The sequence below is a fragment of the Sporosarcina sp. YIM B06819 genome (assembly GCF_033485175.1).
In the GTDB taxonomy this organism is placed as follows: domain Bacteria; phylum Bacillota; class Bacilli; order Bacillales_A; family Planococcaceae; genus Sporosarcina.
In genome coordinates this window covers 1-55,105 of record NZ_JAWLIQ010000026.1, presented here as the reverse complement: position 1 = coordinate 55,105, position 55,105 = coordinate 1, and the positions used below count along the sequence as shown (strand labels likewise).

At 39.3% G+C, this 55,105-nt stretch carries 48 protein-coding genes, 7 tRNA genes and 1 riboswitch; of the genes, 42 read left to right on the top strand and 13 right to left on the bottom strand.

The window, feature by feature from the left end; genetic code table 11:
• The first annotated feature begins 7 nt into the window (after window positions 1–7).
• The 7 genes from R2B72_RS15780 (at window position 8) to R2B72_RS15750 (ending at window position 601) form a co-directional block, all read left to right on the top strand.
• Window positions 8–83, top strand: a tRNA-Asp gene (locus R2B72_RS15780).
• Between the two features lie 27 nt (window positions 84–110).
• A tRNA-Phe gene (locus R2B72_RS15775) sits at window positions 111–186 on the top strand.
• A 6-nt stretch (window positions 187–192) separates the two neighbouring features.
• Window positions 193–266 (top strand) — tRNA-Gly (locus tag R2B72_RS15770).
• Window positions 267–271: 5 nt separating this feature from the next.
• Window positions 272–348, top strand: a tRNA-Ile gene (locus R2B72_RS15765).
• Window position 349: 1 nt separating this feature from the next.
• A tRNA-Asn gene (locus R2B72_RS15760) sits at window positions 350–424 on the top strand.
• A 7-nt stretch (window positions 425–431) separates the two neighbouring features.
• Window positions 432–522 (top strand) — tRNA-Ser (locus R2B72_RS15755).
• A 7-nt stretch (window positions 523–529) separates the two neighbouring features.
• Window positions 530–601, top strand: a tRNA-Glu gene (locus tag R2B72_RS15750).
• A 328-nt stretch (window positions 602–929) separates the two neighbouring features.
• Here R2B72_RS15750 and R2B72_RS15745 read toward each other — a convergent pair.
• Both R2B72_RS15745 and R2B72_RS15740 read right to left on the bottom strand, forming a co-directional pair.
• Window positions 930–1,610, bottom strand: coding sequence for a TraR/DksA C4-type zinc finger protein (locus R2B72_RS15745; protein ID WP_318617680.1), 681 nt, complete (start codon window positions 1,608–1,610; stop codon window positions 930–932).
• Window positions 1,611–1,716: 106 nt separating this feature from the next.
• Window positions 1,717–2,628 (bottom strand): 1,4-dihydroxy-2-naphthoate polyprenyltransferase, encoded by a 912-nt coding sequence (locus R2B72_RS15740; protein ID WP_318617679.1) that lies wholly within the window; start codon window positions 2,626–2,628, stop codon window positions 1,717–1,719.
• Between the two features lie 170 nt (window positions 2,629–2,798).
• Here R2B72_RS15740 and R2B72_RS15735 point away from each other — a divergent pair, with 170 nt between their 5' ends.
• The 5 genes from R2B72_RS15735 (at window position 2,799) to R2B72_RS15715 (ending at window position 9,177) form a co-directional block, all read left to right on the top strand.
• Window positions 2,799–4,184, top strand: a complete 1,386-nt coding sequence (locus tag R2B72_RS15735; protein WP_318617678.1) for an isochorismate synthase — start codon at window positions 2,799–2,801, stop codon at window positions 4,182–4,184.
• Window positions 4,177–5,889, top strand: a complete 1,713-nt coding sequence (gene menD / locus R2B72_RS15730; RefSeq protein ID WP_318617677.1) for a 2-succinyl-5-enolpyruvyl-6-hydroxy-3-cyclohexene-1-carboxylic-acid synthase — start codon at window positions 4,177–4,179, stop codon at window positions 5,887–5,889. The genes R2B72_RS15735 and menD overlap by 8 nt, the downstream gene beginning before the upstream one ends.
• Before the next feature lie 4 nt (window positions 5,890–5,893).
• A complete protein-coding gene (menH, locus tag R2B72_RS15725) occupies window positions 5,894–6,712 on the top strand; it encodes a 2-succinyl-6-hydroxy-2,4-cyclohexadiene-1-carboxylate synthase (RefSeq protein WP_318617675.1) in 819 nt (272 codons plus the stop codon).
• 132 nt (window positions 6,713–6,844) lie between these two features.
• Window positions 6,845–7,663 (top strand): 1,4-dihydroxy-2-naphthoyl-CoA synthase, encoded by an 819-nt coding sequence (gene menB, locus R2B72_RS15720; protein WP_318617673.1) that lies wholly within the window; start codon window positions 6,845–6,847, stop codon window positions 7,661–7,663.
• A gap of 68 nt (window positions 7,664–7,731) precedes the next feature.
• A complete protein-coding gene (locus R2B72_RS15715) occupies window positions 7,732–9,177 on the top strand; it encodes an o-succinylbenzoate--CoA ligase (RefSeq protein WP_318617672.1) in 1,446 nt (481 codons plus the stop codon).
• 119 nt (window positions 9,178–9,296) lie between these two features.
• Here R2B72_RS15715 and R2B72_RS15710 read toward each other — a convergent pair whose 3' ends face one another.
• Complete coding sequence (locus R2B72_RS15710) at window positions 9,297–10,259, bottom strand: metal ABC transporter solute-binding protein, Zn/Mn family (RefSeq protein ID WP_318617670.1); 963 nt, start codon at window positions 10,257–10,259, stop codon at window positions 9,297–9,299.
• A gap of 126 nt (window positions 10,260–10,385) precedes the next feature.
• On the bottom strand, window positions 10,386–10,616 hold the full coding sequence (gene yidD, locus R2B72_RS15705; RefSeq protein WP_318617667.1) for a membrane protein insertion efficiency factor YidD: 231 nt from the start codon (window positions 10,614–10,616) through the stop codon (window positions 10,386–10,388).
• 193 nt (window positions 10,617–10,809) lie between these two features.
• On the opposite strand from yidD, the gene R2B72_RS15700 reads away from it, so the two are divergent.
• Both R2B72_RS15700 and R2B72_RS15695 read left to right on the top strand, forming a co-directional pair.
• Window positions 10,810–10,989 carry a putative motility protein gene (locus R2B72_RS15700; protein WP_318617665.1) on the top strand — a complete coding sequence of 60 codons (180 nt, stop codon included), beginning with the start codon at window positions 10,810–10,812 and terminating at the stop codon, window positions 10,987–10,989.
• Between the two features lie 87 nt (window positions 10,990–11,076).
• Window positions 11,077–11,385, top strand: coding sequence for a transposase (locus R2B72_RS15695; RefSeq protein ID WP_318617662.1), 309 nt, complete (start codon window positions 11,077–11,079; stop codon window positions 11,383–11,385).
• Window positions 11,386–11,580: 195 nt separating this feature from the next.
• Here the strand turns inward: R2B72_RS15695 and R2B72_RS15690 are convergent, their stop codons facing one another.
• Window positions 11,581–12,768 carry a transposase gene (locus tag R2B72_RS15690; protein ID WP_318617660.1) on the bottom strand — a complete coding sequence of 396 codons (1,188 nt, stop codon included), beginning with the start codon at window positions 12,766–12,768 and terminating at the stop codon, window positions 11,581–11,583.
• Window positions 12,769–12,947: 179 nt separating this feature from the next.
• Between R2B72_RS15690 and R2B72_RS15685 the strand changes: the two genes are divergently transcribed.
• Both R2B72_RS15685 and R2B72_RS15680 read left to right on the top strand, forming a co-directional pair.
• Window positions 12,948–13,409: an NUDIX hydrolase gene (locus R2B72_RS15685; RefSeq protein ID WP_318617658.1), complete on the top strand. Its 462-nt coding sequence runs from the start codon at window positions 12,948–12,950 to the stop codon at window positions 13,407–13,409.
• Entirely contained in the window at window positions 13,399–14,193 is a 795-nt protein-coding gene (locus tag R2B72_RS15680) for an alpha/beta hydrolase family protein (protein ID WP_318617656.1), read from the top strand. Before R2B72_RS15685 ends, R2B72_RS15680 begins: the two co-directional genes overlap by 11 nt.
• Window positions 14,194–14,336: 143 nt before the next feature.
• Here the strand turns inward: R2B72_RS15680 and pckA are convergent, their stop codons facing one another.
• A complete protein-coding gene (gene pckA, locus R2B72_RS15675; protein WP_318617682.1) occupies window positions 14,337–15,923 on the bottom strand; it encodes a phosphoenolpyruvate carboxykinase (ATP) in 1,587 nt (528 codons plus the stop codon).
• Window positions 15,924–16,102: 179 nt separating this feature from the next.
• A riboswitch (SAM riboswitch) is annotated at window positions 16,103–16,239 on the top strand.
• A gap of 325 nt (window positions 16,240–16,564) precedes the next feature.
• Here pckA and metK point away from each other — a divergent pair.
• Window positions 16,565–17,761 carry a methionine adenosyltransferase gene (gene metK / locus R2B72_RS15670; protein WP_318617655.1) on the top strand — a complete coding sequence of 399 codons (1,197 nt, stop codon included), beginning with the start codon at window positions 16,565–16,567 and terminating at the stop codon, window positions 17,759–17,761.
• Window positions 17,762–18,291: 530 nt separating this feature from the next.
• Here metK and R2B72_RS15665 read toward each other — a convergent pair.
• Window positions 18,292–18,804: a gamma carbonic anhydrase family protein gene (locus R2B72_RS15665; protein WP_318617654.1), complete on the bottom strand. Its 513-nt coding sequence runs from the start codon at window positions 18,802–18,804 to the stop codon at window positions 18,292–18,294.
• 242 nt (window positions 18,805–19,046) lie between these two features.
• On the opposite strand from R2B72_RS15665, the gene R2B72_RS15660 reads away from it, so the two are divergent.
• The 16 genes from R2B72_RS15660 to R2B72_RS15585 all read left to right on the top strand — a co-directional run bounded on the left by R2B72_RS15660 (window position 19,047) and on the right by R2B72_RS15585 (window position 39,192).
• Entirely contained in the window at window positions 19,047–19,832 is a 786-nt protein-coding gene (locus R2B72_RS15660; protein ID WP_318617653.1) for an alpha/beta hydrolase, read from the top strand.
• 41 nt (window positions 19,833–19,873) lie between these two features.
• Window positions 19,874–20,473 (top strand): histidine phosphatase family protein, encoded by a 600-nt coding sequence (locus tag R2B72_RS15655; RefSeq protein WP_412177866.1) that lies wholly within the window; start codon window positions 19,874–19,876, stop codon window positions 20,471–20,473.
• Between the two features lie 177 nt (window positions 20,474–20,650).
• Window positions 20,651–22,651: a methyl-accepting chemotaxis protein gene (locus R2B72_RS15650; protein ID WP_318617648.1), complete on the top strand. Its 2,001-nt coding sequence runs from the start codon at window positions 20,651–20,653 to the stop codon at window positions 22,649–22,651.
• A 140-nt stretch (window positions 22,652–22,791) separates the two neighbouring features.
• Window positions 22,792–23,319, top strand: coding sequence for a signal peptidase I (lepB, locus tag R2B72_RS15645; RefSeq protein ID WP_318617647.1), 528 nt, complete (start codon window positions 22,792–22,794; stop codon window positions 23,317–23,319).
• Window positions 23,319–23,888, top strand: a complete 570-nt coding sequence (locus tag R2B72_RS15640; RefSeq protein WP_318617646.1) for an AAA family ATPase — start codon at window positions 23,319–23,321, stop codon at window positions 23,886–23,888. Before lepB ends, R2B72_RS15640 begins: the two co-directional genes overlap by 1 nt.
• A gap of 5 nt (window positions 23,889–23,893) precedes the next feature.
• Window positions 23,894–24,436 (top strand): GNAT family protein, encoded by a 543-nt coding sequence (locus tag R2B72_RS15635; RefSeq protein ID WP_318617645.1) that lies wholly within the window; start codon window positions 23,894–23,896, stop codon window positions 24,434–24,436.
• Window positions 24,437–24,573: 137 nt separating this feature from the next.
• On the top strand, window positions 24,574–26,730 hold the full coding sequence (locus R2B72_RS15630) for an ATP-dependent helicase (RefSeq protein WP_318617644.1): 2,157 nt from the start codon (window positions 24,574–24,576) through the stop codon (window positions 26,728–26,730).
• The gene (locus tag R2B72_RS15625; protein WP_318617642.1) at window positions 26,727–27,104 is read left to right on the top strand and encodes a CrcB family protein; all 378 of its coding nucleotides are present in this window, start codon (window positions 26,727–26,729) and stop codon (window positions 27,102–27,104) included. The genes R2B72_RS15630 and R2B72_RS15625 overlap by 4 nt, the downstream gene beginning before the upstream one ends.
• A complete protein-coding gene (locus R2B72_RS15620; protein ID WP_318617641.1) occupies window positions 27,101–27,451 on the top strand; it encodes a CrcB family protein in 351 nt (116 codons plus the stop codon). Before R2B72_RS15625 ends, R2B72_RS15620 begins: the two co-directional genes overlap by 4 nt.
• A gap of 28 nt (window positions 27,452–27,479) precedes the next feature.
• Window positions 27,480–27,731 carry a hypothetical protein gene (locus R2B72_RS15615; RefSeq protein ID WP_318617640.1) on the top strand — a complete coding sequence of 84 codons (252 nt, stop codon included), beginning with the start codon at window positions 27,480–27,482 and terminating at the stop codon, window positions 27,729–27,731.
• Between the two features lie 301 nt (window positions 27,732–28,032).
• On the top strand, window positions 28,033–29,196 hold the full coding sequence (locus R2B72_RS15610) for a hypothetical protein (protein ID WP_318617639.1): 1,164 nt from the start codon (window positions 28,033–28,035) through the stop codon (window positions 29,194–29,196).
• Between the two features lie 8 nt (window positions 29,197–29,204).
• On the top strand, window positions 29,205–32,348 hold the full coding sequence (locus R2B72_RS15605) for a helix-turn-helix domain-containing protein (protein ID WP_318617638.1): 3,144 nt from the start codon (window positions 29,205–29,207) through the stop codon (window positions 32,346–32,348).
• An 18-nt stretch (window positions 32,349–32,366) separates the two neighbouring features.
• Entirely contained in the window at window positions 32,367–33,989 is a 1,623-nt protein-coding gene (locus R2B72_RS15600) for a hypothetical protein (RefSeq protein WP_318617637.1), read from the top strand.
• Window positions 33,982–34,677 (top strand): hypothetical protein, encoded by a 696-nt coding sequence (locus R2B72_RS15595; RefSeq protein WP_318617636.1) that lies wholly within the window; start codon window positions 33,982–33,984, stop codon window positions 34,675–34,677. The genes R2B72_RS15600 and R2B72_RS15595 overlap by 8 nt, the downstream gene beginning before the upstream one ends.
• A 375-nt stretch (window positions 34,678–35,052) precedes the next feature.
• On the top strand, window positions 35,053–37,833 hold the full coding sequence (locus tag R2B72_RS15590) for a TrlF family AAA-like ATPase (protein ID WP_318617635.1): 2,781 nt from the start codon (window positions 35,053–35,055) through the stop codon (window positions 37,831–37,833).
• A gap of 492 nt (window positions 37,834–38,325) precedes the next feature.
• Window positions 38,326–39,192 (top strand): hypothetical protein, encoded by an 867-nt coding sequence (locus R2B72_RS15585; RefSeq protein ID WP_318617634.1) that lies wholly within the window; start codon window positions 38,326–38,328, stop codon window positions 39,190–39,192.
• A gap of 363 nt (window positions 39,193–39,555) precedes the next feature.
• Here the strand turns inward: R2B72_RS15585 and R2B72_RS15580 are convergent, their stop codons facing one another.
• The gene (locus R2B72_RS15580; protein ID WP_318617633.1) at window positions 39,556–39,909 is read right to left on the bottom strand and encodes a helix-turn-helix transcriptional regulator; all 354 of its coding nucleotides are present in this window, start codon (window positions 39,907–39,909) and stop codon (window positions 39,556–39,558) included.
• Window positions 39,910–40,044: 135 nt separating this feature from the next.
• Here R2B72_RS15580 and R2B72_RS15575 point away from each other — a divergent pair, with 135 nt between their 5' ends.
• Window positions 40,045–41,043, top strand: coding sequence for a DGQHR domain-containing protein (locus tag R2B72_RS15575; RefSeq protein WP_318617631.1), 999 nt, complete (start codon window positions 40,045–40,047; stop codon window positions 41,041–41,043).
• 277 nt (window positions 41,044–41,320) lie between these two features.
• On the opposite strand, the gene R2B72_RS15570 is transcribed toward R2B72_RS15575, so the two are convergent.
• Window positions 41,321–42,172: an APC family permease gene (locus R2B72_RS15570; RefSeq protein ID WP_318617630.1), complete on the bottom strand. Its 852-nt coding sequence runs from the start codon at window positions 42,170–42,172 to the stop codon at window positions 41,321–41,323.
• Between the two features lie 638 nt (window positions 42,173–42,810).
• On the opposite strand from R2B72_RS15570, the gene R2B72_RS15565 reads away from it, so the two are divergent.
• From R2B72_RS15565 to R2B72_RS15545, 5 genes are all read left to right on the top strand, one after another.
• The gene (locus tag R2B72_RS15565; protein ID WP_318617629.1) at window positions 42,811–43,407 is read left to right on the top strand and encodes an RNA polymerase sigma factor; all 597 of its coding nucleotides are present in this window, start codon (window positions 42,811–42,813) and stop codon (window positions 43,405–43,407) included.
• A complete protein-coding gene (locus R2B72_RS15560; protein WP_318617628.1) occupies window positions 43,397–44,974 on the top strand; it encodes a DUF4179 domain-containing protein in 1,578 nt (525 codons plus the stop codon). The genes R2B72_RS15565 and R2B72_RS15560 overlap by 11 nt, the downstream gene beginning before the upstream one ends.
• 252 nt (window positions 44,975–45,226) lie before the next feature.
• Entirely contained in the window at window positions 45,227–45,514 is a 288-nt protein-coding gene (locus R2B72_RS15555) for a hypothetical protein (protein ID WP_318617627.1), read from the top strand.
• Between the two features lie 129 nt (window positions 45,515–45,643).
• Complete coding sequence (locus R2B72_RS15550) at window positions 45,644–45,805, top strand: hypothetical protein (RefSeq protein ID WP_318617626.1); 162 nt, start codon at window positions 45,644–45,646, stop codon at window positions 45,803–45,805.
• A 417-nt stretch (window positions 45,806–46,222) separates the two neighbouring features.
• Entirely contained in the window at window positions 46,223–46,597 is a 375-nt protein-coding gene (locus R2B72_RS15545) for a thermonuclease family protein (protein WP_318617624.1), read from the top strand.
• A 134-nt stretch (window positions 46,598–46,731) separates the two neighbouring features.
• Here the strand turns inward: R2B72_RS15545 and R2B72_RS15540 are convergent, their stop codons facing one another.
• Genes R2B72_RS15540 through R2B72_RS15525 form a run of 4 tightly spaced genes read right to left on the bottom strand, consistent with a single transcriptional unit; the run spans window position 46,732 to window position 49,846 of the window.
• The gene (locus R2B72_RS15540) at window positions 46,732–47,928 is read right to left on the bottom strand and encodes a hypothetical protein (RefSeq protein ID WP_318617623.1); all 1,197 of its coding nucleotides are present in this window, start codon (window positions 47,926–47,928) and stop codon (window positions 46,732–46,734) included.
• Window positions 47,929–47,943: 15 nt separating this feature from the next.
• Window positions 47,944–48,774 (bottom strand): hypothetical protein, encoded by an 831-nt coding sequence (locus R2B72_RS15535; RefSeq protein ID WP_318617621.1) that lies wholly within the window; start codon window positions 48,772–48,774, stop codon window positions 47,944–47,946.
• Complete coding sequence (locus R2B72_RS15530; protein WP_318617619.1) at window positions 48,771–49,460, bottom strand: ABC transporter ATP-binding protein; 690 nt, start codon at window positions 49,458–49,460, stop codon at window positions 48,771–48,773. Before R2B72_RS15530 ends, R2B72_RS15535 begins: the two co-directional genes overlap by 4 nt.
• Window positions 49,461–49,474: 14 nt before the next feature.
• Complete coding sequence (locus R2B72_RS15525; protein WP_318617618.1) at window positions 49,475–49,846, bottom strand: GntR family transcriptional regulator; 372 nt, start codon at window positions 49,844–49,846, stop codon at window positions 49,475–49,477.
• A gap of 763 nt (window positions 49,847–50,609) precedes the next feature.
• Between R2B72_RS15525 and nhaC (R2B72_RS15520) the strand changes: the two genes are divergently transcribed.
• The 3 genes from nhaC (R2B72_RS15520) to nhaC (R2B72_RS15510) all read left to right on the top strand — a co-directional run bounded on the left by nhaC (R2B72_RS15520) (window position 50,610) and on the right by nhaC (R2B72_RS15510) (window position 54,854).
• A complete protein-coding gene (gene nhaC, locus R2B72_RS15520; RefSeq protein ID WP_318617616.1) occupies window positions 50,610–52,028 on the top strand; it encodes a Na+/H+ antiporter NhaC in 1,419 nt (472 codons plus the stop codon).
• Complete coding sequence (locus tag R2B72_RS15515; protein ID WP_318617615.1) at window positions 52,025–52,891, top strand: MBL fold metallo-hydrolase; 867 nt, start codon at window positions 52,025–52,027, stop codon at window positions 52,889–52,891. The genes nhaC (R2B72_RS15520) and R2B72_RS15515 overlap by 4 nt, the downstream gene beginning before the upstream one ends.
• A 565-nt stretch (window positions 52,892–53,456) precedes the next feature.
• Window positions 53,457–54,854 carry a Na+/H+ antiporter NhaC gene (gene nhaC / locus R2B72_RS15510; RefSeq protein WP_318617614.1) on the top strand — a complete coding sequence of 466 codons (1,398 nt, stop codon included), beginning with the start codon at window positions 53,457–53,459 and terminating at the stop codon, window positions 54,852–54,854.
• Window positions 54,855–55,105 lie beyond the last annotated feature (251 nt).

Here is a 55,105-nt window from a genome sequence, read left to right as displayed (position 1 = left end):
ACCAAATGGTCCCGTGGTGTAGCGGTTAACATGCCTGCCTGTCACGCAGGAGATCGCCGGTTCGATCCCGGTCGGGACCGCCATTTTTTTTAAAAAAGTAGTACATATGTGGCTCAGTAGCTCAGTCGGTAGAGCAAAGGACTGAAAATCCTTGTGTCGGCGGTTCGATTCCGTCCTGAGCCACCATCTTATGCGGATGTAGTTTAGTGGTAAAACCTCAGCCTTCCAAGCTGATGATGAGGGTTCGATTCCCTTCATCCGCTCCAAATTAGGGCCTATAGCTCAGCTGGTTAGAGCGCACGCCTGATAAGCGTGAGGTCGGTGGTTCGAGTCCACTTAGGCCCACCATTCCGCAGTAGCTCAGTGGTAGAGCAATCGGCTGTTAACCGATCGGTCGTAGGTTCGAGTCCTACCTGCGGAGCCATTTATATGGGGAAGTACTCAAGTGGCTCAAGAGGTGCCCCTGCTAAGGGTATAGATCGCGAAAGCGGTGCGAGGGTTCGAATCCCTCCTTCTCCGCCATATATTTGGCCCCTTGGTCAAGCGGTTAAGACACCGCCCTTTCACGGCGGTAACACGGGTTCGAATCCCGTAGGGGTCATACAAAAAAGCTATGTTGCAAGTTCTTAATGAACTAACAACATAGCTTTTTTATTGTTCAGAGAATTATAGAGTTTTGTATTGAGAATGTATTCCCGCCTTGTGATTTCATATTGGACGTAGATCAGTTTTTGATATTCGAAGTCCAGTTTCGTCTAGGGGGAGTCGAGTTGGCAGAATTGGTAGTTCAGTTTTGTCTAGAGGCAGTCCAGTTTTACTCCAAGGTAGCATAGTTTTTAAATAAAGAAGTACATAATTGCTACTATATGAAAGCGACATCCCCGATTGCCTAACAAACTCGAGGATGTCGCTTTTTATATTAAGCTATTCTATTCATACTCCTGGCTATCCAGTTCCGCCTCATATTGTTCGGATGCATCGGATCTGATGAAGCCGCGTGTTTTGCCGCTGATGTCTGTGCCTGTAAACTCCTCAATTGCTTCTGTTGCTCCGTCTTCGATTGTGCTGTTGTATAGTGTGTCATAGCTTTCATGGTCGCCTATAAAGTCTGAAGGGGTCTCAGAGGTGCCAGACTTTGCAATTTCTTGAAAGCTGTCTTCGCCGTCACGTGCTTCTCCAGATCTTCTATCAGCATATGAATTTGGGTTAGCCATAATCAGGATGTCATCCTCAACAGGACGATCATGCGGTACTTCCTGTTCTGTCGCATGGTCAATGCATAGCGTCGTGTAGGGGACGGCTTCGAGTCGTTCAAATGGAATTTCTTTTTGACAGACTTCACAGTTCCCGTAAATGCCGTCTTGCATTGCTTGTAAGGCGTTCTCGACCTTTTCTAACTCAGAGTTAGCATGGACGTGGAGAGCTGCGTCTTTTTCGCGTTCAAACAGTTCTGTGCCCATATCGCCTGGATGGTTGTCATACATCGATAGTTCTCCGGCGGACTCTTGTACACTTTCCTTACTATCTGTTTCTTCTGCTGTTGTTGCCAAATGTTCCTTCATTTCCAGTAACTCTTTTTTTAGTATTGCTTGTTGTTGTTTATTCAGCACGTTTTGTCACGTCCTTTTTGGGAATACCAACAGTATGTGCAAAGTTTGCTGATTTGATTAATAAAAGCCTACAACCGAATTTTATTCGAGGCTGCAGGCTGTTGTTTTAGAATAAATGATTGAAGAGTATACCGAGACCGAGTAACAATCCAAATAATGTGTTTGTCACAGCGGTATTTTTCATAGCAGGCATGACTTCAAGTGGTTGCAAATTTTTTCGGAATACAGTGATGGCAGTTGCTGGCTTTTTGACACTGAGCAAAACGAGAAGGGCCCAAGGTGTAAGGTATCCCAAAATAACCAGTGCTATAATCCAGCCATACGAAATGATGAAAAAGGACATTAAAATAGTAATAGCATTTGAGCGGCCAACAAGTATGGCAAGTGTTCTCCGACCGCCTTCGGTATCTCCTTCAATATCACGGATGTTGTTGGCCAACATGATTCCACCGACGAGCAGCATACTCGGTATAGATAATAGCACGGCTTCTGTCGTGATGGTTCCTGTTTGAAGATAAAAGGCAATGAGAATGAGCAACATGCCCATGACTACGCCAGATACTAGCTCTCCAAAAGGTGTATAAGCGATTGGATATGGACCACCCGTGTAAAAATAGCCCACCATCATCGATAGGACACCAACAACTGCGAGTAGCCATGATGACTCCATACAAATGTAGATGCCGATCAGGACGGAAATTCCGTACAGTAAAAAGGCAAGATTTAATACGGTTTTTGGTTTGACACCATTGCGGACAATTGTACCGCCAATGCCAATGGAATGCTCAGTATCAAGACCGCGCTTGAAATCATAGTATTCGTTAAACATATTTGTCGCCATTTGGATGAAGATACTGGCGGTGAGCATGGCGAAAAATATTGTGAAATTGATGTTTTCTTCTGGTAATGCAATCATTGTACCGAGGAACACAGGTGCAAATGCTGCTGTAAGGGTATGTGGACGCGTCAGTTGCCACCAAATGCGCCACCCTGTATCTGCTTTTATTGTCTGTTGCAAAATTGTTCGCTCCCTATCATTTTGTACTGACTCTATTGTACTCTAAATTCGACAAAGTGGACATGCTGCCTTCTTAATTATGTGCCGAAATGTCGAAAAATCTGTATGCGGTATGATAGTATAAAGGTATAAGCACATAATGAGTTCACTGAATGTACGGAGGGAAAATGATGAACCGGAAGTTGACCGCTACCCGCAAAACTCAATTGAAAATCGAGAATCATACAGTACGATTTTTTACGGAAACCATCGATGCGGGGCGAATTTCACCGCTTGCTTTTTTTGAAGCGGGGGATTCCTGTTACAAAGATAAACGATTTTATTGGCAAAATGCTGATAAGACCATGACACTTGTCGGCATAGGGCATGCCACAGTATTGACGAGTGAAGGCGTGAATGAACGTTTTGCACATATTTCTAGTGCATGGAATACGTTACGTGCTGCGCTTATTAAAGAAGAAAAAGACATGGAGCCTGTGTTATTTGGTGGGTTTTCATTTGATCCGAAAAGTGTGAAGGAAGCTGAATGGAAGATATTCCCATCCGCTTATTTTGTTGTGCCTTCTTTCCAGTTGATCATAAAAAATGGGAAAACTTCTATTTCCATCAACTTAGTGACGGAAAGCTGTGAAGCGGCTGAAGAATTCGAGCAGTTGCGTGAAGAAAGAGATCGTCTTATTCATATTGCACAGGTAGAAGATTTCAACCTTCTGGCAAAGCCAACAGTCGTGTCAATTGAAGAAATTGCGAAGGATGACTATATGCAGGCTGTTGCGGATGTGACGGAAAAAATCAATAACGGCGAAGCTGAGAAAGTGGTCATTGCACGCTCCGTACAGCTAAACTTTGACAATGAAGTGCCGGCTGTCACTGCGCTCCATCATATTTCAAATGAACAGCAGGAAAGTTATCATTTCGGCCTTCAAAAAGATGGCCAATTATTTTTTGGCGCAACCCCAGAACGATTGATCGAAATATCAGCAGGACGAGCGTATTCAGCTTGTGTAGCGGGATCTATTAAACGCGGCAAGTCGGCGGCGGAAGACCGTGCATTCGGTGAGGAACTGCTGGAGGATCATAAAAATCGAGAAGAGCATCAATATGTTGTCAATATGATTTCACAGGTATTTCAAACGTTTTGCACAAACATCACTATGCCAAAAGTACCGAAACTCATGAAAATTCGTGATATCCAGCATTTATTCACACCGATTGAAGGGCAAGTAGAGCAAGGGACTGATATTTTTAGTTTAGTTCAGGCACTTCATCCGACACCTGCACTTGGTGGGGTTCCAACAAATGTGTCGATGGACATGATCCGGTCTGAGGAAAATATGGATCGGGGCTATTATGCTGCACCGATTGGTTGGACGGATACGGCGGGTAATGGGGAATTCGCGGTAGCGATACGTTCTGCATTATTAGACGGTGATCGTGCGTATTTGTACGCAGGCGGTGGAATTGTCGCAGATTCTGATCCGGATCAAGAATATGATGAAACATGGGTTAAATTTAGACCGGTTATGCGGGCTCTTGGGGGAAAATTAAATGGATAACCGGAGTGTATTGACGGATTATGTCCGGCGAATGACCGGGGCGCTGATGAATGCAGGTGTGTCAGCAGTCGTCATTAGTCCAGGCTCACGTTCGACGCCACTGGCCTATGCATTTGCTTCGACTGAGAATCTTGATGTGTATATGCAAGTTGACGAACGTTCCGCGGCTTATTTTGCATTGGGCATTGCGAAGGCATCTGGCAAACCGGTTGTTCTGCTTTGTACATCGGGTACGGCGGCTTCGAATTATCATCCGGCGATTACAGAGGCCTATTATGCGCGCATTCCACTCATTGTTATGACGGCAGACCGTCCGCATGAATTAAGAGAAGTGGGAGCACCGCAAGCGATTGATCAGATTCGTATGTATGGTGAGCATGTGAAATATAGTGTGGACATGCCTTTGCCAGAAGATAATGCGGACATTCATGATTTTATTGATCGCCATGTTAGCCGTGCATTGTCAGTTGCGACAACAGCTCCCAATGGACCGATTCATTTGAATATACCGTTCCGGGAACCCTTGCTAATTGATTTTGATCGAGCAACGCCTACATCGACATTTACTAAACGTTTAACAGGTGTCGCTAGTTTGGATACGGACACAGCACAACTGATCAAGGACATTCTAGCTGTGTCTGAGACAGGAATTATTATAGCTGGAGAACTGCCGGTTGGGGTCGATAAACAAGCTTTTTGGCGATTTGCCGGTGCACTTCAATGGCCGGTGCTATGCGATCCATTATCGAATCTGCGTTCAGAGGTACCCAAGCAGTGTACAGCGTTGTGTATCGATCACTATGACGCTCTGTTGAAAAGTGGTGCCTTCTGTGACAAGGTGATGCCGAACACCGTTATTCGTTTTGGCACGCAACCTGTGTCCAAGTCATTAGCACTTTATTTGAAAAAGGTAAGACCTTCAATTGTTATTGCAGTGGATGAATCGCCGGAGTTTCGAGATTCGCTCGGCGTTGTCACGCATCATATTCAAACTGCACCGGAAGCAATTTTCCCAATGATTGTGGATAAGCCGAAGACAGCTTATACGGAGTTATGGGCTCGCGCGAATCAGTTAGCAACTGATGTGACGAACAGTTATAAGGGAGTCGCGGGTGACGAAGGGATTTTTGCAAAAATGTTAATGGAGTTTTTACCAGCTGGTAGTGATGTCGTCAGTGGCAGCAGTATGCCGATTCGTGATTTCGATACATTTTTCAGGGCAACGACGAAAGATGTAACGATTTTTGCTAATCGAGGAACAAATGGTATTGATGGAGTTGTATCAACGGCATTTGGTATTCAGGCGGCACGCAAGCGATCGACCTGGTTGTATATTGGAGATTTATCGTTTTTACATGATGTTAATGGTTTGATCGTCAGTCGTTTTCATGAAGTGGACTTGACGATTGTCATTATGAATAACGATGGCGGCGGGATTTTCTCTTATCTGCCGCAAGCTGGGGTAACGAATCATTTTGAAGAGTTGTTTGGCACGCCGACTGGTTTGACGTTCAATCATATTGCGGCGATGTATGATGCACAGTATGCGGCAGTGAATACAGTTGAGGAATTTCAGGTTGAGCTTGTACGTGAGAAGAATAAGCCTTTGCGTATCATTGAAGTGTTTTCGGATCGCCAGGTCAATGTGCAGGCACATCGTGAGTTGTGGGCACAGATTACAGATAGGCTTGATAGTGATGTGTGAACGATTGGTTCAGATTCGTGGAATAGACATCCATGTGGCAATGAATGGCGATGATAGCTTGCCGACGGTTGTCTTGTTACATGGTTTCACTGGGAGTACGGTTACTTGGCAGGAGGTCACTGAACTGTTCGAAGGGAAATTCCGCACAGTTGCGATTGATTTAACGGGTCATGGGAAAACGGCAGCACCAGAGGATATTGCGCGTTATTCGATGACACAGCAGGTGGAAGATCTAGAAGCGCTTTTTGACAAGCTGTCGTTGGAGCGATTTGCATTGCTTGGCTATTCCATGGGAGGCCGCGTTGCACTTGCATATGCAGTTCAGTATCCGAGAAGATTGTCGTCACTGATCCTTGAAAGTGCTTCTCCAGGGCTGACAACAGCTAAGGAGCGAGCGAATCGGAAAGCAGCGGATAATCGCTTGGCTGATAAAATTTTAGCAGATGGCTTACCGGCATTTGTTGATTTTTGGGAGAGTATTCCGTTGTTTGATTCACAGAGAGTATTGTCGGAGGAAAAAAAGCAAGCGGTCAGAAATGAACGGCTTAGTCAGCGTGAACTGGGACTTGCGAACAGTTTAAGGGGCATGGGGACAGGTAGTCAACCGTCGTATTGGCAACAGCTCCATACGCTCAATCTTGCTATTTTGCTCATAACGGGGGAACTCGACACGAAATTCGTAAATATTGCCCGGGAAATGATGAGTTATTTCTCACATGCTCGTCATGAAACGATTGTACATGTCGGACATGCAATTCATGTGGAAAATCCCGCTGTGTTTGCTACAATGGTAGAGGAACATATTTTGAAGGGTGCTCAATGAAGGCAGTCGGTGCGACGTCCTGTCGCAACAAAGAGGGATGCAGTTCAATCCCTCTCCACTGCATGCTCGCTTGCTGCGGGTACAATTACGCCGAGGTACAATTGATGGAGTGAAAAACGAGGAGGATTTATTATGACACGTCAATGGGAAACAATTCGTACATACGAAGATATCAAATATGAAAAGTATAGTGGTATCGCAAAAATTACAATTAATCGTCCGGAAGTGCGTAACGCATTCCGTCCAAAAACGGTAATGGAACTTATCGATGCATTTTCACGTGCACGTGATGACGCGAGTATTGGTGTTATTGTTTTGACAGGTGAAGGCGAGAAAGCATTCTGTTCAGGTGGCGATCAATCTGTACGTGGTCATGGTGGCTATGTTGGAGATGACGAAATTCCACGTTTGAATGTACTTGACCTACAACGTCTTATCCGTGTGATTCCGAAGCCAGTTGTGGCGATGGTTGCAGGATATGCAATCGGTGGCGGACACGTGTTACACGTCGTTTGCGACTTGACGATTGCGGCAGACAACGCACGTTTCGGACAAACAGGACCAAAAGTCGGTTCATTCGACGCTGGTTACGGTTCAGGTTACTTGGCACGTATCGTAGGCCATAAGAAAGCACGCGAAATTTGGTTCCTATGCCGTCAATACGACGCACAGGAAGCGCTTGACATGGGGTTAGTCAACACAGTCGTTCCTTATGAGCAACTGGAAGACGAAACCGTTCAATGGTGTGAAGAAATGCTCGGCATGAGCCCGACTGCACTTCGTTTTGTCAAAGCGGCAATGAACGCGGATACAGATGGCCTTGCAGGACTTCAACAATTTGCAGGAGATGCAACGCTTCTGTATTACACAACAGACGAGGCGAAAGAAGGACGCGATTCGTTTAAAGAAAAACGTCAACCGGACTTCGGTCAATTCCCACGTTTCCCTTAATAAACTGGATGATATACAAAGAAAGCTGCCTATTACAGGGCAGCTTTTTGTGAATGGAAGGTGACAAAATGATTCCGAATTGGCTTATGCAACGAGCGTATTTAACGCCAGAGAAAACGGCGCTATCTTTTGGTGATGAAACATGGACATTTGCCGAGCTGAAAAATAAGTCGATGATGCTTGCAAGGAAATTGACAGCGAATGATTTGCAGGAAGGGCAGCGTATTGCATTGCTAGGTCCATCTAATGCAGAGATGGTATTCATCATCCATGCCTGCATGTTAGCAGGACTTGAAATCGTCATGTTGAATAGCCGGCTGACAATAAAAGAATTGGAGTGGCAGCTGGAGGATTCGGGTGCTAGTGCGGTCATTGTTGCAGATGAAATGAGTGAAGTTGTCGCTGATTCAGCTATCCGTCAGCTTCTTTATTCGGCAATTGACCAAAGTGCAGTGCAGCAATTTGACGTTCAAGAACTATGGGCAGCAGATCGGACGATTACGATTATGTATACGTCGGGTACGACAGGATTTCCGAAAGGGGTTCGTCAAACAGCGGGCAATCATGTTTCTAGTGCGCTGTCATCTGTGTTGAATCTTGGATTAAATGAGAAAGATGTCTGGCTTTGTGCGATGCCGTTATTTCACATTAGCGGTTTCTCTATACTCGTTCGCTCCGTTTTATACGGAATGGAAGTTAGGTTATACGAAAAGTTCGATGCGGTTAAGACGGCGGCTGAAATTCGAGAAGGATCGGTGACAAGGATGTCTGTCGTGTCCTTGACGTTGGATAAAATCTTGCGAGAGCTTGAAAAGGATAATGGGTTTGCACATCCTTCCTTCCAAACGATGCTGGCAGGTGGTGGATCAGTGCCTGTTGATTATTTGCAACGGGCGGTGGCACGCAATATTCCTGTGCTGCAAACATATGGTATGACGGAAACGAGTTCGCAGACGGCAACGTTATCGGCAGGCGATGCGATGCGCAAGATGGGCTCCGCGGGTAAGCCATTATTTTTTAATCAAATCAAGATAAAAGATACGGAGAATCCCGGTGACAAAGGTGAAGTATTTATACGGGGTCCGCATGTGACGCCAGGGTATATCGGACGATTTGCAGATGTCAATCCGTTAGAGGATGGATGGTTGCCAACAGGGGATATCGGTTATTTCGACGAAGAAGGTTATTTGTATATTGTCGATCGGCGCTCAGATTTAATTATTTCAGGCGGAGAAAATATTTATCCTGCGGAAATTGAACATGTGCTTGTGGCGCATCCGGGTGTTAGAGAAGCAGGTGTATGTGGGCGAGAGCATACTGAATGGGGAAGTGTTCCGATAGCATTTGTCGTCGCGGAGGATAAAGTGACTGCAGAGGAGTTGCTAATGTTTTGCGAAGAGCGGTTAGCACGTTATAAAGTGCCAAAAGCGTTCCGTTTCGTCGATAAGTTGCCGCGCAATGCGGCGAATAAGTTGTTAAGGCGGGAATTAAGGGAATGGGTGGACTTGGAGTAGAGGGGATTTGGACTGTCAGTGTAACTGCTGGAACTGTCATGGCGATAGCTAAATTAATCTAAATTAAAAAGCTGTTGTGCTCATCGAATTTCTCCAATGTGTACAACAGCTTTTCTGTATCATTCTCCACTCAACGCTTTGCTCAACGTTTCGATATTCCGCTCCATCAAAGAAAAATAGTCTTCCTCATTTTTGACATCGTCCAGCGTCAATACACCCAGATTATGCAGTGTAAGTGCTTCGGCGCCGATTTCCTTGCGGATGACCTCTGTTGGTTTGGATGAAACATTTTGCTCGAATAGGATATAGTGCACGTCCTGTTCCTTAGCCTGTTCAACAAGTTTCGCCAATTGTTTTTGTGAAGGCTCACTTTGCGAGTTCAAGCCGGCGATGGCGACTTGCTCAAGGCCATATGGCTCTGCGATATAACCGAATGCCGCATGAGAGACAAAAAATGTTTTAGATGGGGCATTGGATGCCATCTCTTTGAATTGACCATCAAGTTCGACTAAATCGGCATTCAACTGCTCAAAGTTTTTCTCGAATTCAGCTGCCATTTCAGGTGCTTTGTTAATTAAAGAATTTTTGATGGAATTGGCAAGCTCTACACTTAGTTTTGGTGACATCCAGACATGGGGATCAAGTGGACCATGGTCGTGACCTTCTTCATCATGGCCTTCCTCTTCATGGGCATGCCCTTCATCAAGCATTTCTTCAGAAATACCTTCTGCAGTCGCAACCATTGTGACATGTTCGTTTTTCAATGTCTTTTCTGCGTTTTCTACAAACCCTTCAAGACCAAGACCAATATAGAAGAATAAATCCGAATCTGCAAGTGCCATCATATCTTTTTGAGTCGGATCAAATGTATGCTCATCCGCACCGGGTGGGTAGATTGATTTGACATCGACGTGCTCGCCGCCGATTCGCTCTGTAAAATATTGTAGTGGATAGACAGTAGTGTAAACAGCAAGTTTCTCACTATCGTTTGCTTGTTGTTGTTTATTTGTATCTTTATTGCCGCAAGCAGCAAGTAACAATATCATCAGTAATGACATGACGATAATAATTTTTTTGTTCATAAGTAAATATCCTCCGTTTAGTTAATAGTAATCATTACGATTTAGAAAGCTAGCTTTATTATCATACAAGAGAGTTAAACATTTGGCAACTAAAAAAACGACTCAGCGAAAAATGCTGAACCGTTTCTATTTTTTCCCTGTCTCTTTCTCAGGAACTGGATCAAACCCACCCTCGTGAAATGGATGGCATTTTGAAATGCGGCGTACCGCTAGCCATGAACCTTTTAGCGCCCCATGCTTGTCGATAGCCTCAATCCCATAATGTGAACAGGTTGGATAGAAGCGGCATGATGGCGGCGTTAATGGTGATATGACTTTTTGATAAATTTTGATGATGCCCATTAAGATTGTTTTCAAGTTGATAACTCCCTATTCGTGCTGTCATGTTTAGTCTACTAGCTTTAGAGGTATATGAACAGGGAGATGAATTATATAACAAAAGATGTATAGGATGCTCCATGCATTTCTTAGTGATTGCAATAAATAATCGAATTCCCTTAAAAATGAGCCTGAAACACCGATAATAAGATTGTGAAAGGTGTGATAGCAAATGGATATGAATTCGATAATGGCGAGCCAACTAAAAAGTTTGCAATCGCTTGTACAAATGAGTGTAATGAACCAATCGCTTGCAATGGAGACGAGTGCAATGACAGAGATGCTGGAAGTATTACCTGACCAGCCAGTAGCTCATCCTACTAAAGGCGCTTCGATCGACGTTACAGCGTAAATCGACCACAAACATGCATTCCTAGTAAATGGGGATGCATGTTTTTCTTTGAGGAAGCCATGCTAATAAAAAAAAGGATGGGTTTGCATGGAAACATATAAAATGTACGTGTCAGTCGTAAATCAGCAAGTGTATCATTATCCCGATGATTCACCGTGGGAATATGAAGTTAATGTCACAGAGGAATATGTACCGGTATTCCACCGATTGTTTCACCAGGTGGATCGACTGGAATTCCGTAATTTTCTTAGGTCGCATCTACCATATGTACCTTATCATTATGACAAGGATAACCATGATATAGATTTGCGGACGATGAAGGTCTATGCACTGATTCATGAGTTTACCGATGACAAATCGAAGCGGTTTATTGAGAAGCTACCGTACTTTCGATGAACCTCCCGCCACTTAAAATAAACCATTTTTGAAGTGGGGGTTTCCTACTACATCAACCAAAGCGTTCCAACAAGACTAATGGGTGACACTAGTCTTTTGTTATAAAATACAGGAATCACTTTCTCCGAATACAGTAGGCAACAGCTTATCTAGAGATAAGCAGGGTCGGAACTGACCATCTACTACTTCGTGCACTTAGGCAATCCGTAGATACTTTGTTTGTTTTAAGTTGAAATCCAGCTCTCTGATTTCCCCATAAAATGTTTTGGCAAAGAAATTCGAAGCACCATGAATATCACGATGGTTCGAGTAGCCACATGGGCATTTATACAATCTCGAAGACACTTTACGTTTCTTCGCACAACAAGGACATTGTTGGGTTGTATAGTTTTCATCGTGTTTCTCGATTTTAATTTTTTCAACTTCTAATTTGTACTTCAAATAGGCGTATAATTTACCAAAAGACCAATTCGATAGTTTTTGGTTCGTCGTTCGACGCCGAACCTTTTTCTTTTTACAACGAGAAGTATTGCGTTGCACTCCGTCTATATCGCCAAACGCTACTTCTTTCACCTCATTTTCAACGCACCAATTGACAAATTGGTGCGTCGTTTTATGAAGCCCATCTTGGAGCTGTTTTTCACTTTTGGAAAGCACATATTTTTTCGCTCGGTTATATTTTATCCACTGCTTAGAGCCTTTTGTGCACTTGCTCATTTTCCTTTGTAGTTCAGCAAGCCTTTTATTACGCAACCGATGAATCGAGCGAAGTTTACGACCTGTCAGGATAATATTTTCACCATTCTCTGCCACTGCCGCAATGGTGTGCACTTCACCGACATCAATAGCTGCTCGATTTTCAAAGGTATGTTCTTTAATTATTTGATTATTTTCATAAGCAATTGATAACAGGAGTTGTCTATCAAAAATCAATTCAATTTCTTTGATTTGACCTACCGGGACTTCTTTTATCCAGACGGTGAGAGGGGCTTGTCTTTTACCCTCAAAAATGCCCATCGATAATTCGATTTTACCGTTTTCAAACACTTTGAATCCATTGTTGGCCCATTTTGTGTTAAAGTACTTTTTTTGCTTATATGGATATTTGTTTTTATATCCTACTTTTCTAGCTTTATTTGTCGCATCTCGGGCAAATAAATACTTATGGCAGACAGCTTGGACAGATTGGGAATGAATAGGAAACATCCCTTTTGTCTGCTTTTGCAACTCGCTTTTTGTGATCCATTTACCCGTTTTCAGATGAGTTTCTTTTGAAAGCTCCAGACATTGATTCCATACTTCACCTGAAACTCGATTACACAGGAATAATCGGTCAATGGTTTCCTTATGTGCTCGAAAAGATATTTTCATACTGCGGATCATTTTTATCCCTCCACTCCTTATTAGCTGAGTATTCCCGCAATTTATTATACCATAAAATGAAACAAATGTTCTTAGTAATGTTGCATCAAAAGCAAGTATTCATTTCTTTCCTATGCCTCTCTTTGATGAAGTAGGATTTTGCACTGATATGTTAAACTAAAGGAAAGGACGTGATTGTGATGCTGACATTTAACGATGTTAACGGTGGGCGTGTGGAGCTGACATTCGAGGACAATCACCTTGGCATGGAGGCTCGACATGTGCTTGTCGTACTAAAATATAATGGGAAATGGTTGTTGACGCAGCATTCGATTCGAGGCATTGAATTTCCTGGAGGCAAGGCGGAGGAGGGCGAATCCATTGAGCAAGCGGCCATTCGTGAAACGATGGAAGAAACGGGCGTGACGATTACGGATCTTGTCAAAATAGCCGAATATGTCGTGCACAGTGACAGTACATTTTGTAAGGCGGTATTTACCGGAAAAGTGATGCAGATTGACGAACAGCCCATGCTGCATGAAACGGAAGGCGCGATATGGCTGACGAGCGACGAATTGAATCGATGCGCGGAATTGAGTTTTCATATGAAGGGAACGGGAATGGAAATCATTAGAGAGCGAGCAGAAGAGCATGAGTCATGATGGCACGATTGTTCATCGTAGGCCGTATCCTTCGCCAAATCCTCATGTTGCGCTGGAGGAAATTACTTATTGGTCGGATGGCTTGAAGGTCAAGGGGCTGATGGCGGAACCGATAGCCGAAGGGAGCTATGAAGGCATCCTCTATTTGCGAGGTGGTATGCAGCACGTGGGCATGGTTCGTCCCGCACGTATTGCGCAGTTCGCGTCACAAGGCTTTGTGGTATTTGCGCCGTATTACCGTGGTAATCGTGGCGGCGAGGGACGTGATGAGTTTGCGGGTGCCGATCGTCAGGATGCGGTGAATGCGGTAGATGTGTTGAAGCAACATCCGAAAATGAATGCAGAACAAATCCACTTGTTTGCCTTTTCACGCGGGGGCATCATGGCATTGTGGACCGCTATTTTACGTGATGATATTGCATCCGTGGTTACCTGGGCAGGTGTGTCTGACGTCGTCTTTACATATAAGGAACGAAAAGATATGCGGCGTATGATGAAGCGGGTCATTGGCGGAACGCCGAACAATATGCCAGACGAATACCGAGAGCGAACAGTTTTGTTTCGTGTCCAAGACATTGAAGCACCTGTCCTTATTATCCATGGTATGGAGGATAACAATGTATCCTTTCAACAGGCGTTGTTATTAGAAGATGCCCTTCGCCAACATGACAAAGTCTACGCCACATGGTACTTTCAGGAGTATACGCATTTCATCCCCCCGGTGATGAATGCCCAGTTGGTGCGTGATTTATGTATGTGGATGCGGAAACAGTCTGTCCAATAGTAGAACACAAAAGTAAGGAAATCATTTTTCATCCCCAAAAAGATGAAATAAAATCCTTTTTCGAAGGAAATACAATAGTTAATCTATTCAAATAAACGAAAAAAGTGTAGCACATGTGGAATGTGCTACACTTTTTTATATTTTTAAGCAGTAGGTCCGCCTTTAAGAGAAATCGCTTCAGAAACTGTACCGAATTTCTTGAAGTTTTCGCGGAATAGGTCTGCTAATTCGTTTGCTTTTGCATCGTAAGCAGTGCCGTCAGCCCATGCATTGCGTGGGTTTAATACTTCTGATGGAACGCCTTCGATGGCAGTAGGCATTTCTAGACCAAATACATCGTTTGTTGTTGTTTCAACATCATTTAATTGTCCTGCGAGTGCTGCACGTACCATTGCGCGTGTGTGTTTCAGATCCATCCGTTTTCCAATACCATAGCCGCCGCCAGTCCAGCCTGTGTTGACTAGGAATACTTGTGCGCCATGCTCGTCGATTTTCTTGCCAAGCATTTCAGCGTAGACTGTCGCATGCAATGGTAGGAACGGTGAACCGAAGCATGTTGAGAACGTTGCTTCTGGTGACGTAATACCACGCTCAGTTCCTGCAAGCTTGGATGTGAAGCCGCTTAGGAAGTGGTACATTGCCTGTTCTTTCGTTAATTTTGAGATTGGAGGCAACACGCCGAATGCGTCCGCCGTTAAGAAAATAATCGTTTTCGGATGACCCGCAACAGAAGGATCGACGATATTATCGATGGCTTGAATTGGGTAAGCTGCACGTGTATTTTCAGTTAATGAACCATCATTGTAATCAGGAATACGAGTATCTGGATCGACAACAACATTTTCCAAAACCGCACCGAAACGAATAGCACCAAAGATTTCAGGTTCTTTTTCTTGTGATAAATTAATGCATTTCGCGTAGCAACCGCCTTCAATATTGAAGACACCATCATCAGACCAACCATGCTCATCGTCACCGATTAGCTTACGATCTGCATCGGCAGAAAGCGTTGTTTTCCCTGTGCCAGAAAGACCAAAGAACAAAGCAACATCGCCTTCTTCCCCAACGTTTGCGGAGCAATGCATCGGCATAATGTCGTTTTCAGGAAGTAGGTAGTTCATGATAGAGAAGATTGATTTTTTCATTTCACCGGCGTATTCAGTTCCGCCTATTAAAACAATGCGTTTTTCCATTGACACAATGATGAATGTCTCAGAATTAGTGCCGTCAATAGCTGGATCTGCTTTGAAGGTAGGAGCTGAAACGATTGTGAATTGTGCTTCATGTGTCTGCAATTCTTCTTGAGTTGGACGGATGAATAAGTTATGAACGAACAGGTTATGCCATGCAAATTCATTGACGACTTGAATAGCAAGGCGTGAAGCGGGATCAGCACCGGCAAACCCTTTGAAGACAAACAGCTCATCACGTTCTTTCAAATGGTTAATGACTTTGCTATATAATGAATCGAAAATAGCTGATGAGATTGGGCGATTGACGCTGCCCCAATCGATTTTATCTTTAGAGGAGGCTTCTTCGACGATGTATTTATCCTTCGGAGAGCGACCTGTATACTTGCCTGTTTGTGCCGTAACTGCACCATCTGCAGTTAATTGTGCTTCTCCGCGCGCTGTTGCTTTTTCAACTAGTTGTGGAACAGAAAGCTGTAAGTTGACATTTTTACCTAAAAGGAGATCCTTAAGTTTGTCGTTCATTTTAGCTGATATCATAGTCATGTACCATCCTTTTCGTGTGGTCCCATTCAGTGGGTGACATCACATTTTTAATTAGTATAACACATTAAGAATAATAGTCTATACTAATACGAACTGCAACTAATTATATGCCACTAATCAAATTTAATTGACAAAAATCGATATTTTACGTAGTATGGATAGTTGAACGGATACTCTTATCCCGAGCTGGTGGAGGGGTCAGGCCCTATGAAACCCGGCAACCTGCAAAGACATGTTTGTCTGCGCGAAGGTGCCAAACCTGTAGCAAGGTATTTATCTGGAGACGGATTAATATTTTGTATGATAAGAGTGAAAGGTGCTTTCGAAATCATGCCCTTCACTCATGTAGTTTATACGTGAGTGAAGGGCTTTTATCTTTGTTCAGCAGGTATACAATACCTGCTGAACAAAGATAAAGCCTCCGGCGGATGTCACAAATTTTGAAGGGAGTTAATTGCGTGAGCGCAATTCAAAATTTGGACGCAATTACGCCGAGGCGTAATTGATTTTATATGATATCGCCCTTTATCCTCGTGTATAGAGCTCGCAATGGCTTGTAGTCTATTTTTTTAAGGACTCTACATGGGACATATGAGTACCGTATCAATCTCGTAGGATATAAGGAGGAAGTAAAAATGACAAATCGTCGATTATTTACATCAGAATCAGTAACTGAGGGACATCCAGATAAAATGTGTGACCAGATTTCGGATGCTATTTTAGATGCAATTTTAATGGAAGATCCAAATGCACGCGTGGCGTGTGAAACAACAATTACAACTGGACTTGTCTTAGTGGCAGGGGAAATCACAACAACTACTTATGTGGATATTCCAAAAGTAGTGCGTGAAACGGTGAAAGAAATTGGCTACACACGTGCAAAATTTGGTTTTGACTGGGAAACATCAGCAGTCCTTACTGCGATTGACGAACAATCAGCTGACATTGCTGCGGGCGTTGACCAAGCACTTGAAGCACGCGAAGGTTCTATGACAGACGATGAACTTGAAGCAATTGGTGCAGGTGACCAAGGGTTGATGTTCGGTTATGCTTGTAATGAAACACCAGAATTGATGCCGTTACCAATCAGTTTGGCACATAAATTGTCACGTCGTCTTGCACAAGTGCGTAAAGAGGAAACGCTAGATTACTTGCGCCCTGATGGGAAAACGCAAGTAACAGTTGAGTATGATGAACAGAATAATCCAGTTCGAATCGATACAATCGTCATTTCAACGCAACATCACCCAGAAGTGACGCTTGAGAAAATTCAACATGACATAAAGGAAGTTGTCATTGACGTGGTTGTACCAGCGGAATTGATTGATAACAACACGAAATACTTTATTAACCCAACAGGCCGTTTTGTGATTGGTGGACCACAAGGTGATGCGGGTCTAACAGGCCGCAAGATTATCGTGGACACATACGGTGGCTATGCACGTCACGGTGGCGGTGCATTCTCTGGGAAAGATGCAACAAAAGTGGACCGTTCCGCTTCATATGCAGCTCGTTATGTGGCGAAAAATATCGTTGCTGCCGGACTTGCAGACCGTTGTGAAGTCCAACTTGCTTACGCAATCGGCGTAGCACAACCTGTATCGATTTCGATTGATACATTCGGAACAGGCACAGTAGCAGAAAGTAAATTGGTGGAGCTTGTACGTGGATTATTCGATCTTCGTCCAGCTGGCATCATCAAAATGCTTGACCTACGTCGTCCAATTTATAAACAAACAGCTGCTTATGGTCACTTTGGTCGTACAGACATCGAATTGCCATGGGAGCAAACAGATAGAGCTGCAGCTTTGAAAGAGCAAGCGGCGCAGTAATTGACATGGAAAAAGCACAGTGAGTGGGTAGAACCCGCTTGCTGTGCTTTTTTTAATATAAAACTGGCCCATATGGTAAGGTAAAACTATTCTGATTATATTTCGTATATATTAATAGGAAATACGAATAAAAGTGTGAAAGAAGCGGCTGAAGGCGGATAAAATCATACGTCTTGTTTAGACTTTACTGGTAACCGTGGTTTTTGCTTCAATGTTCATTACTGCTACAGACAGTAAAATCGTCATATCTATTATCCAGAACACTTCTTAAAGTGTATCAAGTAGGTTGGGTGGATTGATTTGGATCATTGTTGTGATGTTATTAATCCTGCATAAACCTAAGCCTAAGCTTGAATAATGAGCTAGCCTAGAGTAAGAAACTTCAACTAAAAAGGAGAAATCATGATGTCACTCAGTTTTATCGGCTTGGTTTTATTACTAGGCGTTGTTGTATTTATTGTTTTAATCGCTTTAGTCATTTTATTATTCATCAAAAAGTAAGAGCCATCCAATCACGGACGGCTTTTTCGTCATTTCTGCAATCCTTTATAATACTGCCCTTTTTCAGCATACTCACGCACAATGCGTTCCATATCCTTGCGATCCTCATCATTCAGCTCACGCACAACTTTAACAGGGGAACCGAACGCTAATGAGTTGGCTGGAATTTTCTTGCCTGGTGGAACTAAGCTACCAGCCCCGATGAATGCGCCTTCTCCAATTTCAGCCCCATCTAAAACGATAGAACCCATGCCAACGAGTGCACCTTTTTTTACTGTACAGCTATGTAGCGTGACCTGATGACCAATTGTCACTTCGTCCTCTAAAATGAGTGGGAACTGTGGGCTTTGGTGAAGACAACATAGATCTTGAATGTTTACTTTACGTCCGATAATGGTGGGTGAAACGTCGCCGCGAATGACGGTATTGAACCAGATTGTCGACTCAGGTCCAATCGTGACATCACCTGTAATGGTTGTATAGTCTGCGATGAAAACGGATGGATCAATCACCGGTGCTTTATCTTTAAATGGGTAGATCAATGTATTCTCCTCTTTTCTCTGTATCGTGTATAATTATCTTAACAAACTTCAAGTTTATCTTCATTCATCAGGCGTTCAACCGCACGATGAATGAAGATATAGTCGCTGGCGGATGCCCCAAATTTTGAATTGTGCCTTGCACAATTCAAAATTTGGACGCAATTATGCCTTGCACAATTCAAAATTTGGACGCAATTATGCCAAGGCGAAATTGATTGAACAGATAAGGAGTGATGATGTCCATGTGGAAATGGGAAGCGGAGGGGCAGCCGAAAGCTGTCGTGGCCATCGTCCATAATGCGTATGAACATCATAGTCGGTACGCATGGCTTATACAAAAAATGAGAAGTGCTGGTTTTCATGTCGTTACGGGTGATTTACCGGGGCATGGGGCCGAGGGAAAAAGAATCCATGATGAACCATTTGATGGGTATGTAGCCTATGTGAAGAAACTTGTGGCGGTCGGTTTGAACGACAATTTGCCGTTATTCGTTATGGGACATGGACTAGGTGCAACAATTGTGATACGTATGATTCTATCAAAAAAAATTGAATGTGCTGGATTTATTTTCAGTTCACCGTGGTTAACGCTCAAGCACCAGCCACCGAAGTTTTCGACGGTACTGTCAAAATTGACTTCGTCTATGAAAATTAATCATGATATCAGTATTGAGTTGTTGACACGTAACTATGATTTATATGTAGAAGCCCAGCAGGATCGCCAGTATAATCCGGTCGCGACAGCTGGCTGGTTTAAGGAATTGCAAACGTTTATGAAGGCTGTTGCGCAGTATGAAGGAACGATTCATGATACCCCACTATTGGTTCACGTTGGCGGGAACGATAAAATAGCAGATGCTTCACAGACGAGAAAATGGCTGATTCATCAAAACCTTTCAGAATTTCAATATAAAGAATGGAAACACCTCTATCATGATGTATTTCAAGAACCTGAGCGCGAAGAAGTCTACCTTTATACAGAATCATTTATGAATAATGTGTTAAGATCACTTGGATATGTTGTATAAGAAACGCCCGAGTAAGTCTTTTTTATTTCAAACTAAAGGAAGTGTTTTGTTTGACGACAATTGGATTTGTAAGACATGGGGTCACTGCTTGGAATAAAGAAGGACGAGCGCAAGGGAGTTCAGATATCCCACTTGACGACGAAGGCATTGCGATGGCGGAGTCAGTTGCGAAAAGGCTTGCTGAGGAACAATGGGATGTCATTTATACGAGTCCTCTCATCCGTGCGAAAAAGACGGCAGAAATTATTGCAGAAAGTCATTCTGGTGTTTCGCTATTAGAAGATAATCGTTTGCGTGAATTTGGTGGCGGCCAAATTGAAGGGACGACGGAAGTGGAACGACTTGCAAAATGGGGGCAGTCGTGGAGAGAGCTGGAGCTAGGTGTCGAGCCAAATGAAGAAATTATCTCACGTGGAATAGCATTTATTGAAGACATGAAAGTAGCTCATGTAGGCCAACGAGTGCTAGTTGTTAGTCACGGAGGGTTCATCAAGCGATTGATAGGCGCGCTGGTGCCTGAAGAGGATCTTGGAGAAAAAGTGGACAATACGTCGCTAACCATTGTTGAGCTACGTGACGAGGTAAATCTCTGTAGTTTATATAATTGTACAAAGCATTTAGAACTTTATAACAAAATCTAGTTCTGGAATTCATCACTTCATAAAAAATTTTAAAAGCGCCGGCTAATGGCGCTTTTATTTTTTGAATATAAAAGTCAGAATAACTACTCTTGGTGGAAAATTAACTACCTTCAGATAGAATTTTAGATTATAATGAAGGAAATCATGTCGAATGGTGTAGAAGGAGGGGGTTGTGAGATGAAATCTATTAAAGCAAAAATTATTTTGAGTGTATTTTTGTTATTTTTTGTTATTCTTACAATAATAAATCTGGTTGTAAACAATCAAATGCAAAAGCAAACAGAACAAGTATTGTTGAAACAAAGTGAAGTAGCTGTAAAAGAGATGGGGCATGGCATCGAAAACTTTATGTTGCAATATGAAAAGGCCCTTTATCTTTTAACGAATAACCCGGCAGTCACTGAATTTATGGAAAGCCAGTATAGTAATGAGGACGAAGCCAGATTGAACCGTGGTATAGAAATGGCGTTCGCAGATTATATGGAACAGTTGCCAGCAACAGATTTACTATATTTTGGTTTTGATAATAAATATACGAAATTTGTGCCACATCTTGAAATTCCTGGTTTTGATCCTACGACGAGAGTTTGGTATACAGAGGCAAGTGCACAACCCGATCAGGTTGTCTGGTCAAATCCTTATATTGATGCAGCATCTGGTGGATATGTCATTACCGCATCAAAAGCGATGTATCACAACAATTCACTAGTGGGAGTCATTGGTGTTGACATCAGTTTGGAAAATATTACGGAAAGTGTTTCCGAGAGTGATTTTGGATTTGAGGGATACCCGTTTCTATTTGACAGCAGTGGTGGAGCAATTGTGCATCCACTTTTAGTGCCTGAGTCTGAAGAAATGGTGGACTTGACCTATATCACATCCACATTTAGTAATGGTAAATCGGCAGGAATTGAACAGTATACAGAGAATGCAGACAAGATGATAGGTGTTTTCAACAAAGTACCGCATTTAGGATGGACGGTGGGTGCTGCGTTTAAAGAGGAAGCAATTATTGATTCTGTAAGTCAAACCCGCAATTTAATCAGCATCATTTTTATCCTGGCGGCAGTGTTGATTGCCACAATACTGTGGTTCTTCATTTCAAAAATTATTAGCCCGCTCGGCGTCATCCGTTCGGCGATGGACCATGTAGCGGAAGGTGATTTGAATACCTATGTCGATGTAAAATCGAAAGATGAATTTGGGCAGTTGGCTGACAACTTTAATGCGATGACATCCAAAGTAAGGGATACGATTACAGTTGTCAATCGGTCTATTGATGAAGTTCGTCTATCTGCCGAAGGATTGAGTGCATCTGCGGAAGAGACGAATGCGGTGAGTGAACAAATGGCGGGTGCTATCGACGATATCGCGTCGGGAGCTACGAAATCCGCGCAAGATGCGGAAGATGTCACGCAAACGGTTGATCTGTTAGGAAATCAAATTATGGGAATCCATGAAAAAGCAGGTATTATGACGGGTATTGCGACGGAAGCGGAAGAAATTAATAAAGCAGGACATACCCAAGTCAACCAGTTGCGGACGTCGTTCGATGGCTGGAAGACAAACTTACAAACAATGGCAGAGGCTGTCGGCAAGTTGGAAATAAAAGTAAGTGCTATTGGTATTGTAATGGAAACAATTACTCGAATTTCTGCACAGACGAATTTGTTGGCGTTGAATGCGAGTATTGAAGCCGCTCGTGCGGGTGAACACGGTAAAGGCTTTGCAGTCGTTGCGGATGAAGTGCGGAAACTTGCCGAACAATCCACGCGTGCAACGGAAGAAGTGAAAGTAACTGTTCAGGAGCTGCAAAATGGTTCCCGCCAAGTATCCGCACAAATGAGAGAAACAGGTGAAACTTTCCATGAGCAGGAGAAAGTCGTCCAAGATACACAACAGACATTTGGTGAGATTTCTGGGCTGATGAACAAACTAGAACAATCGATTAGTAGTGTCTATGATGAAGTCAATCGGGTTGTTGCACATAAAGAAACTGTCATGCAAACGATTGAAACAATGGCGGCAACAGCTGAAGAAACGGCGGCAGCCAGTGAAGAAATTAGCGCATCGACAGACGAACAACTGCGTGCGATTCGTGAAGTGGCATTAGCGGCAGATACATTGTCTGGGCTAAGCGATGATTTGCATAATGCAATTAGTCAGTTCAAAATCTAACTTGAAAAGCTGCTCTCGAGTAAGTGGAGGGCAGTTTGTATTTTAGGGAACTTTTATGGATTAGCAGGAGTCATATGTGTGAGAATAGAATACAATGTATATGGAAAAACAGCTCAAATATAGGGGACGGAGGAAATTATTTGAAAGATAAAAGCAAAAGTGAACTGGTTTCATGGATACAATCCCTTGCCATTGCATTTATCATCGTCATTGGGGTTCGCCAATTTTTATTTACTCCGGTTATTGTATCGGGACAATCAATGGAGCCGACGTTTGAAAATGACAATAAAATTGTCATCTCCAAAATTCATAAAATCAATCGTTTTGACATGATTGTATTCCATGCCCCTAATTCGGAGGAGGATTTCATTAAAAGAGTCATCGGGCTTCCGGGGGATGTCGTTGTAATGAAAGATGACAAGTTGTACATTAATGGCGAGGAATATGAGGAAGACTATATCCAAGCAAATAAAGATAAGGTATTTGAAGGGCAGAAATTAACGCAAGATTTTGAAGTGGAAGTGCCAGAAGGTTATTTATATGTCCTGGGAGATAATAGAAGGCATAGTATGGATAGCCGGGAACTTGGCGTTATCGATGAGAAGTCAGTCGTTGGTGCTGTGGCATTTAAGTTCTACCCATTTCGTGACATTGGGATTCCGAAGTGATGAATAATCGTTCTGTACTTATCGGTATTGATGGTCTTGGCGGCTCTGGGAAAACGACATACGCTTTGAATTTAAAGCGCGAGTTACAAAATGCAATTGTGATTCATCTGGATGATTTTATTCATACACGTGAGGTTCGGTATAATGACCAATTTAAAGAGTGGTATTGTTATTATTACTTGCAATGGCGATATGATTATTTAATTGAAAAGTTATTAGAGCCTGTGAGAAATGGTTTGGCTGTACATGACACTATTGAATTATACGATAAACCGACGGATAGTTATCGCATGCAGACATTTGATATACCGGTTGGTACAACGGTAATTGTTGAGGGGGTTTTTCTGCAACGTCCTGAATTAAGGGCGTACTTCGATAAGGTCATTTATCTTGAAACAGATCGGGAGACGAGAATGATACGTGCTCTGGACAGAGATGGTTATATTGGAAGTAGCGAGGATATAATACGTCATTATGAGCAACGCTATTTTCCAGCAGAAGACATATATGTGGAGCAATGCAATCCACTAGTGTTGGCGGATGTGGTGGAGAATGAAGTGAAGGGGTGAACGCTATGACATTTCCAACGTTACTAACATCGCGCTTGCGTTTAACTGAAGTACAAGTAGAGCATGCGCCTGCAATTTTCGAGATATTTTCGAACCGTGAAGTACTGAAGTATTATGGTATGGATCCATTTCAGGAGCTAGTGCAGGCCGAAAATATTGTGCGACATTTTAAGAACAGTTTTGATACCAAAAGAGGTATGCGTTGGGCGATTATCAATAACGATGACAATCGATTTATTGGCACAATCGGACTGAATAATTTGTCCCTAGGCATGAAAAAAGCCGAAGTTGGTTTTGAAATTCATCCTGATTTTTGGAGAAGTGGCATCACGTCTGAAGCGTTGCATGCGGTTTTGGATTATTCATTTGAAGAATTGGGGCTTCATCGAATGGGAGCTGTGACGTTTCTAGCAAATGATGCGTCTATTGGCCTTTTAAAGAAACAAGGATTTTTGGAAGAAGGCAAGTTGCGAAGTTATTTGTTCCAGAATGGACAATCACATGATGCTTTTGTGTTTTCATTGTTACGTGAGGAATGGAATGCCTAAGCGAATAGGAAACAGTCAGGAACCTCTACAAGCGTCCATGTGGAGGTTTTTTTGCATGGACGATGTTTGACAACTCTACAAATAAGCGTTCGTATGGTAAATTAAGAGCAGTGCGATGTAGAAGGAGTAACAGAGTGATGACTGATTTTTTTGAGCGAAAAAAGCAACAATTGAATATAGCGTTGAATAATGTACAAAAGCAGGCGGTACTGCAAACGGAAGGACCGCTGCTGTTATTGGCATGCCCGGGGTCGGGTAAAACGACGACGATGATTATGCGCATTGGTTATTTAATTGAGGAGAAGCATGTGGATCCGCGGCGCATTAAAGCTATTACTTTTAGCCGTGCATCCGCACGCGATATGACGGAGCGTTTCAGTCGATTTTTCCCTGAACGAGAGCCAATTGATTTCTCCACGATTCACAGTTTGGCGTTTACGATTGCGCGTAGCTATTTGGCTACTAGTGGCACAACTTTTGACTTGATTGAAGGTGGTGGCAAAGGGCGGCAGTCGGTGAATAAGGCTTTTCTGTTGAAAGGGATTTATAAAGAAGTGCTGAAAGAGGACTGTACAGACGATGAGTTGGCATCTCTTTCAACATTCATTAGTTCCATTAAAAACAGTATGATCCCTCTTGAACAATGGGAGGAATTAAAGGGTCCAGTCGACAAGGCAGGGCGTATGGCACGTAAGTATGAGCAATACAAATCACGAACACCTGGGCATCTGTTGCTCGATTTTGACGATATGCTGACGATTGCGGAACAAGGGCTACGACAAGATGAGCAGTTGGCTGAACGCTTTCGTAAGCTCTATGACTATTTATTGACAGATGAGAGCCAGGATACGTCACTTGTGCAGCATAAGATTGTCGAGCATTTAGTGGCGCATCATGGCAATCTTTGTGTTGTCGCGGATGATGATCAGTCCATCTACACATGGCGTGGGGCGGAACCGGATTATTTGCTGGAGTTTAAGAAGGTGTATCCGGATGCGCAAGTACTGATGATGGAGCGCAATTATCGTTCATCGAAAGAAATTGTCGAGCTGACTTCGAAGTTCATCAAACGGAATCAGAAGCGTTATCCGAAGGACATGCATACGGAAAATAAGGCGAAGGAGCCTATTTATATTAGACAGCTGGATGATTCGAAGCGACAACTTGAATATGTGACGTATGAATTACTCGGTGAAAGCAACTTGAATGAGGTGGCGATTCTATTTCGTAATAATTCCTCCTCGACGATGTATGTCAATGAATTGCATCGGCGGGGGATTCCGTTTTATATGAAAGATGCGGATGACAAGTTTTTCTCTCATTGGATTGTGGAGGACATTTTGAATTTTATGCGCCTCAGTTTTAATACAGAACGCAAAGATATTTTCACAAAAATTGTGATGAAAATGAATGTTTTTATCTCACGAAGTATGCTGACGACGTTTGAAAATACCGCAACGACGGGCAATGTTTTTGATGCCATTATCCAAACGATTGATTTGAAGGACAGCCAAGTGAAGAAGTTGAAGGACTATAAAAAAGGTTATGACGTTATTCCTGATATGCGCCCGGAGCGTGTGATTCAGCTCATTCGTAATGATTTGGGCTACGAGGCTGCATTGAAAAGTAGGGCTGAAAAGTTTGGCTATCGTTTTGATCATCTGTTGGGTATTCTCGATACACTTGAGGGAATCGCATCCCCACTACGCACGATGGTAGAATTTGCGAATCAATTGAAAGAGCTCGAACAAGCCGTTCAACAGGCGAAGTTTCAGCCAGCGGAAAATGCGGTGACATTGTCAACGTTTCACAGTGCGAAAGGGCTCGAATTCCGACGTGTTTTCATGATAGATTTATTAAAAGGCATTATTCCATCAGAGGAAGACGAGGGGGATACGGCGACGTTGGAGGAAGCGCGCCGACTCTTTTACGTCGGCATGACACGTGCAAAAGAGAGACTCGAGTTACTGTCATATCGTCAGGACGAAGGGAAACCGAAAGAGGATTCTAGATTTTTGAATGAAGTGCGGGGGCTGCTACTGAAGCCGAGTAAGGTAGGGAATGAGCCGAAGTCAGTAAAAGTGTCAAAAGCGTCGATTCCAGTGAATCCCAATGGTATTGACGACGGTAATGAGCTTGTCGTTGGTGCAATAGTTAAGCATCGCGTGTTTGGGCAAGGTGAAATTACGGTGCGCGATGGCACTGAAATTCATATTCAATTCGGAGAAATGGAAAAGCGTCTTGATTTGGAAACGGTACTCTCTCTTCGACTACTTGAAATGGTGACGCTATGAAGTCTCTCCTTTGGATTGGTTTGGCAGGAATGGCGGGGGCAATCATACGGGTTGTACTTGGGCAGTTTATCCACAGTGAATCAGGGTTCCCTACAGCGACATTGATGATCAATATTGTTGGGACGTTCACATTATGTTTTATTGTCGCTAGAGCTTTGAGTAAAATTAGTGTCAATCGACAGCTGTATGATGCAGTGACGACGGGATTTTTGGGTTCATTCACAACGTTTTCTGCTTTGACGATGGAGACTGTTTTGTTAGTCGAAAGTGGACAGTTTGTGATGGCTATCTTGTACGTGGCCTTCAGTATTATCGGAGGACTTGCGGCTGGGCTATTCGGCTTTTATCTTGGTAATAAGAAGGTGCGGTCATGACATTTCTTGATATAGTCATGGTGGGTATCGGCGGTTTTTTGGGTGCTATGATCCGTTATGTGATGGCGAAAAAGATGAATCATTCTGCGGGTATTCCTGTTGGAACATTGGCTGTTAATGGGATTGGTGCATTGTTGATTGGCCTGGTCTTTGGGCTAGAATTATCCAGAGGTTGGACATTATTGCTAGCATCAGGCCTTGCCGGTGCGTTGACGACATTTTCCACGTTGAATAAAGAGCTGATTGAGCTGTGGAGAAATGGTGAAAAGAAGAATGCTGTCGGTTATTTGGTGTTGACCTATGGTGGCGGGCTAATACTAGCGGCATTGGGTTATGTAATCGTATAGTATTTAATCAGAAGAAGGATGAATAATAATGACGAAGAAATCTAAGAAAAATAATATTATAAAATCGGCTGCATTGGTAATTGTCATTGCAATTGCAGCGATCTATTTCCCGGAATTATTTGCGGAAGAAGAGGATGTACCGAATAGTCAAGAAAGTGTTCAAGTAGAAGCAAGCACACCTAGTGGTGAAGAGGTCATTAAGGAAGAAGATACGATGCCAGGCCGCGGAGAGTTAATTCCAGTGGAGCTGGTGAAAACGATTGATGGCTTATCACTATAAATACGCACAAATTTATTTTGTACATAATTAAATTATATTGTTGTTGATATAGAGCCATTAGGCTCTTTTTTTATGAAATAGCTTGTACATAATTGTTCACATTGGTAATATAGAATTAAGGTATATCTGAATATTTTAGTAAGTGTGTATTTTGTACATATTAATTGATTGATTAAAGGGGGAGAAAACGATTAATACTTCCAGCAAAAATAATGTTGTAAATATCAATGTGAAATATAATTATGAGTTCATTACTGTGCCTATATGGACTGATTGGGGGAAAACAAAGGACGGTAATATAATGAAAAAGCATACAATCGCTATTGGGCTTCGGGATAAAAATACGGGAGTACATATAATCCATCCAATCAGTAGCTTTATTTTAAGTTGGAGATGGAGAACAAGAGAATTTAATACGAAACGAAAACAAGCTACCAACACCGTTAAGTTTCTAAACTATTTGTTGCAAGAAAAAAAGAACAAAATAAAAAGTCTTGCTGATCTTGACATAGCAACTGGTAATGCTTATCTCAACAGTCTAACTAATGATCACAGAAAAAGGGAAACAATTAAAGATGCCGCTAGAACATTAACCTCATTTTATGTATGGTTGAATCAAAATGATTGTTTGCCCAATGTTGAAGATAATTTTATTGAAAGTAAGAGGCAAGAGAATTCCTATAATGGTCGTACATATTATGAGTCGCTGTTTGATCCGATATTACCCCAACGTACAAGGTCTAATCGCAAGCATTTGTTGCCGGTTAAATATATTCCATTGTTATTAGAAATCAGCATCTTATTTGCTCACCCTATTGCCCTTGGAATTTATCTACAAATTTTTGGTGGATTACGGGCCGGTGAAGTAGTTAATTTAAAAAGAACACAGTTTAGAAAAAAGTTAAATAGTGCTGATTTTTTACTCAACATCAAAGAGCAGCAATTCAGAACAGACATACAAGATAGTTCTGGTTCTAATTACGTTAAAAGAAGTAGAAAGCAACAAATATTCCAAATCAAAGACTGGGGAAATATTCTATTCAGAGATCATGTTGAATTTTATAAAGACAAGGATTTAGATGGTACAGGAGCATTATTTATCAATAGAGATGGGAAGCCTATGACGGGCAAAAGTTATAGTCAGTATTTCTATAAGGTTAAAGCCAAGTTTATCGAGTTTTTAATGGAAAATGGAAGCATAGAAGATAAGGTAGTAGCTACAGATTTACGTCTTACAGATTGGGGAACACATATTGGTCGAGGAACATTTACAAATTTAATAGCAGAGGAAATTGAAAATCCTGCCGAGCTGATGTTTCTTCGCGGTGATAGTGATTTGTTGTCAAGTCTCCCCTACTTAGCGAAAACAGAGCGTGTGCGAAAGAAAGTTGAAGAGCGAATGAATCATATGCACACAGATTATATCCCGCGTCTCATCAATCGAGAAAATAATATTGAAGTGTAGGTGAAAAGTTGACTAAAAATCAAGAACAAGAAAATACAATGTTATCATTGAAGGAAACTGCAGAGTTGTTAGGGATAGTGAAAAGTACGTTATCAAAAAAACTTCGGGATTATTCTATTGAGGGTATTATTAAAGAAAAAACGAAATATTTGATTCCACTATCTTCGATACTAGAATTAAAAAAAGCACTAAATTATAATGATAACTTTGACAAGAATACATATTATTCCACTGTTGAAGTTGCGAAAAAAGCGAATGAAATGGGACTAAATGTAAAAAGGCGGGATGTCAGCAATTGGATTAAAAACGGTAAGGTGATTTCTATTCATCATATGGGTTTTCACTATATACATAAAAACAACCTAAATCAATTAATTGAAAATGTAATTAGCGAAAGAATTATACCCAACGGTTTTTGTAATATCGAAGAAGCATCTGAAATTTTAGGGATGAGTCATGAAACTATTAAAGCGTGGGCTTTCAAAGGAGATATCGAGTCAAAATTTGTTATTACAAATGGTCATAGGCAAACCTTCGTCAAAAAAGATTCGTTGCAAGCAGTAAAAAGGAAAAAGCGTATAAATATGCTCAAAAACTTGCCGTATGTTGATGTAAATAAAATACCCGAAAAAATCGAAAAAAATATTAAACTTAAAATGGACGCCTTCTCTTTGGAAGATTACCTAGTGGCTAAAGATGCAGCAGAACTTCTAGGAATTAAAAAGAATTCATTATGCAGATTTTTAAGAAACGGTAAATTCCCTTCAGCTTTAAAAGTAAAAAACAAGTGGTATATCCCTAAAGAGGAAATTCAATCTAAGCGGAAAAACACTAGGAACAGAACCACCTCAAAAAAAGTCGAGGGGTTTCCCTATTTAACGATATCGAATGTTTCTAACCTATTAAATATTAGTAGATTCAGAACTCGCGAAATTGTGCAGGAAGGCGTATTTCCAAATGTGATAAAGTTCCATGGCGAATTGTTTATTCCTGAAAATGATTTTTTATCTTACCAAGATGGAAATAAAACTACACGAAAAAAGAATCAACATTCACTAAAAAATGAAGAAGTTCCGTCATTACATGAGTATATAACAACAAAAGAAGTGGCAACAGAACTGGATATTTCAACTTCATTAGTACATATTCTAATAAATAAAGGTGAATTCAAAGATGCTATTAAGCCTGGCATAAGATGGCTAATTCCTAAGTCAGATTTGATTGAATATAAAAAGCAGAATGATAACAAGCAAATTAATTCCCAGCTACAACAAGGTTATTTAACAACAAAGGAAGTGGCAAAAGAACTGGATATTATGCTAGAAAGCGTTTGGGTTTTAATAAATAGTGACAAATTCAAAAATGCAATAAAGTCTGGCAATCGCTGGCTAATTCCTAAAGCAAGTATAATTGAATATAAAAAACAGGCAGCTAATAAAATTGCTATAACAAAACCCGATGTGATCAGCGAACTAAATCAAATTATTAATAGTGTTCAAGGGAAAAAGCACATTAGAGAAACACTAAGAATGTACGCCGACTTTGCAACAACAAGAATAAATGCAACAAATGGCAGAATCAATAATGTCCGAAGGGTTTTTAACCATCTTAAAAAGCTTTTTTCTGATATTATAATAGGTCTAGAAATTGAAATTTATGAGTTGCAAGACCAGCACATTGAAGCAGTAATGAAAATTAGCTCCTACTCCCACCCGATTAGAAACCTTTTCTTAAAATTTTTGAAAGAGGCGTTTTTAATTAAAGGGAAAAAAATGAGAAAAAAGTATATTCTGTCAATGAGAGGAAAAATATCAGATGCAGATATAGATTCAGAGAGATATTCACCTGAAGTTTATTATTTGTTTGAGCAGCATGTTAAGGATATAGAAAAACACATATCACCTGCAATTGAAAATAAATTATATGCAAATATGTGGGTTTTGACAACTATGTTACTAACCAATGCTTGGAGACCTAGTGACATAATTTTTGAAATGCCCCGCATTGATATTGAAGTAATTAATGTCACTGGATTTGATTGGTTCAAAAAGAATCGATTGTCTTCGGAACAATGTCAGTTGATTATAAATCAGCTATATCTAAAACTCAATAATGCCCTAGTAAGTAAAACGAAAGCTGATCTTCATTTCCTAATTGCTCCAGATATGGTTACGTGTTTAGCCAATGCCTGTGTTATTTCGGAGTTACATTGTCGGAAATTAAGAAAAAATGATACCGATTTTGAAAAAGAGCATTTATTATTAAGTACGTTTGTTCCGGGCATAACAGAAACCCCAACAACTTCGGGTACAACTTCTCATAAAAAGTTTTTTAAAGATGAACCTAAATTAACTCCTTTTAGTAGTAAAAAGCTACAAAATAGTACTATGACTTATTTATTTCTTGATATTTCGGAAGACGAAAAGGAATCTGAGTTAGCCCTCGAAGTTATAAAGTGGGCGAGGTCCCATGAAGATATAAATGTTACAGCGGGGTATATAAAGCTTACAAATAAAGACGGTTCCCTTGATCGTGTGTCAATAAACTTATTCAAAAGAGGTCATTTTGGTTGGCTATATAACTATATGGTGCAACTCGCTTTTTCAAATACAGGAAACAGCCAATCCCTTGAAGAAAGAACAAAAACGATTGAAGATTTAAAAAAGGAATACACCCCTATTCAACTTGAAAATTGGGCTAAAACTTTATTGGATTATAAGAATAGAAAAGAGTCCGTTGTTAGGCGACTATATAAAATGAATAATGAACAATTAAAAGAAATTGTTGTGAAAATATACAAAGGACAAATGCCTTCCCGTGATGGGTGTGGTCAATGCTTGATCTTTCCGAATTGTCACTTTACCAACAGAAAAACTTGTATTGGCTGCATTAATTTCATCCCTCAACTTCAGCAAGTCCTGATTGAAGCTAAACGAGAGTTTTATAGACTAGTTGATTCAATGAAAAATAGTTATACGGATGCAATTCTTGAACGTGATACAGTTTTCCTATTAAACGTATTGCTTTTATTCAACGAAGCCGCAGAGACATTTGGAGACGATACTGTCAATGGATTTCTCCCGTCCGAAGAAAGAAAAAATGTGGTATACAGTATATCTGAGAAATTAAAATTACCAACAGTCAACACTTAAAGTTTGGAGGTGATTAACTTGGAAATAATTAGAGATATTGATAGACGGGGCATTAGTAAGGTATATGTGAAAGAAAAAGTGTTCTTTAATAAAGATGATATTAAAAGATATATTGATATTTTCGATGAATTAAGAAATGATGGATTCATTATCGCAACTTCATATGAGGCTGTAAGATGGAGGCTCCCGTGCAATGTGGAAAACGCATACATTCCATTAACATTCGATATTGATATGTATAAGGAAATAAAACAGGCTTTAAAAATTTATTCTGTAATATTAATAGCGAAAGGAACATCTTCTAGTTGGGTAAGAAATGTCGTGGATATACTAAAAAAAGCAGTTTTAAAAACAAATGGTTTTAAACAAACTTTACAATTAGAAAAATTTCTCTACAGCGAGGTCAGATCGTATTTCGCTGCAAGAACCATTCTAAGTTTTACTGACTTTTACTTAATTCCAAATATAAAAGAAGTTAGGTTAATCTGTGAAGGTGTACAGATTGAAGAACGTAGAAATAGAGAACTTCCCCTTTTTTTTGATATTTTCATTTTTGATGAAATTGTAAATGACTATTTCAGAAAAACAAGTGAGGAGGATCATTTACGATACAAGCCGATTCAATTATGGTGGGCTATAACAAACATCATTCCAATGCGTCCAAGTGACTTCTTAAAATTAAAAAGCGATTGCGTTAAAATGGATAGCAACGGGCGGTACTGGATCACCCTTTCCCGATCTAAAAAAGTAAAACAATCTGTGAGGGATACCCCTCCCCTTCAGACCATTCAAATTAATAAAGAGATTTTTGATTTGATTAGTAATTTTAATTTTGATTTATTTAAGATTGGCATAAAATCGGATTACCTTTTGCCTCAATCCTTTTACAAAGTAATTAGTTTTATCAAAACTGATAGAACTAGAAATGTCGTAGAAGATCGTTGGGTTCGTAATCAGTTTCTATCAATTTTAAAACACTTTCACACTAAAATAGTTCAAGGATTATATCAAGAAGAGTATACAATGGAGATCTTGCCTTCACATACAAGACACTTAGCCATAATAAATTTATTTTTACAAGGGTTCAATATGCTCTCAATTGCAAAAATGGCAGGACATGACGAACTTAATTCGCAAAGTAATTATTACAGTCATGCGGAGAATTTTGTAGAATCATACGTCCATAATCTTGTTAAATCTGGTCTCACTGATAAAATCGGAAGTAAAATGGGCGATGGTTTTATTGGTTGGAGGCGTGAAGCCATTGACAGAGGTAAAAAGTATTCATATATGGAAGCTGAAGAATTATTCCGTAAAGTTGATTATGGCTTCTGTAGGGATAAAGATGATTTTCCAAATAACTGTGGTGAAGATTGTCGCCCTTGTTACTTCTATATTTTTAAACCGAGTATAAATGATTATGATAAGGCAATTAAATGGCTTGAAGATTATTCGAAAGATATTGGCACTGAAATAAAAGATGTAGTTCAAACGATGATTTCAACAAGTCAAGCATTGTCTAGTTCTTATCGTCCCGATCTAGATGAATCTTTGAAGTCAAAATCCCGCCAATTGCAACAACTAATGGATCATAAGGCCCTAGTGGAATATAAATTATTGGGGGATTATCTGAATGAGTGATAAAACTACTAAGATACAAAAAGGAAAAAAACGTGGACCAAAAGTTAAGGTTAGCGATGAACAAATGAAAGAGCTTGCTTTGCAAATTAAGAATAAATCTAAACAACAACAATTAACATATTTGATGCTCGAAAAGGAAAGTGGAATTGGTCGTAATACTTGGAAGAGGAGATTGGAAGATTTTATCCAAGAATTAAATCAACCAATATTAAGAAACTTTGGATATACCGATAGTGATGAAATTTATTTCCCTAATATTGAAAGTATCTTTGAAGCATACGGAAGTAATAAACAACGAATTATAAACGAATTGCATCATTTCGAATTATTGTTTCAAGAGTTATATGAAGAAAGAAATGTTCTAAAGGAAAAGTTGAATAGATTAGAAAGTTTCAAGGATAAGATGGAGGAATATACAAAGGCTGTTGCCGATTTGCAGCAAGAGGTTAAGCACTATAAAACTCTTTACGAGCAAATAATGGTATCCAGTGTAGAGCCACACCTTAGGGATGAATTGGGCATAAAGGATAATTTACTAGATTTAAATACTCATTTAGAAAAAAACGCCTCCTTAAATAATCTTCAACAACATTTCCCGGTAGTTCGGGATCATGATGAGGATTCCGATGAAACTACTAGAAATAAAAATATGGAAGCATTAAAGGATCAATTTAAAAACTTATTTTGAAAGTAAGAGGATTTGAGTATTTTGAAAAGATTATTGTATTGTATCAATATCCGTTCTGCCCACATTTTCAACCTCAGTGGTGTTGCGCGGGTTTTGTGCTATATGAATGGCCAACGGGTCATAATAGTAGAGTAACCAATTTACAATATAGTAATTTTATTTAATAGAAGATGTTTTCCCTATTCTTTAAGCTATTCCTAGTATCTTTTCACCATCAAACGTGTTACTTAGTGTCGAACGTTGTTGTATAATAATTTATATATGCAGAGTAATCTAAAGACTCAGTGAAAAAAGAAGCGATAATCTTTGAAAATGACATAAAGAAGACGAATACAGTTTTTTTAAAACTAGTTAGCTAAGAAGGGGGATATAGTAATGAATTTTAGAGGAAATCGATGGTATAAATGTGACTTGCATCTGCATACACCAGAAAGCAAATGTTTCCCTGACAAACGTGTAAGTGCAGAAGATTGGGTACAGGCTTGCTTGGATAAAGGACTAGAAGTGGTAGCAGTCACAGACCATAACAGTGGTAATTATATTGATGAGATCATTGAAGCTGCGAAAGGTACGAAATTAACAGTATTTCCTGGGGTGGAGATTACTTGTGATACTTCAAAAGTTCATTTATTAATCTTGTTTGATAAGGATAAGCGTTCGAGAGATATTAATGGATTCCTAAATTATTGTGGAATCACAGAAGATAAATTTGCAGAACAAGACGCGACCGCGGAGGGAAATATTTACGAAGTTGCAGAAAAAGCTAATTCTCGCGGCGCTATTGTTATCCCAGCTCATATCGATGAGTATAGTGGCATCTCTGTAACGAGTTACCAAACAATGCAAACATTCTTAAATTTACCTTTTATCAATGGCGTTCAAGTTGTTAACGAGGAACTATATAACCAAGAAAATTATTCTACTCAAGAGCTTCTTGAAGCGCTTATTGAACGATATCCTCGAGTTAACGAAGAGCTTATAAGAGAGTGGAGTAATGCAGTGAGGCTGTCGAAGGAAAGCAAAAAGGCAGTTCTTACTTTTTCGGATAATCCAAGTGCTCCGGCACAAAGTAATCACGGTCTCTGGGGAATTGGAAATAGACACACTTGGATTAAAATGGAGGAAGAGGTATCGTTGGAAAGTCTAAGGCACGCTTTATTAATGCCGGATCAGAAAATTAGGAACGATTTTGATTCTCCTTCCACCCCTTATTCTAAACCAGAGTATATTATCAAAGGAGTAGTGATTAATAAAACTGTTTTAAACCCGGAAAATCCTATACAAATTCAACTTAGCCCCCAATTAAATACCATTATTGGTGGACGTGGAACTGGCAAATCTGCAATAAATCGAATCATCCGTGGGTTATTGGATTCTAATGGTGACCTAGTAGACTTTAGCGAACTACACAATGAACAATCATCTTTCTTTAAACTTTCTGAATCTATTGGATTAGGGGAAGAGAAAAAAGGAGTCTTAACAAGTGAGACGGAAATAGAACTTTTTCTCGAAAGATTGGGTCGTACATACAAAATTGTTCACTCCAATTTTCAAAGAGGACAGTTCAATAAAACCGTTTACAAATTAAATGATGAAGGGGTTTTTGAGGAATCTAATGATTCCATTTTGGAACTGTTTCGAGCTGAGATTTATTCCCAAAAACAAATATATCAGATAGCTACACGTCCTAATGCCCTAAGGGAGAAAATTGACCAATCTATTGATCCTTTAGCTGAACATTTAAATTCGTTAAGAGGGATTCAAGATAAATATTTTGAAACAACTGCTAAAATAAGATCCTTGAAAAATCGAATAGGCAAAAAAGCAAGAATTGAATTGGAAAAAGATGATATTAATGAAAGGCTATTGGGATTCGAAGAAAAGGGCTATCAAACTATACTGCAAAAACAGAAAGAAGCTGAAAATGATAACTCTCTTTTGCAAATTATCACCAAAGATTTGGAGCAGAAAGAAATTAGATTAAGAGAATTTATGGATGAACTCTCTTACCTAGATTTTGATACATTTGAATTTTCAGCGGAGGCGGCTGATGAGTTAAAAACGATTCTAGCTAGGAACTCTACAGAATTCCAAGAAGCTATTACGAAAATTACAGAAGCAAGCCTGCATCTATCTACTGCAAAGGAATCCTTAACGCAAGCAATTAATAGCTCTAATTGGAATCAACAATTCCAAATGGTTAAACAGGAATATAAAACTTTACAAGAGGAGTTGACTGCAGAAGAGTTACACGACTTAGGTAATATAGAAGACCTCTCTAATCAATTAATAAAAAAAGAAAAGGAACTCGAAGATATTGAAAAAAATGAGGAAGAATTAGACCTTCTATCAGAAGAGTTACAAAGTCTTTCGGATTCCTATCTGAGATTAAGAAAACAAGTCACTGCTCTTCGAATTGGATTTCTACAAACTATACTTGTTGGTACTCCGAATATCAAAATTGAAGTGAAGCAGTTTCGTGATTCAGAGAACTATGAGGCCGAGTTAAGAAAGGTTTTTCAAAGACCAGATAGATTTGCCGATGATTTTCAAATCATTAATTCTTTCCTGTTTAATGGTTCTATGGAGCAAAAGATTCAGGAATTGCGTGAGTTGATAACCACAATTAAAGAAACGAACCAAAATAATGCAAGGTTTTCCGGGAGATTCAATACCTTAATTAAGGGTCTTAATGATGAACAAATCGACAAGTTTAGACTTCTCTACCCAGAAGATAAAATTGAGGTCAAATACAAAGCGAATGAAGTATCAGAATTTAAATCCATCTCTAATGCTTCGGCAGGCCAAAAAACGTCTGCAATACTAACCTTTCTTTTATCTTATGGGTCTACACCTCTCCTATTGGATCAACCAGAGGATGATTTAGATAACCAACTTATCTATGAATTAATTGTAAATCGTTTAGCCTATACGAAAACCAAACGCCAGATTATTACTATTACCCATAATGCAAACATTCCTGTCAATGGTGATTCTGAATGGGTAGTAGCAATGAATTCCGAAAGCAAGGATTTGCAAGTCCTATATGAGGGTTCGATTGAAAATCAGAGTATTAGAGATGCAATATGTAATATAATGGAGGGTGGAAGTGAGGCATTTAAAATGAGGGCCAAACGGTATAAGTTAGAGATTTAAATGACCTGATTGTTAACGCTTTTTAAGTACAGTGAATTAATTCAAGTACACCTGTTTTATTATTAGAACAGGTGTATTTTAATTAACCTCCAGGAAATATGTTGATCTCTTTAAAAACGTGTAGCTAAAGTGAAGAAGTTGATTTTATTATATTTTTTAGACTTTACTATTGATAAAATTCACCCCCAAAAATGAGGAGGTCATCATGTCAGAAGCTCAGTCATCCAAGTTATTAACTCGCGATGGCAGCAGGGATTAAGGATGGACGTATCCACATTGATCGGCTACACATGAAGAAGTGACTGTCATGGTTTATCGTAGTTTTGAAATAATAAGAACTGAATAAGAACAAAGCTGAAAAAAGTTTCTGAAGCAGACTAATGGAGTAGGTTTCTGTTATCTAACATAAAAGATTTTAAGAGATTGTAATAGATTTTGAGCACAAATCCTAACTATATTAAATAACGCATAAGTGGGGAGTGATGACTTAACATGGAATATGAGGTCAAGATGGATTTCTACCGGGATTGGATTTCTCATCTAAGAAAAATTTTAGAACAAGCTGGATATATCCCTGCTACAAATCAAGAAGATGTCAGTACGCAGTACTTTAACCTTCTTCGAAGATTGATTCCTGTTGTACCACGTAAGGTTCTCATTGCAAAAGAGTTCCAGTGTCCTCATGAACTGCAATCCGGTCTAAATATTATCAAAGAGAAAATCGAACAAGGTATAGATTTGCGTCCTCATTTAAGCAGATTAATTGCAGATTTAACTTATGACGATGACCTGCTTAACGATTGGGATATTCACCATTTACATTTGGGTACCATTTTAGAGGCAGATGGATTTGTGGAAAGAGATGATCTATTGTTGTTTGTGCGGTTCGATGAACATAATGCTTATTTCATAAATGTTATGGGACACAGAAGTTGGACTAATCAAGATATGATTCGTATTATTCATCGAAACTGGCCGGAATCAATTGAGCGTTTTAGACTTAAAGAAGCTATAAGCCTTAATAAGTCGGTAACAGATAAGGACATAAAAGTATTTCGTAAAGCTCATAGTGTCTATTTTATTGAGCCTGAACCAGGAGTTATCTATGCACCACCAGGGATGGGCCTTACGACAGCCGGAATTGGTGTTGAAGTAGTTAGGGTCAGTGACCATTATGCTGTGCTCATGGGGCGATATGAAGATGTTATAAAAGAGAACATTGATGAGCTTACAGAAATGATGAAAGATGAAGGTGTGAACCCGGGCAAACATCTTTCATTTATTTTGAAGATTGAAGAAAAAAACGTTCTTGCCTATGAAGAAAACCACAATGTTACTATAAATCTTGGTGAGTTATAGTAAATCGCATTTGAACAGTTTAAATTATAGGGTTAGTATATTGAGCTAACAGGTAGGAAAATTTTAAAAATATTTGATAAATTGACGGTATTTGTAAGTGCTTAGAAACAGTGGTACCAGTCTAGTGTTGGACCTAAGGGAATATTATTATTCTGAACTCGAATCTTCTTGAATAGAAAAGTGATACAAGGCTTGAAGTCATTGATTTTTTTAGATGACGGATAGCGTTTATTCAAATGGGTTGCTCTTTGTATTGAACTTATTTTAATAACTACAGTATTTGTTGATTAAGCTGACAAAAAATAAATATTCAATGCCTTAGATTGGAAATAAACAGCTTGTGATTTTTTTACAAGCTGTTTATTATTTTTCGTTATAGGTACTAAAGATCTCTGTTGCAACGTTTAATAGCATACGGATCTCGGCTTCGCTTTTACTATCGATTAAATTAAACAGTAGCATCAATAGCTCTTTTTTTTCAAAGTACTGCTGGCCAGTATTTACGACTTCAAAATTAAAAATAGTCGCAGGTACTTCTTCTAAGCCTTCAATTATTTTTTCTAATGTCTGTAAAGTAATATTCCTGTCTCCTCTTTCTATACTTGCTAAATATGATGTTTGAAGACCACACTTCTCTGCCAATTGATCTTGAGTCAATTTTTTCGTTTTTCTAATCTCTTTAATATTGATGCCGACTAACTTTACTAAGCTATCCAAAATATCACCTCACCTTAAGACTATGGGAGGTTTGGAAAATCTTACAGATACATATAATATAACTTTGTTTGATTTATGTACTTATATGTATTACAATTCTCGAGTATTAAATTTTTGTTAAGGAGATTTTTATTAATGAGTAATAACTTACCTTCAAATATGGTAATAGAAAATATAATTCAATCAAAGATGAGGGGGCGTGTGACTTATCAAGGCTTCGTTGCATCACAAATCGCGGTAAATTTTACGTATTCAAAACTATTTAATGATCCTTCTGGAAAGGGATATCAACGTCCTATAGACAAAAAGCGTTGTAAAGACTTTGCGAATTATCTATCACAAGGGGAAGATGCGCTCTATACACCAATTTTGTTAAATGCATCTGGAAATTGGGAATTTCATGCATATGACAAGCATAGATCAAATTTTGGACGACTAATTTGTAAGAAGAAAGCAACATTAATGGACGGACAACATAGATTAGGTGGGATAAAGGAGTATATTACTGAAACAGGTAGCACTTTAAATGTTCCATTTTTAGCATTTCATTATTTGGATGACGAAGAAGAAATTAAACTGTTTGATATAATTAATACGAAAGCAAAAGGGATAGGTACATCACTAAGTCGTTACCTTAATAGAGATAATGATGAAAATAGCTGGGTAGCTACAAATCTAATTCTTAGACCAGAGAGCCCATTCTTCAGTAAAGGGACTTTAATTGGAAAAAGAACTAAAGAGAAAAATATAACGTTACAAAATCTATATAATATTGTAAAATTGTTAACTAAGAAATCTGTATTAGAGAACCTTTCAAAAGAAAAGAAGCTAAACTTGGCGCTCTTTTATTTTAATTTAATTAAAGAACTGTTTCCGGATCAATGGGATAATAATAAACTTTATAGATTAACTCATATTACCTGTTTAAACGCTTTAGCAATTGCGGGAAATAAAATAATAAATGAAAATTATCTTATGAAATCCCAACAACCTGATTCAGTTGAAATAGCGAGTCTTATAGTAAATCTTAAAGAAATCGATTGGTCTTCAAATGGTGATTTAAAATATCTTAAAGGTTTATCTGGCTCTAAAATGCTTTCAAATGACATTTTGAATTGTGTGAAAATTAGTTGAAATCTTTATATAATTGAATATCTAAAGAATAAATAAAAATAAGCGTAAAATATTCCCCGCTATTAAACAATCGGGCGCGTTAGTTCAATATCACAGTACAAACATTATCAAACAACAAAAAAACGTATTTAAGAGTTATTCCCTTAAATACGTTTAAATACTTTTTTAGATTTAGTATACCTTATTATTGTCCAGTATACGTTAATATCGTAACTTAATAGCAAAAAACAACTTCGAAGTTGTTTTTTTTTAGTTAGAAAATAGATACGCTTACCAATCAGCTACTTTTTCCTTTTTCTTCTGCTCTTTCTTCTTCATAACGTTTGGTTACTGGATTCTTAACTTTATCCCACAATATTAGTACTTTTTGAATCTCTTTAGAAACATCGTCCATACTTGCTATATGAATGTTGTTCATTCTTGGCTGGCTTGTAACCTCAATTGAATCTCCCCACATCTTAACTTGTCTAGTGTTAAAATATCTGAAGTCTGGATCTGCTACATCTCCTATTTTTTCGGCTGTTTGGTCTAAAGCACTAAGAAATTCAAAGTAGTTTTTTCGATTCATTCCATCATAGAATGGACCTTTCCACTTATTCCAATGTTCAGCTAAAGAATCATTAAATAGGGCCCAACCATCATGTACCTTATTATAAGGAAAGAATTCTCGGTCTAAGTTTTTTAACCTCTCAATAATGTCATTAAGTTGCATCATTTCAAGATACTCAAACTCGGTTAGTTTATATTTGTACTCATTATTTACTTTTATTTCATTTACTTTTTTACTTTCTAGGATTTCCTTCCATCCATAAAGACCAATGACAAAACCTAATCCCAGGATCGTAAAACCATCACCAATAATAGGAAGTGATAAAGAGTTTGCTAAATTCGGAAATAGCCACATAATCATTGCTATAACAAAAAAAATAAGAGCAATTCCTTGTACATAGGCTGTATACTTTTTCAATTTTGTTATATCTAGTACGTCTGACAGGCTAATGAGTGCTGCGATAACTGATATTAGAGCTACAACTGAACTTGGAACTGAATACCCAAATAGTCTATAGACTGCTGCGATAACAAATATTAATCCAATTGCTATTACAATAATTCCAGATTTAAATTTCATAATTACCACCATTCTTCAATTAATATCATCTCCTATTATTGGTTTGTTTCACTTGAAAATAGATACTGAAAAATGAGTAAGCATCGACATTACTCATATTAACATAAATATCCAACAATAAAAATATCAATCTTTTCTACATAACTACGGACCAAAATGAAAATGAGTAATAATTACCACTCTTAACCATTTTTATACACACAGTACAAACATTATCAAACAATAATAATGTATACTAATCTAGAAAATCCGGTTTAAATTGCAGGACAAATTGATTGTGAAAAAATGTACTTAAACTAACGGGGCAGTTTAGTTGAATAAGAAGGTTTTTGGCGATTGTATAAAATAAGTTGATATGTGTAAATTGTTGCACAAAAGGGCTTCTTTTCTTCAAGATTGTTGAGCTGCTTAAAAGCTCCTCTTTTATGTTCTACTAAAGGGATTTTAGTTGAAGTATTTTAAGAACAGCAATTATGATGAGATGTATTTCTGATATCATCACAAATGTCCGATTTCTCCGTTGAAAAGGGAAATTGGACTGTTTTTATTTAATATTCGCTACGATTAATACTATAAAGTGAGTTAAGTAAGAATTATTAAAGTCTGAATGTTATTCGTAAAAAAAGAATTTTAAATCTATGGAACTTTTACATAGCTTAAATGCTCTAATTGTTAAAGAGTTGCTCGAAAAGGAGGAATCAGCATTTGTGATTACATCGATTTCGGATTCGATACAAATGAGAAATATCAAGAAGCAGGATATGCAGGCGATAGTAGATTGGTTTGACGTTAGACAATCAAAGTTTTATAAGATCGGTTGGTCTTATTTGAAAAATCATTACGATGTTGAAGATGTATTTCATAATACGATTATCAAAGTGCATGACAAAATTGGTCAGTTAAGGAAAGAGCAATACTTCGAAACATGGGTAACTTCAATTTTTATTAATGAGTGTAGGTCAATTTATCGAAAAAAGAACAAGGATACATTAGAAAACCCGCCAGAAATGATTGAGGAAAAGCCTTTGGAAAGCCAATTAGAAGTGATGGACAACTTGGATCAGCTTGAGAATATCCATAGAGAAGTCATCATTTTAAAATACTTGCAAGGTTTTTCCCAGAAAGAAATCAGTCATATTTTAAACTTGCCCATCGGAACTGTGAAATCTAGATTACATAGGGGTTTACGGGATCTTAGGAATCTAATTGAGAGCGGTGAAAGTAGTGGAGTGTAAACACATACAAGAGCAGATTATAGACTATTTAGATGGAATCCTTAATGATAATGAAAGAATTAGGTTTGACCTTCATGTTAATGGTTGTAAACAGTGCAAAGATGAACTGCTGAAATGTGAAGAGATTATAAAATCATTAAAAATTGAAAATGAGTCTATAAGCATCCCTCATAATTTTATGGATAATGTGAGACAATCAGTGGCAAATACACAAAAAAAGAAACGGAAGACATTTCAACGTCCCGCTATAGTGGGCATCGTTGCAGCTCTCATTATGACATTGTTTGTCGGTACTGCCGTTGCAACGAAAAGTTTTACTACTTTTGCCGAATGGTGGAGGGATTTTGGGAATAAGAAAAACGAACAAATAGAGAATTATGTTCAGCACGGTCTTGGGGACAATGTAAATATAGAAGCTGAAAGTAATGGAGTTAACATTACAGTTACCAGTGTCGTTGCAGATGATGTCCAAACACATATTTATTATGAAATAGAGGATAGGAACAAAGAGAACAAGTATATGGTTGATTTCACAAATGGGATACAAATCGTCAATCAGGATGAGTTGGTAAGCCTTGAGAAACCAATTAATAGCCATATCGGCCTTTATTCCGATAAAAGCAATGTATACAAAGGTAGACTTGGCATCGCACCTTTAGTCGCTAGTGAAGGAACAATTACGCTAAAGCTGGATAAAATTCAAAAAGCAATAGAAACTGATTTAGGGTTTTCTACGCCGAAGGATCCGATAAATCAAATGGAAGGAGATTGGTATTTTGAAATCCCTGTAAAAAAGAATTCCGCAATTGTTCATGAGCTTAACGTTGAAACTGAAATTGAAGGGAATCCTATTTATTTTGATAAATTAACCATTGCCCCAACAATCACAGTATTGTCCTATCGATACCGCACCAATAAGAGCGATAACAGAATGAACTATTTAACGATTGATAGCCTTGAAAGCGATGGAAAACATGTTTACGGAAGCCTGATAGATTTTGCAGGAGTTGGTTTCTCTCAATCTGAGGATAATGGTTGGGGCAGGTCTGAGGCAACATTCGAATCCCTTTATTTTGACAATCCAACCGGTATAAAAGTTCATATTGGAAGTGCGGAATTTACTATACAGGAAAAAGCCGATTTTCCGATTAATATATCCAAAGCTTACCCACAGACATTCGATTATTTAGGCACGACTATATCTATTGATAAAGTTGAAGTAGGACAGTCAACAAAGATTGTTATGAGCGAGGAGTTGAATGCGCATCGGGCTTATGAAACGTTCAGATATAGTATCTTTGACAAGGACAATCAACGTTTTTCTATAACTTCGAATCTTGATGGCTATTTCTTTGATAAGAATGGCACGAAATACGAAGGAAACGAGTATTTCTATCGCACGAATGAGCTTGAGGATGCTGTATTCTACTCCACGGAACATCATATTGAGCTCTCGAGAGATGGTTCTGAGGGAGAGCTTATTCCAGTAAGATTAGAAATATATGGTTACCAGACGACTGTATTTTACGATAGTGTTGTAGATATATCGTTGGAAGAAATAAAATAGTAGCAGAATAAGGAGTAGCCAACCGTTGCTGTTGGCTTCTTCTATTACTTTCAATTTTTTGACCTTGAAAAATAAATGCTGTGTTATTTTTGCATCACTAGGATTAAATGGTTATGCATTTGCTGAAACGCATAAAGTCAAAAAAATGATAAGTTCAGTGAGAAACACTGAAGTATGTAATGCATTCTACCTGAACTAACGCAGCAGGTTAGCATAATAGAGGTTGAGAAACTTGGAAATGAGGTGGACTCAATGGAGAATGTTAAATGGATAAATGGAAGCCATCAAGAGGATAACCGTATTTATGATTCTGAGTTTGAAGTTAAAGAATGGACAGAAGCATTATATCCAGATTTTGTTGCCTATTTAAGTAATAAAAATAATATAGGATATGCAACACCTGATGAAAAGGTAATTAAATATTTAGCATCTCTTTTTCCTCAATGGGCAGTTTATAACAATATGCAAATCGATGTCTGTACAGAAAAAACAGAAATAAATGGTCAAATTCTCTATAAAATTTGGACAGTGGAATTATAATTATTTTTCACTAACGGTGTGCTTTAGTTCAATAAGGATAGTGAAATATTTCGGCAAAAAAACGCTCATGATGGCCGGCCTGTAAGTCAAGTCTCACAATCGATTACCAAACTCGAAGATGAGCAATCGATGCAATTAAGTTTATTCGACGAACAGAAATGGCAGAGGCGTAAGTTGACTGGCGTAATGGATGAAATAAGGAATCGGTTCGGGGCAACAGCTAAATTACGTGCGGTATCTCTAACAGACAGCCACAGCCATCAAACGCTCCGAGCTAGTCGGCGGGCATAAAGGATAGGTGAAGGGTAACCGAACGAAATTATACCTTTATCAGATATCATTGAATTAGTAGGGAGGAATAAATTTAAAACAGAACCACATGGTATGTCAGTTAATTGAAGGTTACTTAAAGAACCAATGCTTGGTTCTATTATTCTTATGAAATATATGTACATGACCTATAGATAACATAACTCTAACAATTGAACTAAATAATTTTCGAAATTACTATATAGATGTACACATTTAAGTATGCATTTATCCTAATTATGTACGTTAAATTAATATGTACACACAATATAATTGGAAATCTATATGGAATATATGAACTATGATAAAATTATATATTATGTACACATTAATTTATGGTGATAAATCCGAGATACGATTAAAATTAAGTTTGAGGGCAAGGAACAAAATGTCCGCTATTTGCTAGTCGACACGCCTGAAACGAACCATGCTCAGCTAGGCAAGCAGCCATTTGGTCAGCAAGCGAAAGATCGGAATACGCAGCTGATGAACAGCGGTAAGCTCGAAATTGAATTTGATATCGGCGAACGAGTCGATAAATATGGTCGATTACTTGCGTATATTTATATTGATGGTGTGAGTATTCAAGAGAAATTGTTGGAGGAAGGATTGGCACGTGTCGGTTACGTTTATCCACCAAATACGCGTCATCTCGCTGCATTTGAAAAAGCACAGGACAAGGCGAAAAAAGCAGGCATTGGTATTTGGACGTTAGAAGATTATGTGACGGAGCGTGGCTTTGATAGCAAGAAGTATCCAGGGGACGAACGTTGATGTTAGTATGGATTCCCGTTGAATCTCGAATTGTTTTAGAACCCGGTATTCAAAATAAAAGAGATGAGAATATAGCAATCATGCTATTACTCTCATCTCTTTTTTATTTAAAAGTAGTTGACCAGACTAACTTTTTATTGAACAGACTCGATTTCATGGAAATAAAGACGATAATTCTTTTGCTCTGCTCCTTGGTATGTCACTTTAAGTTTACCTTCATATAATGATTCTCCTGTTTCCAAATCACCTATAACAATGGTATGTCCGCTAGTTGTTGCATGAATGGTATATAGTTTTCCACTCATTAACTTCGTAAAAGATTCACCCTCAACAGCCTTAGTTTCTGATAAATCAAATGACAGTGTTTCTCCCCATTTGTCACTTTCAATATCATACTGGCTGACTTCTACACCATTCGCTGTCCGTGATGGAATCAAAACTGTAGAATGATGCACAGCGGACGAATGATCCATAGATTCAACTATTTCATTAGGTTTAACGATTTTTTTAGTTTGATTATTTTCAATATCGTACACGATGAATTCATTCACAATTAAATTCGGTATATCGTCGATATATCTCCTATCTTTGTCAAACACCTCTATTTTAATGAGAAGATATTTTTGTCGTTGAATAGAATAGTAAGTATCATTGATTATACTTAAATCAGACCCGCTACTCTCAACCTTTGGAATAGAAGCAATCGTGTCATCACTTACTAGTTGTTGCTTATTCATATCAAATGTATAGACGCGTAATATTGCTCTTTCCCCACGTACAATGACCTTTAGTTCATGATCTATTACTTGAACATCGACAATCCGCATCCAACCATAATTTTCTTTTTGTGGTACATCTACCTGGAATGCTGTAATGTCTTCCGATTTTTTCGTTAACACTTCAATTTCAAAGGTTAAATCCTTCACTGGTAGATCATAAGGATCCTTAATCTGGGCATATACTACTGCATTTTCGTCTTCAAAAAATTGATTCGGCGTTAAGTCCTTACTTCGCATAAAGTTCTTATGCTTTTCTATCAATTCTTCAAGAGGATCAGGAGCGCCTGTTCCGGACACCCTCTGGAAAAATGATAGCTTAGTTAGATCGATGGTTTCCTCATTTGTCATTTGGAAAGATTGATTCAGGTAGTGATGATTGGGTGAAAAATTACCGTATAGCACTATATTTTGCAACTCATCCTCATTACCAGTTACATGTTCAACTCCAATATTTAAAGAATTGCTTGTCGCAAAACTGGATTGTATATAAAAAGTTCCGATAACAAGTATTGTAACCAAACAAATCGAAATGATTTTCCAATAGCGTCTCACTTATGTGACCTCCTATCAAACTCTTATTTTGTTTTTTAGTAGAAAATGGCCAATCCAAATGGCACAAGCTAGCACGATAAGACCTGCTGCTAATTCTAGGAAAAATAGTTCCCTTGGATAAAGATAATTATTTAACATAAACGCATTCACGAGTAGTGGTGCAAAGAAGATTAACAGGGAAGCAGCGCAATAGAGAATGCCATAAATGATCCCTTTTATACGGAAAGAGCGTTCAAACAAAATCACCGTAAAGACAACAAACACTGCTGCCATTCCTCCACCATAATACAGAACAAACTCTATAAAAGTGTTCGGAAAAAGTATCCCCAGGTTGGGGGAGTTGACAATTGCGTGAATCGGTAGATCAGTACGAAACTCACTTGAAACCACCAACTGTAAAACTTGACTTTCAACAGGCAATAATAGTAGTTGTAAGGCAACGAGACCTAAGACAAAGAGTAAAATCGTTGTAGCCTTTGCAATATAAATGGTAATACGTGCTGTTGGCAACATGAGTAAACGATAACTAAATGTATTTTTTCCAAACCAATCACGATACCAAATAAAAAAGACATAAATGATTAATACTACACCACAAGCTAGAATGGGTCCCGTAAACCAAACTGAATGAGTAATATTAATAAAAGACATAGTCCCATATTGTTCGATAAACTCGCTCTTCGGTATTAAATCTTTGTAAATGACTTCATTTGCACGCTTTAAATAGGCCTGCGATTCAACAATTACCCCAATGATTTGCGAAAGAATTGTAATGCCAAGTAAAACGAGGTATAGCTTTAAAAAACGGTTTACCTCGAAATTGACTAACTTCAAATAACGTTTCATGCTTGATACACCTCTCTCATGACATCAATGACCGATTTCCCTTCTGTTTCCCTTACTTCTTCTGTCTCAAATTCCTTTAAAACGGCGCCGTTATCTAGTAAAACGACTTTATCAATTAAATGTTCGATATCATTAATTTCATGTGTCGTGATAATAACGCCACGGTTTTCAATTAAATGACTCGTAAATACATTGGCAATTTGCTCGCGACTGAATATATCAATTCCTGAAAAAGGTTCGTCCATTAAGATATAATCGACATCCATTGCTAAACCAAGTAACAGGTTCACTTTTGCGGTATTGCCTTTTGATAGGTCAGAAATTCGATCCGTTTCATTTAGTTTGAAAAATCGGAGAATTTCAGTGGCACGTTTCTGATTCCAACAGTCGTAAAAATCAGCCATAAATACGAAGGCATCTCGTATGCGCATTTGCGGCAACATCGTTATGGTATCTGGTATAAAGGTAATTTTTTCATAGCTCCCTTTATGAATTTTTTCCCCATCAATAAGGATTTCACCACTGTTAATGGGGGTTAATGCCATAATGGCTTTCATAATAGTTGTTTTCCCAACACCATTAAGGCCAATTAGACAAGTGATTTGCCCTTTTTCTGCAGTAAAAGAAACGTCTTTTAGCACTTGCTTTCGACCAAACTTTTTAGTTACATTTTTTATCTCAATCACAAAGATCCCCCCAGTTAATTATTTTCCCTTTCATACGAATTCTTCACTAAATCCAAAGCCTCATGTACAGGAACATTGATGGACCGAACCGAATGAACAAACGTATTAACAGCCTCTAAGATCAATTCTTCTCTTACCATTTTGAGCACCTGTGCATCCTTTGTAATGCGACTCGGCAAATTCCCCTCAGTAAAAATCAACCCTTGTTCCTCCATTTCTTTATACGCTCGCTGCGCCGTATTTGGATTAATCTTCAGCTGATTAGCAAGTTCCCTTCTTGATGGAATCTCCTGACCCGCTTCAAAGGTACCTGTTGCAATTTGTTCTTTAAAATGCCGAATCACTTGCACATAAACAGGATCACGATTATTAAACTTCACATCCATAGACTCAACTCCTAAAAAACATAATGGTTTTACTACCCTGTACTAAGTGGATAATACAGTGTTGACAAAAATAAAGGATGAAACGCCAGTTGCGATAAAAGAATGCATCTAGAAAAAATAATGTTGTGTATTAAAGCATTAATACAGTTATTCCAAAAAACCATGGAATACATTCACCTGTCGTTCAACCCTCACGTATTAATGTGTTAATACACTTTATGATTTGTATTATATACTTAATACACTTTTGGAGTCAACCAACAATATCCATTTCTTATTAATTTGAGGATTTTGATTGAATTCTGAGTTGTGTTAGGTGTGGGCACTTAAATTGGGGAAACTGTGCAATACCTAATTTTTTTTACGAAACCCTTGACTTGTGCGCTGAACATGGTAAGATTCAAATCAATTACTTTTGCGCAAAAGCTAATAGACAACTATTAAAAATAAAATTATATATATTTGAGAGATGGTCCAGTAATCATATTGTGAGCAGCAACCAGAGACTGAATGGTAGATGTGAATTCAGGCAGCAATATGTATGAAGTACGCCGTCCGATTTTCTCAACTACTAACGAAGTGGATGGCCAGTCTAGAATTGGTCCATCAATTAGGGTGGTAACGCGGAGAGCTCCTTCGTCCCTTTCCAAGGGATTGAAGGGGCCTTTTTGTATTCATTTTTTGAACCAAGCTCCAATTTGATAAAAATAGTAAGTATATTCCGAAAGACTTAAGTTAGTCAACGAAGAAGGGGATGTCATAAATGAAAAAAGAATTATCTTTTGTAATGTCAATTATCCCAATATTGGCATTAATAATCGCGGCAGGCTCATCGATTTTCATTTGGAAGGCCGGGATGCATATTCCATTAATAATTGGGGTGATTGTGGCTGCTGTCATTGCGATCATTTGTGGTTGGAGTTGGCGTGAAGTAGAAAAAATGATGGTCAACGGGGTATCTCGGGCATTGCCTGCCGTTTTTATTTTACTCATTATCGGAATCATTGTTGGTACTTGGATCGCGAGTGGTGTTATTCCAACGATGATTTACTATGGTCTATCGATTATTGAACCTTCACTGTTTGTGCCACTTGTGGCACTCATTACTGGAATTGTATCGATTACGTTAGGAAGTTCTTTTACTTCAATTGCGACGGTTGGACTTGCTTTTATGGCGATTGGAGAAGGTCTTGGTTTTGCTCCGGGGCTTGTAGCTGGAGCCGTTATCTCAGGTGCCTACTTTGGCGATAAATTATCACCGTTTTCCGATACGACAAATATCGCTCCTGCCATGGCGGAAACGGATTTGTTTAGTCATATTAAGCATATGCTCTGGGACACGATTCCCGCATTTGTCATTTCAATTGTTCTGTATTGGTTTGTGGGTAATTCAGCCGTGGCACATCATACGGCTGATACGGGTGAAATTGATTTGATAATCAAAGGACTGGAGAGTGTCTTTGTCATTCATCCACTGCTGTTACTCATGCCAGTTTTCACCATTTTCTTAATGATGAAACGCATACCTGCGATTCCAGCGTTAACAATTGTAGCCCTTTTAGGTGCGGTACTTGCAGTCCTTGTTCAAGGGGTTTCCGTGTCCTCGATTGTTCAAGTGATGACGAGTGGATTTTCGGTAGATTCGGGTGTGGCTACAGTGGATTCGTTGCTTAATCGTGGGGGGCTCATGTCCATGCTTGCCACAATCGGTCTGTTAGTCATCGCGACATCTCTTGGTGGGGTCTTGGAAGAAACGGGATCTTTTGAAGTGTTAACGAGAAGAATGATAGAGAATGTACGCTCAACTGGAACATTGATCAGCACGACGATTCTGTCAACGTTTGTCGTTGCTTTTGCAAGTGGAGCTCAATTTTTAGCGATAATTTTACCGGCAAGGACATTTGTTAAAACGTATAAAGAGAAGGGGATTGACACAAAAAATCTTTCCAGATGTGTCGAAGCTGCAGGTACAGTAGGTATTAACCTCGTCCCGTGGAGTGTTCCGGTCATTTTTGCGGTGAGTATTCTGGGGGTTAGTCCAGGTGAGTTCATCCCTTATGCTTTCTTCGCATTTCTCGTTCCACTCATTAATATCATTTTTGGTTTCACAGGCTGGACCATTACGAAGAAGAACTATAGTGATGAAAGTGAAATAAAAACTAAAGGGGAAATGTCGTTATGAGCAAAGTCATTTTACACGTATTGGGAACGGCACAAGACGCTGGTCTTCCGCATCCAAATTGTTTTTGTAAAAACTGTGCTGAAGCAATCAACAATCCGGAGTATAGGCGCACTGCAGCGTCATTAGCAATTGTGCTACCGGAAGAGAAGGCGTGGCATTTGATTGACGCAACACCAGACTTAAAAGAGCAGATGGCAAGCGTACAAATCAAACACAATCTGCAAGGTCAGCTAATGGCGAGCATCTTTTTAACGCATGCACATTTAGGCCATTATCCAGGGCTATTGTTTTTAGGAAGAGAAGCGATTGGTGCAAACAAGGTGCCTGTCATGGCAGGTGCGAAAATGAAGAAAATGTTAGAACAACAAGCACCTTGGAGCCAGTTAACAAAACTACATAATATTGACCTACAAGAAATGAGTGATGGACAAGCGGTTGCTGTTTCACCTTATGCCACAGTCACACCGGTAGATGTCCCTCACAGAAATGAATTTTCTGAGACCTTTGCTTTTTGGATTAAAGGAACGAAGAAGAAAGTTCTTTACATTCCGGATATCGATCGATGGGAACAATGGGACAAAGATATTTACAAGGCGTGTGAAGAAGCTGACATCTGCCTACTCGATGGCACGTTCCATTCCGCTGAAGATCTTGAAAAAATTGGCCGTGATTATCGGGAAATCCCTCACCCTCTCATGACAGAAACAATGGATCGATTACAAGAATTAGTTGAGCAAACTGAGATTTATTTCATTCATCTCAATCACTCAAATCCCGCTATAGATAGGGATAAAACGATTCGTAATGACATTGAAAATAGGGGCTTTCATATTGCCGAAGAAGGTATGGAGTTTGTTTTGTGAGTTCGATAGCTAGAAAAGTAGAATATTGAAATTGAAGAAGTTATTAATTTCTGATTTAATAAAAAACTTGACTTCCTGTTTGAACGTGATAACATTCAAATCAATTACTTATTGCGCAAAAGTTAATGGCAACTATTAAAAATAAAATTTTATATATTTGAGAGATGGTCCAGTAATCATATTGTGAGCAGCAACCAGAGACTGAATGGTAGATGTAAATTCAGGCAATAATATGTATGAAGTACGCCATCCGAATTTCTCAATTTCTAATGAAGTGGATGACCGGTCTAAAACCGGTTCATCAATTAGGGTGGTAACGCGGAGAGCTTCTTCGTCCCTTTCCAAGGGATGGAAGGGGCTTTTTTGTATTCATTTTTCGGGTCAAGCTTCAGTCGCTAGTCGCTTGGGCCTACAGGAAGTAGGTCATGCAGTCGTTGCCAATCGAACTGCAGAGGGTTCGATTTTCCGTATTTCTGTGGTTTTTGCAGAAATTAAGGCACGTATTTAGACGTGGCGGTTTTAGACTGCGTTCCACTGTTCGCAATCATCGAGGAGGAATTTCATCATGTTTAAAATAAAGGCAGTTATTTCGCCCAGTCTTATAGAAGCCATTTCATTAGTCGTAGCTATAATTGCCGTGGTCAGTGTCAGCATTATTAAATTCGGTTCGGTTCCACATTTGCCGATTTTGTTTTCGATTTTGTTATTAATTTGTTATGGTCTTATGAAAAAGGTTTCGTACCGTAAACTTGAAAGTGGTTTGGTTGAAGGGGCAGGGGCTGGTATGAGTGCTGTTTTCCTGTTTTTCTTCATCGGTATTTTGGTGAGTAGTTGGATTATGGCTGGTACAATCCCAACGTTGATTTACGCTGGTTTTAATTTGATCACACCAACGTTTTTCTTTGCCATCGTGTTTGTGGTGACGGCGATTGTTGGAATTTCAATCGGTAGTTCGTTGACGACGGTGGCAACAGTTGGTGTCGCATTCATCGGGATGGGCACTGTGCTTGACTTGTCACTGGCGGTGACAGCAGGGGCAATTGTGTCTGGCGCATTTTTTGGAGATAAAATGTCGCCCTTGTCGGATACGACGAACCTTGCATCCTCTATTGTGGGTGTCGATTTGTTTGAACATATTCGCAATATGGGCTGGACGACGATTCCAGCGTTTGTCTTATCATTTATTTTCTTCGGCATTCTATCACCGAGTGTGACATTAGGGGAAGTCGATAAAATCAATATGTTCCAAGAGGGATTGTTGGCAACAGGGATGATCCATTGGTACACGATTGCGCCCCTCGTTGTGTTGTTTGTGCTAACGATTTTGAAAGTACCTGCGCTTATGACATTGGCAGTAAGTTCTGCTAGTGCGGTTGCAATTTCTTATTTCCATCATAGTTTTAGTGCTTCAGAAGTGTTTAGTATTTTATTTGGCGGATTCGTATCAACAACGGGAATTGCAGATATTGATGCATTGCTGACGCGTGGCGGTATGGAAAGTATGATGTTTACAATCGGGTTAGTATTGCTGGCACTTAGCATGGGTGGCTTGTTATTCAAACTAGGAATTGTGCAATGTTTATTGGCGACGATTGAGGGGCTATTGAAGAAAGTGTCCTCGGTTATTGCGGCATCTGCGTTGACGGCCATTAGTATTAATGTGCTGATTGGCGAGCAGTACTTGTCGATTTTATTAACAGGACAGGCTTTTCAATCGCAGTATGAAAAAGTAGGACTGACGGGTAAAAACTTGAGCCGGGTGATGGAAGATGCGGGTACCGTTGTGAATCCATTGGTGCCGTGGAGTGTGTGTGGAATTTTCATCTCAGGAATGTTGGGCGTTCCGACGATGGAGTATTTGCCATTTGCATTCTTCTGCTTGCTGTCACCAATCTTGACGGTATTGTTCGGATTTTCAGGAAAAACGTTGACGTACACGGATGGGAAATCGGTGGAACGTTGAATTAAAAAGAAGCTTCAACCGTCGAATATGATGGTGGGAGCTTCTTTTTGTATTTGGGTCGTCCAGTTTCGCCAGGGTCGCCGAGTTTATAGTCTACGTCGTCCAGTTTTGTACCAGGGTCGTTCAGTTTGCCGAATTCGTCGTTCAGTTTCGTCAGGGTCGCCGAGTTTATAGTCTACATCGTCCAGTTTTGTACCAGGGTCGTTCAGTTTGCCGAATTCGTCGTCCAGTTTCGCCAGGGTCGCCGAGTT

Bases quoted from the DNA above. Each gene is read 5' to 3' on its own strand.
- R2B72_RS15660 (WP_318617653.1), top strand. From the start codon at position 19,047: ATGTGGAAATGGGAAGCGGAGGGGCAGCCGAAAGCTGTCGTGGCCATC.
- R2B72_RS15550 (WP_318617626.1), top strand. From the start codon at position 45,644: ATGCAATTAAGTTTATTCGACGAACAGAAATGGCAGAGGCGTAAGTTG.
- R2B72_RS15680 (WP_318617656.1), top strand. From the start codon at position 13,399: ATGAGTCATGATGGCACGATTGTTCATCGTAGGCCGTATCCTTCGCCA.
- R2B72_RS15615 (WP_318617640.1), top strand. From the start codon at position 27,480: ATGACGAAGAAATCTAAGAAAAATAATATTATAAAATCGGCTGCATTG.
- R2B72_RS15630 (WP_318617644.1), top strand. From the start codon at position 24,574: ATGACTGATTTTTTTGAGCGAAAAAAGCAACAATTGAATATAGCGTTG.
- R2B72_RS15570 (WP_318617630.1), bottom strand. From the start codon at position 42,172: ATGAAATTTAAATCTGGAATTATTGTAATAGCAATTGGATTAATATTT.
- R2B72_RS15515 (WP_318617615.1), top strand. From the start codon at position 52,025: ATGAGCAAAGTCATTTTACACGTATTGGGAACGGCACAAGACGCTGGT.
- R2B72_RS15575 (WP_318617631.1), top strand. From the start codon at position 40,045: ATGAGTAATAACTTACCTTCAAATATGGTAATAGAAAATATAATTCAA.
- menB (WP_318617673.1), top strand. From the start codon at position 6,845: ATGACACGTCAATGGGAAACAATTCGTACATACGAAGATATCAAATAT.
- metK (WP_318617655.1), top strand. From the start codon at position 16,565: ATGACAAATCGTCGATTATTTACATCAGAATCAGTAACTGAGGGACAT.
- R2B72_RS15525 (WP_318617618.1), bottom strand. From the start codon at position 49,846: ATGGATGTGAAGTTTAATAATCGTGATCCTGTTTATGTGCAAGTGATT.
- R2B72_RS15695 (WP_318617662.1), top strand. From the start codon at position 11,077: ATGGAAACATATAAAATGTACGTGTCAGTCGTAAATCAGCAAGTGTAT.
- R2B72_RS15715 (WP_318617672.1), top strand. From the start codon at position 7,732: ATGATTCCGAATTGGCTTATGCAACGAGCGTATTTAACGCCAGAGAAA.
- R2B72_RS15650 (WP_318617648.1), top strand. From the start codon at position 20,651: ATGAAATCTATTAAAGCAAAAATTATTTTGAGTGTATTTTTGTTATTT.
- R2B72_RS15595 (WP_318617636.1), top strand. From the start codon at position 33,982: ATGAGTGATAAAACTACTAAGATACAAAAAGGAAAAAAACGTGGACCA.
- nhaC (WP_318617614.1), top strand. From the start codon at position 53,457: ATGTTTAAAATAAAGGCAGTTATTTCGCCCAGTCTTATAGAAGCCATT.
- R2B72_RS15585 (WP_318617634.1), top strand. From the start codon at position 38,326: ATGGAATATGAGGTCAAGATGGATTTCTACCGGGATTGGATTTCTCAT.
- R2B72_RS15700 (WP_318617665.1), top strand. From the start codon at position 10,810: ATGGATATGAATTCGATAATGGCGAGCCAACTAAAAAGTTTGCAATCG.
- R2B72_RS15635 (WP_318617645.1), top strand. From the start codon at position 23,894: ATGACATTTCCAACGTTACTAACATCGCGCTTGCGTTTAACTGAAGTA.
- R2B72_RS15610 (WP_318617639.1), top strand. From the start codon at position 28,033: ATGAAAAAGCATACAATCGCTATTGGGCTTCGGGATAAAAATACGGGA.
- R2B72_RS15555 (WP_318617627.1), top strand. From the start codon at position 45,227: ATGGAGAATGTTAAATGGATAAATGGAAGCCATCAAGAGGATAACCGT.
- R2B72_RS15640 (WP_318617646.1), top strand. From the start codon at position 23,319: ATGAATAATCGTTCTGTACTTATCGGTATTGATGGTCTTGGCGGCTCT.
- R2B72_RS15735 (WP_318617678.1), top strand. From the start codon at position 2,799: ATGAACCGGAAGTTGACCGCTACCCGCAAAACTCAATTGAAAATCGAG.
- pckA (WP_318617682.1), bottom strand. From the start codon at position 15,923: ATGATATCAGCTAAAATGAACGACAAACTTAAGGATCTCCTTTTAGGT.
- R2B72_RS15685 (WP_318617658.1), top strand. From the start codon at position 12,948: ATGCTGACATTTAACGATGTTAACGGTGGGCGTGTGGAGCTGACATTC.
- R2B72_RS15620 (WP_318617641.1), top strand. From the start codon at position 27,101: ATGACATTTCTTGATATAGTCATGGTGGGTATCGGCGGTTTTTTGGGT.
- R2B72_RS15565 (WP_318617629.1), top strand. From the start codon at position 42,811: ATGGAACTTTTACATAGCTTAAATGCTCTAATTGTTAAAGAGTTGCTC.
- R2B72_RS15590 (WP_318617635.1), top strand. From the start codon at position 35,053: ATGAATTTTAGAGGAAATCGATGGTATAAATGTGACTTGCATCTGCAT.
- R2B72_RS15710 (WP_318617670.1), bottom strand. From the start codon at position 10,259: ATGAACAAAAAAATTATTATCGTCATGTCATTACTGATGATATTGTTA.
- R2B72_RS15690 (WP_318617660.1), bottom strand. From the start codon at position 12,768: ATGATCCGCAGTATGAAAATATCTTTTCGAGCACATAAGGAAACCATT.
- R2B72_RS15535 (WP_318617621.1), bottom strand. From the start codon at position 48,774: ATGAAACGTTATTTGAAGTTAGTCAATTTCGAGGTAAACCGTTTTTTA.
- menD (WP_318617677.1), top strand. From the start codon at position 4,177: ATGGATAACCGGAGTGTATTGACGGATTATGTCCGGCGAATGACCGGG.
- nhaC (WP_318617616.1), top strand. From the start codon at position 50,610: ATGAAAAAAGAATTATCTTTTGTAATGTCAATTATCCCAATATTGGCA.
- R2B72_RS15625 (WP_318617642.1), top strand. From the start codon at position 26,727: ATGAAGTCTCTCCTTTGGATTGGTTTGGCAGGAATGGCGGGGGCAATC.